Below are 57,296 nucleotides of genomic sequence, written 5' to 3'. Positions count from 1 at the left end.
GGGTGTGCCTACTAAAGGTTATAAGACGCGTAAAAATAAGCGTTCTAATAAGTTGATTGTTCAAAAACGTAAGTAATTAGGGAGAAGGTTGTGCCTCGTTCATTAAAAAAAGGACCTTTTGTAGATCATCATCTTTTAAAGAAGGTTTTTGAAGCGCAAGAAAGTAATTCTAAAAAGCCAATCAAAACGTGGTCGAGAAGATCATTGATTGTGCCGGATATGATAGGTTTAACTATAGCTGTACATAACGGTCAACAGCATGTGCCAGTTCTTATGACTGAAGAAATGGTAGGTCATAAGTTAGGTGAGTTTGCTGTAACTCGTAACTACCGTGGTCATGCAGCTGATAAAAAAGCTAAGAAGAAATAGTTGGGGTTATACACATGGAAGTACAAGCTAAATTAAAAAATGCTAGAATCTCAGCTCAAAAGGCAAGACTAGTAGCAGACCAAGTCAGGGGCTTACCTGTAGAGCAAGCTATTAATCTTTTGACTTTTAGTAATAAGAAAGCAGCAGTGCTAATTAAAGATGTTTTAAATTCAGCTATCGCTAATGCAGAGCATAATGATGGTATGGATGTTGACTCATTGTTTGTTTCAACTGTATTTGTAGATGAGGGTCCCACTATGAAGCGTTTTGAAGCTAGAGCAAAAGGTCGTGGAAATCGTATTTTAAAAAGAACTTCGCATATCACTGTGAAAGTTGCTGAGAAAAATTAAGAGGTGTAGTAAAAATGGGTCAAAAAGTAAATCCTAATGGAATTCGATTAGGCATAGTAAAAGAGCATAATTCAACGTGGTATGCTGACTCTTCTGACTACGCTACTAAGCTTAATGAAGATATTAAGGTTAGAGAGTTTTTGCATAAAAAACTTGCATCAGCAGCAGTTAGTAAGATTCAAATTGAGAGACCTGCTCAAAATGCTAAAATCACAATACATACAGCAAGACCTGGTATCGTGATTGGTAAGAAGGGCGAAGATGTTGAAAAATTACGTTCTGATGTTAATAAGTTAATGGGTATACCTGTTCAGATTAATATTGAAGAAGTGCGTAAGCCAGAGATTGATGCTAAATTAGTTGCTGATAGTGTAGCTCAGCAATTAGAAAAAAGAGTAATGTTCAGAAGAGCTATGAAAAAGGCTATGCAAGCTGCTATGAAATCAGGTGCTAAAGGTATCAAGATTATGGTTAGTGGTCGTTTAGGCGGTGCTGAGATTGCTCGTTCTGAGTGGGCTAGAGATGGTAGAGTTCCTCTACAAACTTTTAGAGCGGATGTGGATTATTCTACAGCTCAAGCGTTGACGACTTATGGTATCATAGGCGTTAAAGTTTGGATCTATAAGGGTGAAGTTCTTCCTGGTCAATTGAATCAGAAAAATAATAAAAAAGGAGCTAAATAATGCTACAGCCTAAGCGTACAAAGTTTCGTAAACAGCAGAAGATGCGTAATAGAGGCTTGGCTCACAGAGGTAATAAAGTAAGCTTTGGTGAGTTTGGTCTACAGGCGACATCTAGAGGTAGAGTTACTGCTAGACAAATAGAAGCAGGAAGAAGAGCTATTACTCGTCATATTAAGCGTGGTGGTAAAGTTTGGATTAGAATCTTCCCAGATAAGCCAATTACACAAAAACCTCTTGAAGTTCGTATGGGTAAAGGTAAAGGTTCTGTTGAATATTGGGTTGCTCAAATTCAGCCGGGTCGTGTACTATATGAGATCACTGGTGTAAAAGAAGAATTAGCGCGTGAAGCTTTTGCTAGAGCAGCTGCTAAGATGCCAGTGCAGACAACTTTTGTTGAAAAGCAGGTGATGTAATGAAAAGAAAAGATACTTTAAAAGATTATAGAGGTAAAAGTATTGACCAATTGCAAGAAGCGAAAATAGAGTTATTGCAACAGTTATTTTCTCTTCGTATGCAGAAGGGTACAGGGCAATTAAAAAAGAATCACTTGTTTAAAAGTGCAAAAAGAGATATTGCTCGTATAAATACAATAATATCAGAAAAGAATAAATAGGTGCCTTAAAGATGAGCGATAAAATTAGATTGTTAGAAGGTAAAGTTTCTAGCGTAGCTATGGATAAAACTGTAGTTGTAAGAGCTGAAAGATATGTTAAGCACCCTTTATATGGTAAATTCGTTAAGAAAACTACTAAGTATTATGTTCATGATGAGAAAAATGAATGTAAAGAAGGTGATGTTATCAAGTTCAAAGAAACTAAACCGTATTCAAAAACTAAGAAATGGTGTTTAGTCGATATTATCCATAGAGAAAAATAATAAATTTGATTTTATTTTTGTTTATTGGTATATTTATCGGACTGCAAATTACTCAGCAGTCTTATATAATAATAATTAAGGGTTATTTGTATGATTCAAATGCAAACAGAACTCCAAGTTGCTGATAACAGTGGCGCTAAGAGAGTAGAGTGTATTAAAGTTTTGGGTGGTTCACATCGCAGATATGCATCTATTGGAGATGTTATAAAAGTGACTGTGAAAGAAGCTGCTCCAAGAGGTAAAGCTAAAAAAGGATCTGTATATAATGCTGTAGTTGTTAGAACAGCTAAAGGTGTTCGTAGAAAAGATGGTTCTAAAGTCCGTTTTGATGGCAATGCTGCCGTGCTTCTAAATGCTAACGGCCAACCTATCGGGACACGTATTTTTGGCCCTGTTACTAGAGAACTACGTACAGAGAAGTTTATGAAGATCGTATCTTTAGCACCAGAAGTACTATAGTTATATTTATTGAGGTGTAGATAATGAATAGATTAAAAAAAGGTGATGACGTAATAGTTATTGCTGGTAAAGATAAGGGTCGTAGAGGCGTTGTTAAATCATTCGCTAAAGGCGGTTCTTTAGTTTTAGTGGAAGGTATTAATATTGTTAAGAAACATGTTAAGCCTAACCCTAATAGAGGTGTGGAAGGTGGAGTTGTTGAGAAAGAACTTCCTGTTGATGCTTCTAACGTTGCTATCTTTAACCCTGCTACTGAAAAAGCAGATAGAGTGGGTTACAAGTTTGTTGATGAGAAAAAGGTTCGCTACTTTAAATCTAATGGCGAGCTTGTAGACTTATAGGACTAAGTTTTTATGGCAAGATTAAAAGATTATTATCAAAAAGAGCTTGTAGCTAAGTTAAAGTCTGAGCTAGGGCTAGATAATATAATGGAAGTACCTGCTATTGAGAAAATTACTCTTAATATGGGTGTTGGTGATGCTGCAAAAGACAAGAAGATTATGACTTTTGCGTTAAATGATTTGACAGCGATTGCTGGTCAAAAACCAGTTGTTACTAAGTCTAAAAAATCAATTGCTGGTTTTAAAATTCGTGACGGATGGCCAATAGGTGCTAAAGTTACTTTACGTGGTGAGCGTATGTATGAATTTTTAGATAGACTTATAACAATTGCTATTCCTAGAATCAGAGATTTTAGGGGGTTAAGTGCTAAATCTTTTGATGGAAGAGGTAATTATAGCTTAGGTATGAGAGAGCAAATTTCTTTCCCTGAAATTGATTATGATAAAGTTGACTCTATCAGAGGTTTAGATATTTCGATAACTACTACAGCTAAAAATGATGATCAAGGAAGAGCTTTGCTTAAAGCATTTGGTTTTCCTTTTAAGTCTTAATTTAAATTGGGGTTTTAAATGGCAAAAAAATCAATGATTCAGAGAGAGTTGAAGAGAGAAAAATTAGTAGCTAAATATGCTCAAAAAAGAGCTGAGCTAAAAGCTATTATTCTTGATACAAACTCTACTGAAGAACAAAAATGGGAAGCTCAAATTAAACTGCAGAAGTTACCGGTAAACTCTTCAGCTTCTAGAGTTCAAAGAAGATGTAAAGTTACAGGTAGACCACATGCTGTATACAGAAAGTTTGGTTTATGCCGTAATAAGCTTAGAGAGTATGCAATGGCAGGTGATGTTCCTGGTTTGAAAAAAGCTAGTTGGTAATAAGGAATTTAAGTTATGAGTATGCAAGATCCTATCGCGGATATGTTTACAAGAATTAGAAATGGTCTTTCTGCAGAGAAGGAAGTTATTTCTGTACCATTTTCAAAAATGAAGATGGAAATCGCGAACTTTTTAGTTAACGAAGGTTATATTAAAGGTTGTTCAAAAGGCACAACTTCAGCAGGTCATCCTTCAATTGAAATTGAACTTAAGTATCATGCAGGCACGCCTGTAATTGAGATGATAAAGAGAGTTTCTAGACCAAGTTTGAGAATTTATAAGTCTCATGAAGAGCTACCTAAGGTATATGGTGGTTTCGGTGTTGCTATTATCTCTACATCTAAAGGTTTGGTAAGTGATAGAAAGGCTAGAGATCTTGGTGTTGGTGGCGAAATTATCGGCTACGTAGCTTAAGTTAGCAAGGAGATTTGATATGTCAAGAATAGGTAAAAAACCTGTTGCTATCCCTAGTGGTATTACGATAAATGTTGCTGCTGGTAATCAGGTTGAAGTTAAAGGAGCTAAAGCAACTTTAAGTAAAACTTTTTCTACAGAAGTAACTTTTAATATTGAAGATGGTGTTGCAACTGTATCACCTAATAACAGCAGTAAGAATGCTGTTGCTCAGTCTGGTACTGCAAGAGCTATACTTAACAATATGGTTGAAGGTGTAAGTAAAGGTTTTGAAAGAAAATTAAAGATTATTGGGGTTGGTTATCGTGCTAAAGCTCAGGGTAGCGAACTTAATCTTACTTTAGGCTTTTCACATCCTGTGGTTTACAAATTACCACAGGGTATAACAGCTGAAACTCCAGCTCCAACAGAAATTGTTCTTAAAGGTGCTGATAAAGAGCTTTTAGGTAAAGTAGCTTCTGAAATCAGAGATTATAGAAAGCCTGAGCCATATAAAGGTAAAGGTGTTCGTTACGAAGATGAGTATGTAGCGAAGAAAGAAGCTAAGAAGAAGTAGTTAGGTAAGGGATAGTATAATTATGAATAAAAAAACTGCTCGTTTAAGTCGTAGTAAACGTACTAGAATTAAACTAAAAGAGCTTGGTCATACTAGACTGTGTGTTTATAGAACACCTAAGCATGTATATGCTCAAGTAATATCTGGTGATGGTTCTACTGTAATAGCTGCGGCGTCTACTGTAGAAAAAGACGTGAAGGCAAAGTGTAAATATACTGGTAATGTTAATTCTGCTGCAATTGTTGGCGAAGTTATTGCTAACAGATGTAAGGAAAAGGGTATTTCACAGGTTGCTTTTGATAGATCTGGATATAAGTATCATGGACGTGTTAAAGCTTTAGCAGAGGCTGCTAGAGAGCATGGTCTTCAGTTTTAATAAATAAAATATGGATGATTATTCATTATGTCTAATGAAGTGAAAAAAAACGAAGAGCTGATTGAAAAGTTAGTTAGTGTTAAGAGACACTCTAAGACAGTAAAAGGTGGAAGAATTATGAGCTTTGCCGCTTTAACTGTTGTGGGTGATGGTAAAGGTAGAATTGGAGTAGGTAGAGGTAAGTCTAGAGAAGTACCTGCTGCTATCCAAAAAGCTATGGAAAACGCTAAGAAAAACATGGTATCAGTTAATCTTAATAACGATACGTTATGGTATGCTACTATGTCTAATCATGGTGCTTCAAAAGTATTTATGCAACCTGCATCTGCTGGTACTGGTATTATTGCTGGTGGTGCTATGCGTTCGGTTTTTGAGGCTGTTGGTGTACACAACGTTTTAGCAAAAACTTATGGCTCAACTAATCCTGCAAACGTTGTAAGAGCAACGATAGCTGGTTTGGCAAAAATTAAATCACCAGAAGAGATCGCTGAGAAAAGAGGTTTGTCTGTTGAAGAGATTCAGGGGTAATTAAAAATGACTCAAGCTAAAACATTTAAAGTTACTTTAACAAAAAGCTTAATTGGCCGTAAAGAAAACCATATAGCATCAGCTAGAGGTTTAGGTCTTAGAAAAATAAACCATACTGTCGAGGTGTTAGATACTCCTGAAAATCGTGGTATGGCAAACAAAATATATTATATGGTTAAGATAGAGGGGTAGTATAAGATGAAATTAAATACAATTGCTCCTGCTGCTGGCTCTAAGAGTGCTCCGAAAAGACTTGGGCGTGGTATTGGAAGTGGATTAGGTAAAACTTCTGGTAAAGGTCACAAAGGTCAAAAAGCACGTTCAGGTGGCTATCATAAAGTAGGTTTTGAAGGCGGTCAGATGCCTATACAAAGAAGACTACCAAAGTTTGGTTTTACTTCTGCGTCTAAAAGATTTGTTGCTGAAATTAGACTACATGAATTGAATAATGTAGCTCTAGAAGAAGTAACTCTTGATGCTTTAAAAGACTCTGGTCTTATAAGAAAAGATATTAAATCAGTAAAAGTAATAGCAAGTGGAGAAATCCAAAAAGCTGTTAGCCTTAAAGGTATAGCTTGCACAAAAGGTGCTAAAGAAGCTATCGAAAAAGCTGGTGGTAAGGTAGAGTAAGATTTAAGATATGTCAAAGTATAACAGTGCTTCTGGTACAACAGGTGAATTAAAATCTAGATTAATTTTTGTGGTTATCGCTATATTAGTATTTAGATTAGGGGTATATATTCCTATTCCAAATATTGATCCTACTAAATTGGTCGAGATTATATCAAATCAGCACTCATCAACAGGTGGTTTGATGAGTATGTTTAATATGTTCTCTGGTGGCGCTCTTACTCAAATGAGTATCTTTGCATTGGGTGTGATGCCATATATTTCGGCATCTATTATTTTTCAGATGCTTTCAGCTGTATATCCTAAATTTATAGAGCTTAAAAAAGAAGGTGAATCTGGTCAAAAGAAGATAACCCAATATACAAGATATTTGACACTTGCTTTGGCTATAGTACAATCATTTGGTATTGTTGCATTTGTATTGCATCAAGATGGCTTAGTGACTACAAGCAATATGGGGTTATTTTATTTAACTACAATTGTTTCTGTTACTACTGGTAGTATGTTTTTAATGTGGTTGGGTGAGCAAATTACAGAAAGAGGTGTAGGTAACGGTATATCACTACTAATCTTCTCTGGTATCGTTGCTAATCTACCATTTGAAATTTCTAATACGCTATCTCAAGCTAATCAACATGTAATATCTTACTTATCTGTTTGGGTTCTATTGATACTTCTTTTGCTTGTTATTGCTTTTGTGGTATTCATGGAGAGTGCTCAAAGAAAAATTACAGTAAACTATGCTAAAAGGCAGCAGGGTAGAAAAATGTTTGCTGCTCAGACTAGCCATCTACCATTAAAGTTAAATATGGCAGGTGTGATTCCAGCAATCTTTGCATCATCTATACTTATGGTGCCTGGTGTGTTGCTTGGTTGGTTATCTAACTATAATTCACTTGGTTGGTTTGCAGATGTTGCAGAAATGTTGCAACCTGGAAGTATTGTCTATACTGTAGTATTTGCTGCGACAATTATTTTCTTTTGTTTCTTCTATACTTCATTGGTGTTTAATCCAAAAGAAACAGCAGATAATCTGAAAAAATCTGGAGCTTACATTTCTGGTGTAAGACCTGGTGAGCAGACAGCTAAGTATATTGATGCAGTTATGACTAGACTAACTTTAGTAGGTTCACTTTATATTACAGCTATATGTTTATTACCAATTTTTGTGGTTAAGTTCTTCGCTCAAGGACTTTCATTTACATTTGGTGGTACATCTTTGCTAATTGTAGTAGTTGTGATGATGGACTTTATGGCTCAAGTTAGATCTCATATGATGTCAACACAATATGATTCTTTACTAAAGAAAGCAAATCTTAGTGGTAAGAGAAAATAGAGAAATATTATTGGAGAAATTAAAATGAAAGTTAGAGCTTCAGTTAAGAAAATGTGTAGAAACTGTAAAGTTATCAAACGTAATAGAGTAGTTCGTGTGATATGTACAGACCCTAGACATAAGCAAAGACAAGGTTAAACAATCAAGCAAATTAAATAAAGCTTGATTATTTGTTTTTAAAAAGCTATCCTAGCAAGTTACAAAATGCGATAGATAGTAACTAAATTAAGAATAATTATTAGGAGTGAATTAGATGGCTCGTATAGCTGGTGTTAATATTCCTGTTCATAAACATACAGTGATAGGATTAACTTCAATTTATGGAATAGGTAAAACAAGAGCGCAACAAATTTGCCAATCTTGCAAAGTAGATCCAACTGTTAAAATTAAAGATTTATCTGAAGAACAGATTGAAATTTTGAGAACAGAAGTTGCTAAATTTACGGTAGAAGGTGATTTGCGCCGTGAAGTTTCTATGGACATAAAAAGACTTATGGACTTAGGTTGTTTCAGAGGTAGAAGACATCGTCGTAGCCTTCCTGTAAGAGGACAAAGAACGAAGACTAATGCACGTACTCGTAAAGGTCCAAGAAAGCCAATCAAGGCGTAAAATACAATTATAACTATAAAGATTAAAGGGTAGATTATATGGCTAAGTCTGTTAGATCATCAAAGAAAAAAGTAAAAAGAGTAGTGACTGATGCAGTTGCTCATATTTACTCATCTTTTAATAACACTATAGTAACTATCACAGATAGACAAGGTAATGCTTTATCTTGGGCTACTTCTGGTGGTAGTGGCTTTAGAGGTTCGAGAAAAAGTACACCTTTTGCTGCTCAAGTAGCTGCTGAAAGAGCCGCTGATATGGCTCTTGAGTATGGTGTTAAAAACGTAGATGTTTTAGTAAAGGGACCAGGTTCAGGTAGAGACTCTGCTGTTAGAGCTTTAAATGCTAAAAACTTAAAAGTTACAAGCATAACAGATGTGACTCCATTACCGCATAATGGTTGTCGTCCTCCTAAGAAACGTCGTGTTTAATATTTTAAAGGGAAATTAATAATGGCTAGATATCTAGGACCAAAATGTAAGCTTTCTAGAAGAGAAGGTACTGACTTATTTTTAAAAAGTGGTGTAAAAGCTAACGACGAAAAATGTAAAATGAATACTGCACCGGGTCAACATGGAGCAAGAAGAGCGCGCCTATCTGACTATGGTTTACAGTTAAGAGAAAAGCAAAAAGTTCGTCGTATGTATGGTGTTTTAGAAGGTCAATTCAAAAAATACTATCTTGAAGCTAATAGAAGAAAAGGTAACACAGGTGCTACTTTATTAGAGATATTAGAGTCAAGACTAGACAATGTTGTTTATAGAATGGGTTTTGCTGCTACGCGTGCAGAAGCTAGACAACTTGTTGTACATAAAGGTATTATGCTTAATGGACATACTTGTAATGTTCCTTCAGCGCAAGTTAAATCTGGTGATATAGTTGCAGTTAGAGAGAAAGCTAAAAAGCAGTTAAGAATTCAAAATGCTGTTGAGCTTGCTAAGCACAGAAAAGAACTTTCTTGGATTGATGTAAATACTGATTCACTAGAAGGTACTATGAAGTCTTCACCGGATAGATCAGAATTATCTGCAGATATAAATGAACAATTAATCATCGAGCTTTACTCTAAGTAATAATTTTATTATTTTTTAAAGACTCGTATATAGCCTTATTTCAAGGAGATTTTTTTAGTGAGTAATAATAATTCAAATCAGGAATTTGTACCTAATATACAGCTTAAAGAAGAGTTAGGGGCTTTTGGATATAAAATTCAAGTTTCTCCTGTAGAAAAAGGTATGGCTCATATCCTTGGTAACTCTATTAGAAGATTTTTGTTATCTTCATTATCAGGTGCTTCTATTATCAAAGTCAATATAGATGGTGTGTTACATGAATATTCGACTTTAGAAGATGTTAAAGAAGATGTTGTTGAGATTGTTTCTAATCTAAAAAAAGTTGCAATAAAGCTTGATAAAAGTGTAGCAAAAGTAGAATTAGAACTATCAGTAACTAAATCTGGTGTTGTAACTGCAGGAGATTTTAAAACAACTCAAGGCATAGAAATTATCAACAAAGATCAGCCTATTGCTACTCTAACTAACGAAAGAGAGTTTAGTCTGACAGCTACTGTTAGTGTGGGTAGAAATGTCGGAATTCTTTCGGCACTACCAACTGAGCTAGAAAATGTTGGAGACATCGCTGTTGATGCGGATTTCAATCCTATAAAAAGAGTTGCTTTTGAAATTTTTGATAATGGAAATAGTGAGACATTAGAAGTGTTTGTGAAAACAAATGGTACTATTGAACCACTAGCTGCTGTTACAAAAGCACTAGAGTATTTCTGTGAACAAATATCTGTATTTGTATCTCTTAGAGTACCAAGTAATGGTAAGACTGGAGATGCACTATTAGATTCTAATATTGATCCTATATTACTTAAACCAATTGATGACCTAGAGTTAACCGTTAGATCATCTAACTGCTTAAGAGCAGAGAATATTAAGTATTTAGGTGACTTAGTACAATATTCAGAGTCGCAGCTTATGAAGATACCTAATTTAGGTAAAAAATCTCTAAATGAGATCAAGCAAATATTAATAGACAATAGTTTATCTTTAGGTGTTCAAATTGATAACTTTAGAGAACTAGTTGAAGGAAAATAAATATATAGTAATCATATAATATTAACTATAAAGGAGTAATTACTATGAGACATCGTAAAAAAGGAAGTAAGTTCGGAAGAACTAGTAGTCATAGAAAAGCTATGTTTAAGAATATGTCAGCATCTTTGATTAATCATGAGCTTATTAAAACTACTTTACCTAAAGCAAAAGAGTTAAGAACTATAGTTGAGCCTTTAGTTACTTTAGCTAAAAGAGAACATAAGCTAAGAAATGAATTAGATGTTAACTCTAATGAGTTTAAAGCACAATCTGTTGCTCTTAGAAGACAAGCTTTTGATTTCTTAAGAAATAAAGCTGCTGTTACTAAGCTTTTTGAAGAGTTTGGTGCTCGTTACGCAGAAAGAGCTGGTGGTTATACTAGAATTCTTAAGTGTGGTTATAGATTTGGTGATAAAGCTCCTATGGCTTTCATCGAATTGGTTGATAGACCTCAGGTAGAAGAAGCTGCTGACGAAGAATAATAATCTTTTTTCTATATTCTATATTTATCTCAAACAAATATATCTATTTTAAATTTAACTTACTCTTATAAATTTTGCTAAACTCTTAATAATAGAGTTTTGAAAAATATTATCTTATTATATGCTACAAAAAATTTATCAGAGTATAATAGTCCTTCTTGTTATTATAAATTCATTTACTTTAATTGCTCAGATCGATTATGGCGATATTAATTATTTGAATTATATAAATATAGCTTTTTCAGCTATTTTTTCTATAGAATACATTATCAGATTTTTTTTAGCACGGAGAAAGTTTGTTTTTGTTTTTGGTTTTTATAATGTTATTGATTTTATAGCGATATTTTTACCATTAATATTATCATTGTTTGGTATTAATTCTCATGAATTAATAGCATTGAGGTTACTAAGAGTATTCAAAATTTTCCAAAATACAGCGATAATGAATAGATTGATTAATGTATTTAAAAAAATCTATCTCGAACTGTTAGTATCATACTGCTTAATTTTTGTGATATTGATAATATCTTGTATCTTGATGTTTTATGCTGAGCATGAAGCCCAACCTCAGGTTTTTTCATCTATATCTAATACTTTGTGGTGGGGTGTTATTACTCTAACAACGGTAGGTTATGGAGATATGTATCCAATTACACTCTTGGGTAGATTAATAGCAGCTATAGTTTCTATGCTGGGAATTGGTGTTTTTGCTATTCCAAGTGGTTTGATTGGAGGTGCTTTTATTGACGAAATCCGCCAAGAAAGAGAGCTGGCTGCCAAAAATAAACAAAAAGCAGGATAATTATCTAAAAAGACATTTTTTATATACTAAAAAATCTTGAAAAAATAGCAATGACTCTCATATAGATACTTGTGATTAAGTTATTTGAAAAAAGTATAACAAAAGAGGGTTATATAAATGTCAGAGAAAAAATATACATTTGAAACAGAAGTTGATAAATTACTTCATCTTGTGATCCATTCACTATATTCAAACCGTGAGATATTCTTAAGAGAGCTTGTATCTAATAGTTCTGATGCTATCGAGAAGCTAAGATATGAAAGTATCTCTAATGCAGCTTTGAATGAGGATGATACTGATTATGCTATTAGAATTGATTTTGATAAAGATGCAAAAACAATTACTGTTAGTGATAATGGTATTGGTATGACTGAAGAAGAGGTTATTGAAAATCTTGGTACAATTGCAAAGTCTGGAACTAAAAAATTCTTAGAAAGCTTAACTGGCGACAAGAGTAAAGATAATGAGTTAATTGGTCAGTTTGGTGTTGGTTTCTACTCTTCATTTATCGTTGCTGATAAGGTTACAGTTAGAACAAGAAAAGCAGGTCAAGATAAAGCTCAGGCAACTAAATGGATTTCTGATGCAAAAAATGGCTTTACAGTCGAGACTATAACTAAAGACAAGCGTGGTACAGAAATAACTCTTCATATTAAAGAAGATCAATTAGATCTGCTCGAGTATCACTTACTAAAAGGTTTAGTTAATAAATATTCTGATTGTATTAATACACCGATTCAAATGAAAAAAGTTGAAACTAATGATAAGGGTGAGCAAACAATCAAAGATGAGTATGAGACTGTAAACAATACTAAAGCTATTTGGTTAAGATCAAAAGATGAAATAAGTGACGAAGAGTACCAAGAGTTTTATAAGTATATATCTCATGATTTTGCTAATGCTTTGATGTGGTCTCATAATAAAGTAGAGGGTAATCTTGAGTACAACAGCTTGCTATATATTCCAGAGAATAAGCCTTTTGATTTTTGGAATAGAGATAAAGATTATGGTTTATCTTTATATGTGCGTAGAGTATTTATTATGGAGAATAAAGAACTATTACCTCCATATTTAAGATTTGTTAAAGGTGTTATTGACTCTGCTGATTTACCACTTAATGTATCGCGTGAGATTTTACAGCATAACAAGGTTATTGATAAAATCAGAAAAGCGACTGCATCTAAGATATTAGGAGAGCTTAAAAAGCTTGCAAATAAAGATGCTGAGAAATATCAAAAATTCTGGGATAACTTTGGTCAAGTGCTTAAAGAAGGTGTTTCTGATGATCATTCAAATAAAGAGAAAATTGCTGGTTTAATGAGATTCGCAACTACAGAAAGTGGTGATGCCAAGCAAACAGTTTCTTTAGCTGACTACATCTCACGTATGAAAGATGGTCAAGATACTATCTACTATATTACATCTGATAGTTATAAGGCTGCTGCAAATAACCCACAACTTGAAGCATTCAAGAAGAAAGGTATCGAAGTTATCTTGATGACAGATAGAATCGATGAATGGATGATGTCTACTTTGACTGAGTTTGATGGTAAGCATATGAAGTCTATTATCAAGGGTGATATCGATCTTGATAAATTTGAGACTCCAGAGAATAAAGAAAAATTCGAGAAAGAAGCGAAAGACTTTGAGAAAGTTTTAAAAGAAATTAAAGAAGTTCTAAAAGATAAAGTTGAAGATGTACGCTTGTCTAAGCGTTTGACAGATTCTCCAAGCTGTGTGGTTGTAAATGACTATGGTATGAGTCTACACATGCAGAAGATGATGGAAGAAGCTGGTCAAGGATTTATGCATGGTATGGGTATGAAGCCTATTCTTGAGCTTAATGCAGAACATAATTTAGTACAAAAATTAAAAGATGAAGCTGATACTGAAGTATTTGGAGACTTATCAGAGCTTTTACTTCTTCAGGCAATGTTTGTTGAAGGTGCTAAGATAGAAGATCCAATGGCCTTTGTTAAGCTTGTGAACAAATATATCAAATAGTTTTTCTTTTTATTCTATTCTTTTTTCTTAATCATCTTATCTAGAAATATATTTTTTAATTTGTTTTTAAATCTCCCATCAAAATGTATAAAAGAGCTTTTTGCACAAATTTTCTATTTAAACTTTGTTGGAAAATAACCGAACATTTGTCATCCGGGAGATCTTCGCTAACTTCTTTGCCTCTTTCCATAGGCATACAGTGCATAAAGATAGCATTATCATTTGCATATGACATTAGTTCTTTATTTACCTGGAATCCTGCGAAAGAATCTTCTGCTGTTGGCTCAAAACCCATGCTACACCAGACATCAGTATATACAGCGTCACATCCTCTGACAGCTTCTTTAGGGTCATCAAAACCTTTAACAATACTTAGATCTTGAAGTTGATCTAAAATCTTTTGATTTGGTTTATGACCTTCTGGACAAGCGTAATGTACTTCCAAGCCGATAGTATTAGCTAATAATAACAAACTGTATAAAATATTGTTAGAATCACCTATATAAGCTATTTTTAGTGAGTCTAAACTACCAAAAACTTCTTTTAATGTTAGTAAGTCTGCTAATGTTTGACAAGGATGATATAAATCTGTCAAAGCATTTATAATTGGAACTTTAGAGTAAGAAACCATTTCCTCAACATCGCTATCTGCGAAAGTTCTAATCACAACAGCAGAACAATAGTTTTGTATCACTCTAATAAAATCTTTGGGTTGTTCATTTTTTCTAGAGGCAGAGACGCTCTCGATTAGATTACCACCCATTTCGATAATAGCAGCAGAAAAACTAAAACGAGTTCTAAGAGATGGTTTATCAAAAATCAGCGCAATAATCTTATCTTTTAAGGCATGGTTATATTTTTGAGGGTTAGTTTTCATATCCTGGGCTATTTGCATTATATTTTCAAAATCCTTAGTTGTTATTTCTGCCCCAGAAAGTAGATGATTAAAAGATAAGTTTTTCATATTCCTCCTCCAAATACACAAGTTGTTCCTAGTTCTTCTGCATTAAATAATATTTTTTTTGTTAAAATTTTTTCTTGATTACCATTTAGTATGCTAATGGTTTTTTTTGAGCAATTTAAAAAGTTTTTTATTGAGTCAAGCTTGATACTCATTCCACCAACAGCTGTTTTATTTTCAATAAGTTTTGAAATATCTTTTACTGAAAGGCTTTTGATTAAATTACCATTATTATCAAGTACACCATTTTGATCAGTAATATAGATAAGCTCATCGACATCACAAATAATAGCTAGCTCTGATGCAACATTATCTGCATTGACATTTACTGACTCAAATTTATCGGTAAGACAAATCGTTGCAACTATAGGTATTAGCCCTTGAGGTAGAGATTTTAGAATAACTGTAGGATCAACATCTTTGACTAAACCAACATAACCATATTTATCTTTATCGATTAGGCTACAAGTAACTAAGTTACTATCCTCACCAGATATGCTAATACCATCTAAATTAATACTACTAAACATTTGCGAGAGCTTTTTGTTAACTCTGTATAGAGCCATTTGAATTATCTCCATATGTTCTTTTGGAGTAACTCTTAAACCATCTAGAAATTTTGTTTGAACATTGTGCTTTTCTAGACACTTGGTTATAAATTTACCACCACCGTGGACAATGATTATTTCTGCCCCAGCTTCTTTTAGGTTTTTTATATCAATACATAGGTTTTTCATCACTTTTTCATCTTCAAGTACTGAGCCACCTAGTTTTATTAAGATTCTTTTACTTGCTAATTCTTTCATGATAAATAATCCGCATTTATATTTACATATTGCTGAGTTAGGTCACAGCCCCATGCTATTGCTTGTTGGTTTCCTTGAGAAAATGTGACATCAATAGTTACAGTATCTTCTTTCATGGCATTTTTAAGATTTGTTAAATCATCTAAAACAGGTAGACCGTTTGTGAAGATCTTCTGTCCTTGCATAAATATCTGACAACTTTCTAGAGTTTGCTCATCTATATCAACTTCGCCAATTTTTGCTAAAACTCTTCCCCAATTTGGAGATTCCCCATATATTGCTGTTTTGACTAAAGAGCTAGAGATTATCTTCTTTGCTAATTCTTTGGAAAGGCCTATATCATTTAGACCAGTAACTTTTGCTTCGATAAGCTTGGTTGCTCCTTCGCCATCACGAGCTATGCTTTTAGCTAAAATCACAGCTATTTCATGTAATGATTCTTTGAATATCTTTATATCTTCATCAGATGAAACTTTTATACCACTTGCGCCATTTGCCAGCATAAATACACAATCATTTGTAGACATATCACCATCTACTGAGATCATATTGAAACTGTTATCACTTGACTCTCTAAGGATTTCTTGAGCTAAACGAATATCTATATCAGCATCTGTTAGAAAATATCCAAGCATTGTTGCCATATTCGGGTTTATCATTCCAGAACCTTTGCAAATTCCAGTAATAGTGATTTCCCCTGTGGATAGCTGTATTTTCTTATAGACAGATTTAGGTAGTAGGTCTGTTGTTAGTATTGAGATTGCAAATTTATCAGCAATATTAGATACGCTATTTACTAGTTTTGGTATAGCAGATGTTATTTTATCAGTAGCCATTTGCTGACCAATAACACCAGTGGAGGCAATCAAAACTTGCTCAGATGAACAGTTTAATTCTGTCGCTAAACTATCAACTACCTGCTGGTTGTGTTTATCGCCTATTTCTCCTGTTGCAGCATTAGCTTGACCACTATTTGTTATGATCGCTTTGATATTACCTGCTGGTAACAAATTCATACAATATTTAATCGGTGCAGCTTTGTATTTATTTTTTGTAAAAACTCCTACAGCTTTACAGTTTTCTTCTGAAATTATAACTCCTAGATCTGGACGATAGAGCCTAACACCACAGTTTACACCACCTGCTAAAAATCCTTTTGGTAATTTTGTTCTAAATAAGCTCTCCATGTCTATCTCCTTTTTTATAATCCTGTGGTTATAGGAAGCCCGTAATAGCTGTTTAAATTCTCAATCGCTTGAGTAACAGCGCCTTTTAGTAAGTTATCGATAAAAGAAAAAATTATGATTTTATTATTTTTAATCGAAAATCCTAAATGAGTGCGGGGTGTGCCAACTATGCTTTTAATTGACAGAAATGATGATACTTCTGTACTATCTGTCTCTGCTGCTATATCAATGAATTTAAATAAAGGATAGTCAGCATATTCTTTGTTATAAGCATCGCTAACTAAACCTCTAATATTCTCTTCTGAAGTTGTAGTTTCTAAATTTAAATCAGCATAAATTGTCATCGCAATTCCAGAATGAATCGGTAACATACTTGTGTTGAAATAAAGCTCATCTTCTTTAATATCAAACTCTGCTAAAGCTTTTAGAATCTCAGGAATATGTTGATGTTTACCAATCTTATATGGAAAAAAGTTGTTAAGCATCTCTGAGAACATTAGATCTTGTCTTGGTTTTTTCCCTGCTCCAGAGACTCCTGATTTGGCATCTATAATTATATTGTTGGATTTTATTAGATTATGCTTTAGTAGGGGGAGTAGTGATAATAATGCGCATGTGGCATAGCATCCGGGGTTCGCTATTATGGTATCTTGCTGAGTAAATTTAACATATGGAGAAAGTCCATATTTGGCACCTTGTTCTATGCCTTCAATAGAGTGAGATAATCTATACCAAGATGCTAATAAATCTTTATCTAGTCTAAAAGCGCCACTTAAATCTAAGACCTTTGTTTTTATATTCTTCTCATAGAGCTTTTGTAGTATCTCTATAGAAATCTCTGCTGGTGTAGCTAATAATAAAAAATCCACGTCGAAGTTTTCAGCACTTAATTCATCCAAAGAATATGTGTATTCTTTATTTTCTTGCTTAGATATTCCTAAGCTCCCAACTAATTTAAAATGGAGGTGTTTACTTATTAATTCTTTAAGAAGCTGGCCTGTGTAACCATTTATTCCAGCTATGCATATTTTCGAAATCATTATTTGCTCACAACTCATAATACTTGATGAACACTGTAACATTTTAAAAACTTGCTGTGAATAATTATTTACCAAAAAAGAATAAAAATTTACAATAAGGATTAATTTGTGTTTATTTATTCATTTGTTGTGAGAGAGAAAGTTATGGAAACAGTTGTTGATATTACAAAGCAGTATGGTGCAAATATAGTAGCAGCCATGCCTATAAATATAGTCAAAGGGGAAAATGCTTATGTATATGATGGTTTGGGTAAAAAATATATCGATATGGCAACAGGAATTTCATCAGTAAATTTTGGCCATAATAATCCAAAGATTATTGAAGAATTATTCAAACAAGCAAATAAAATTTCAGTTGTGCCAAGACTTTTTCACAATGAGCCTTTGGCAAATTTATTAAAGAAAGCTTGTGAGCTAACAAATATGGATAAGGCTATAGTTATGAATAGTGGTGCTGAAGCTATAGAGACTGCAATAAAAGTAGCAAGAAAGTGGGGATATGTAAAAAAGCAGATTCCAGATGGTTTGGTAGAAATAATAACTTTCAATAATAGCTTTCATGGTAGAACAATAACGGCAATAGGCACATCATCGAATCATGCGTATAAAGATAAGTTTGGCCCTATGCCTCAAGGTTTTATCTCAATACCTTATAATGACTTAGATGCTCTTGAAAAAGCTATTACAAAAAATACAGCAGCAATAATTATTGAGCCTATCCAAGGTGAGGGTGGAGTGATTATTCCAGATGAGGAGTATTTGTATAAGTGCCAAGAAATTTGCAAAAAGAATAATGTGCTGTTTATTCTAGATGAGATACAAACAGGTATGGGACGTACTGGCAAAAATTTTGCTAAAGAGCATTATGGTTTAGATCCTGATGGGATGACATTGGGGAAATCTTTGGGAGGAGGAGTATTACCTATTTCACTGTTTCTAGGCAAAGAAGATCTTATGGAAGTGTTACACCACGGTGATCATGGTAGTACTTTTGGAGGAAATCCATTGGCTTCTGCTATAGCGTATAAGGCTCTTAGTATTTTGGATGAAGAATCTTTAGCTGAGAGAGCTGAAGCTTTAGGAAGCTTATTTGTAGATCAGTTAAAAAAAATAAATTCTAAATATATCCAAGAAATAAGAGCAAAAGGCTTATTTATTGCTTTGCAAATATATCCGCAATATTTTGAGAGTTTTTATCAAGAACTTTTAAATCTAGGAATACTTGCTGTAAAAACTAGAAATAATACTATTCGACTTCTACCACCATTGACTATAGGCGAAGAAACTATTTTAGAAGCTGTGAGTATAATAAAAAATCTAAATCTTTGAAAATAAAAAGTTTTCTATGTTCGTTTTTAATTTTTTAATATTTTTGATTGATGATGGAGCAACAAAAATTGTGTCATCACCGGCTACTATACCAATTATTTCAAAGCTATTTTTATTATAGTCTAAAGTTCTTGCTACTAATTGTGCAGCACCTGGTGCAGTATCGATTATAACAATAGCTTCATTTGCATCAATCTTGATAACTAATGATGAAATATTATCAGTCATTATCGGAGGAGCTGGCTCATTAGGTATTTTATATACTAGAGTACTTTTTTCATTTTTGACTTTAACGGCACCGATTTTTTTGAGCATTCTATTAACTTTTGACTGGCTAGCACTATAGCCTAGGCGCTCCAAAGTATCACAGATATCGTTCTGAGAAGAAAATTCTTTGCTAAGAATGAGCTGTCTTAGATCGTTATAAATATCAGATTTATCCATAAATTTTCCTTAAATAAACTAACTTCAGCTTTCGTTATTTTAACGATATTGAGATATCGAAATTATAAGCTTTTCAGAAGAATATATCTATTTTTTGCAAAAATACTAGAATTATTTATTTAGTTTAAGTTTGATAGCTACATAAGCATCACGGAAAGATAGACCTTGTTCTACTAATTTATATACTTCTTCGGTAGCATACAAGTCAGGGGTCATTGCTTGCTCTAGTTTATCTATATGAACATTCAAATCCTTGATTGTTGAGTTAAATAATAAAGCGGTATCTTCGATTAGAGTTATAGCTTCAAAGAATGGTAGTTTTGTTAGTTGGTAGTCACGATTATAACCACTAGGGACACTATCAATTATAGAAGTGATTTGTTGGAGGTAACCTTGATACAGTTTTGCATTGCCTCTCATAATTTCAAATAAATCATAATTACGTTTTTGAGGCATAATTGATGACCCTGTCGTATATGAGTTGCTTAGACTAAAGTAATCAAATTCTGCCATTGTAAATAACATCATATCATTAGCAAATCTTGAGTAGATACTCATAGGATTTGATAGTGTTTGAAGAATTAGCTTCTCAAAATATCCTCTAGAGAATGCACAATAAATAGGGTTGTCTTGTGTTCTATTAAAACTAAGTAGTTCGGTGGTATATTCTTTATCATGTTTGAAGTTGCTGATACCAAATCCTGATGCTGATCCTAGGGGGTTTTGGTTAATAACTTTGCTAGTAGCTGATATTAATAACAGAGTGTCTGCTAGCGCATCAGCAAAAGAACCCAACCAAGTTGCAACCGTAGTTGGCATTGCTTTTTGCATGTGCGTATAGCCAGGCATGGGTATGTTTTTGAATTTACTAGCTTTAGAGCGAAGAGTGTAGATATTCTCTTGAATAGTTTTTTCTAAGAATTGAATCTTATCTATCATGAAAAGACGTAGCATCACTAATGACTGATCATTTCTACTTCTACCTGTGTGTATCTTTTTGCCAACTTCACCATAGTGCGTACATAAATACTGTTCAATTGCAGTATGACCATCTTCTTGATCTTGAGTTATTCTAAATTCATTGTTAGATAGGAGCTCTTGTATTTCTTGTAATCCTTTTTTGAGAAGATTAAGTTCATCTTTAGTAATGACTTTCATCTTATAAAGCATTTTTGCATGAGCTAAACTAGCTTGTAGATCGTATTTTAATAGTTTCTGATCAAGTATATAGTCCTGACCTACAGTATATTTTTCAACTATAGGTAAGAGCTTATCTGTTTCTGTTTGCCAAAGTTTTTTGCTCATAATATTATTTCTTATTTTTCATTATTGAATATGCTGTACGTTGAGCTAAGCTATGAAGTTCTATAAATCCAGCAGAAGCATTATGATTAAATAAATCGCCACCAGCTTCAAAAGTTGCTAACTCAGGTTTTAGCATAGAAAATGGTGATTCGACTGCTACTACTTCTATATTACCTTTATATAAAGATACAGTCACTTTTCCTGTTACTTTTTTATTTTGCTCTTCGATAAATGCAAGAATATTATTCATAACAGGGTTATACCATTCAGCAGCATAAGCAAGGTAAGCCCATTTGTTGTCCATAAATGTTTTTAGCTCATTTTCCTGACGGGTAGAAACAAGTTGCTCAAGCTTTTTGTGAGCAGCTATTATAATGCTAGCACCTGGGTTTTCATAAATACCTCTAACTTTTAGACCAATCAATCTATCTTCAATAAGGTTAAATACCCCAACACCATGTTCGCCACCTATTTTATTAGATTGCATTATTAGCTCTGATAAAGGCATAGCTTTTCCATCTAGCTTGGTTGGTATACCTTCGACAAACTCTAGGGTAATATTTTGTGGTTTATCAAGGGCATTTTCTGGAGTCTTACACCATTGTAAGATGGCTTCTTTAGGAGCTATAAGGTTAGAGTGCTCTATTTCACCACCTTCTGCGGTATTACCCCACATATTTTCATCATAAGAGTAAGGTTTATCTTTTTGTTGCTTAACTGGAATACCATGTTTTTCAGCATATTCTAATTCTTGTTCTCTACCCATTCCCCATTCTCTAACAGGGGCGATTGTTTTTATATTATCATCTAATGTTGTTAGATAGCTTTCAAAACGAACTTGATCATTGCCTTTGCCCGTACAGCCATGGGCAACCACTTGGCAATCATATTTCTTAGCTACTTCAACAGCTATCTCTGAAATAATAACTCTGCCAAGAGGAGTTGAAAGAGCATAGCCACCTTGATAATCAGCATTTGCTTTAATAGCTTTGCTTATAACCTCATCTGCAAAACGATTTTTGGCATCATATACCACAGCATCTATCGCACCTAGGCTGATAGCTTTTTGTTTTATTTGTTCTAGATTATCAGCAACTTGACCAATATCTATAGTTAAGGCAACAACTTCAACATCATATTCTTCTTGAATCCACTTGAGCATAACTGATGTATCAAGCCCACCTGAGTATAGTAGAAGACAACGTTTGAAATCACCTTTTTTTGCTTCATGACTTGCGACTTTTTGATATGAGATTGACATTTTTACTACCAGTTGTTTATTTGAATATTTATTCATATTATCAAATTAATATTCAATATCAAGGATTTTATTGCGTATAATGTGAATAAATATTTACATGGTTGAGATTTTATTTATATCCTATGTACACAGCTATAATTATCATAATAGAGCTTAAAGTCATTAGATATAGATAGAATTTAAAGATGAATTTTAGCCATAACCCATAAGGTATTCTTGCAACACCAAGTACAGCCATAAGTGTAGCTGATGTAGGCATTAAGCAATGTGTCCAGCCATCACCAAGTTGGAATGCTAAGACAGCAATTTGCCTACTTAGGCCCGTTAGGTCTGCTAATGGCGACATAATTGGCATGGTAAGAGCTGCTTGGCCTGAGCCAGATGTAACAAAGAAGTTAAATATAGACTGGAAGAAAAACATCCCTATAGCAGATACATATTCATTGGTACCTGATATAGCTTCTGAAGCATAGTGTAATATGGTGTTTAGCATAGTGTAATCTTGGGGGTTAGAGCCTCCCATAAGATATATCAGACCATAAGCAAAACCAATGATTAAACAAACAGGTAAAAGATCTTTGGCACCATTTTTGAAAGCATCAATAACAATGCTTAAGTTCATACCATTTACTTTACCAACTATAGCAAACAGCCCAGTTAATAGTCCTAGTATTGTAAAAAGTGTCGCAATTTCGGGGATATAATAGCCTAGTTCTACTACGCCATACACTAGCCATATTATCGTAGCGATTAAACTCAAGAGTATTAACCATGAATAGATACACATTTTTTGTGTTTGTTCTAAGCTATGTTCATCAGAGTTTCTATAGAAATTATCATAAATATACATAGGTGAGGATTGAGGTTTCTTTTGTATTTTTAGTGCATAGATGATTGCAAAAATACTTATAGATAGAGTAAATACAAACCACATAATAATTCTAAAAAGGCTGCCTGATAATATTGGAATTTCTGCAATTCCTTGAGCAATACTAACTGAGAAAGGATTCATCCAAGAAGTTGCAAACCCTATTTGAGTCGCTAAGTAGATAACCACAGTGCAAGTCAGAGCGTCAAACCCAATAAGTACAAAAATTGGCACAAGCAACATTATAAAAGGAATCGTTTCCTCTCCCATACCAAATACAGCGCCGCCTAAAGAAAAAATAAAACATAAAACAGGCAGTAGGATGATTTTGTTATTTTGGAATTTATTTACTACTCTAAGAATTGATTGGTCAATAACTTTTGTTTTAAGAAGAACTCCGAAAGAGCCTCCTATAATTAATAAGAAAGCTATAATTGCAACAGCGCCACCATCTTTTGATCCTGAGGTTATACCATTGTATATAAAATTAGTAAAACCTCGATTTTGATTATTTTCGGCTGCAAAGACTTTGACAGGGGATGTTTCTGGATTTCCTTGAGAATCTAACTTATATTGAAAGCTATCAGCAACTAATACATTTCTAGAATATGTTTGGCCATCTGAAGAGTATTGGATTTTTTTTACATCAAATTTACCAACTGGTATGAAATAGCTTGTGATAGCTACGAGGATTGCGATACAGAATAGTATAACTAAAGTATCAGGCATTTGTATTTTTTTTTGACTTCTCATCTATGGAATAATTTTATTATGAGTATTTATTTAGATTATCAGCATTTGATAAAAAAAGGATACAAAAATTAACGAAGATTGTCATATTTTCAAATAGCAACATGCCCTTAAAAATGTTATTATTATGTTCCATGATTTTTTATATTTTCATGTGTTCAAATGAATCCAAATACTAAAATTATTTTTGTAACAGGTGGCGTTGTATCGTCGTTGGGTAAAGGTGTAACGGCAGCTTCTTTAGCTACTCTTTTAGAAAGTCGTGGTTTAAATGTAACTATGATGAAGCTCGACCCATATATAAATGTTGATCCAGGGACAATGAGCCCATTACAGCATGGTGAAGTTTTTGTAACTGAAGATGGGGCAGAGACTGATCTTGACTTGGGTCACTATGAGCGTTTTATTCGTAATAAAATGACTCAAGCAAGCAACTTTACAACTGGTAAGGTTTACCAAAGTGTTTTAAGAAGGGAGCGTAAGGGCGACTATCTCGGTGCTACTATACAAGTAATACCTCACATCACAGATGAAATAAAAAGACGAGTATGTGAAGGGATTGCTGAGGATGTTGATGTGGCAATTGTTGAAATTGGTGGAACTGTAGGTGATATAGAGTCTCAGCCATTTTTAGAAGCAATACGACAGCTAAGAATTGAGCTTGGTAGAAATAGGACATTATTTGTACATCTGACTCTGCTCCCATATATAAAAGTAGCTGGAGAGTTGAAGACAAAGCCAACGCAGCATTCAGTTAAAGAATTACGAGGGATTGGAATTCAGGCTGATATGTTAGTTTGTCGCTGTGAGAAAAAGTTTGATGAAAGTGAGAAGCGTAAAATTGCTCTTTTCACGAATGTTGATCAAGATTGTATATTCACAGCTGAAGATGTTGATACTATTTATGAAGTGCCACTTAAGTATAATCATCAAGGTTTTGATGCTAAGTTGGTTGAACTATTAAACCTTAACACAAAAGAAGCAGATCTATCTGAGTGGCAAAATGTTGTAAGTACCATTAGAAACGTCAAAGGTGAAGTAACTGTCGCAATGGTAGGTAAGTATGTATCTCTTACAGAAGCATATAAGTCTCTTAACGAAGCCCTTTATAATGCAGGTTATAAAAGAGGTGTTAAAGTGAAAATAAAATTTGTTGACTCTGAAGAGGTTAATGATACTAATGTAGAGTCATTCTTTAACGATGCTGATGCTATTTTAGTACCTGGTGGCTTCGGTAGCAGAGGTGTTGAGGGTAAAATAGTCTCTATTAGGTATGCTCGAGAAAATCAAATTCCTTTTTTGGGTATTTGTTTGGGGATGCAGTTAGCAGTTGTGGAGTATGCTAGAAATGTATTGGGTATACAAGATGCACATTCAAGTGAATTAGATCCATCAACCTCTAATCCAGTTATAGGTTTAATAACAGAGTGGCAAGCAGAGGATGGTACTATACACCAAAGAACTCATGAGTCGGATCTAGGTGGTACAATGCGTCTAGGTGGGTATAAATGTGTGTTAAAAGCAGGTTCCCGTGCTAGAGAAATTTATCAGGCAGATGAGGTAATTGAAAGACACCGTCATAGATATGAAGTAAATAATAATTATGTTGATCGTTTAGAAAGTGCGGGTCTGATTTTCTCAGGAAGATCTGAAGATGATAAGTTAATGGAGCTAATAGAAATTTCTGAACACAAATGGTTTATAGCTTGCCAAGCTCATCCAGAATTTACATCTACTCCTAGATATGGGCATAAATTATTTGAATCATACATTCAAGCAGCTATCGAAAAATCTAATAAATAATCCCTAGTTTTGAAATTTTGTCAATAAAAGTGATATAATCTGAATTAACTAAGAATTGGAGAATTAATTAAATGAGTAATCAAAGAACTTTATCTATTATTAAACCTGATGCTGTAGAAAAGAATATAATCGGAGAAATTTACAGACGTTTTGAGAAGTCTGGTTTGAAAGTTGTTGCAGCTAAAATGAAACATTTGTCAAAAACAGAGGCCGAAGGCTTCTATGCAGTGCATAAAGACAGACCGTTTTTTAGCGCTCTTGTGGAGTTTATGATTTCAGGTCCTGTGATGATACAGGTATTAGAAGGTGAAAATGCGATAGCTAAGAATCGTGAGTTAATGGGTGCTACAAACCCTAAAGAAGCAGAAGCTGGAACAATTAGAGCTGATTTTGCTGATAGCATTGATGCTAATGCTGTGCACGGTTCAGATGCTCCAGAAACAGCAGCACAAGAAATTAAGTATTTCTTTAGTGATATAGAGATTGTTGGCTAAGCCGGTCTATATCGAATAATACCTAGGAGGAGATTGATAATGAGTTGGTTAACTAGAGTAATTGGTAGAAGTCTTGGTTTAGAAGCACAGAAAAAAGATATGCCTACAGGAGTTTGGAGTCAGTGTCCAAGCTGTGGAGTAACGTTGTACTCTGAAGAGTTACATAATAATAAGTCAGTGTGTCCAAACTGTAATTATCATTACAGAATATCTGCTAGACACAGACTAAACTTATTCTTCGATAGAGAGAGTACAAAAGAGCATTTTGCTAATATATCTCCTGTGGATATGCTTAAGTTCAAAGATACTAAGTCTTATAAAGATAGACTTTCTCAAGCACAGAAAAAAACTGAAGAACAAGATGCATTGGTAGTGATGGAAGGAACTGTAAAAGGATTCCCAGTAGTTGCTGCAGCATTTAACTTTATGTTCTTAGGTGGTTCTATGGGTTCTGTTGTAGGTGAAAAATTTACTAGAGGTGTTAAGCTTGCTATCGAGAAAAAAGTTCCTTTTGTATGCTTCACAGCAAGTGGTGGAGCTAGAATGCAAGAATCTCTATTTTCATTAATGCAGATGGCAAAGACAAGTGCTGCTTTACAAAAATTGGCAGAAGCTAAGCTACCGTATTTAGTTGTATTGACAGATCCTACTACAGGTGGTGTATCTGCGTCTTTAGCTATGCTTGGTGATGTACATCTTGCTGAACCAAAAGCTCTGATAGGTTTTGCTGGACCTAGAGTGATTGAACAGACAGTAAGAGAAAAATTACCTGAAGGATTCCAAAGAAGTGAGTTTTTGGTAGAGAAAGGCATGGTAGATATGATCGTTGATCGTAGAAACTTAAGAGAAGAAGTTGCAAAGTTAATAGATAAGCTTATGCCTAACTTGACTAAAATTAATCATTCTCAATCTCTAGAATATAAATCTGAACAGCAAGTATAGTCCTAAATTAAAAATGAGCATTGAAGTCAAAATAGCTAAAATAATGGCTAAGCCAGATGCTCGTAACTGTGATCTTTTAGATCTGTTACTTATTCTTGATAGATTTAACTTTACCAAAAAGTTTAAAGTAATAACAATTGCGGGGACAAATGGTAAAGGTACTACAGTAGCTATGTTAGAAGAGCTATTGGTGTCGAATAACAAGCAGGTGTTAAGTCATACATCTCCGCATGTCTTTAAATTTAATGAAAGAATATCTTTGAATAAGCAATCGATTCCAGATAATGTTTTATTAGAGCTATTAGAAAGATTAGATGAGATAACTCCTGAATATCAACTATCTTATTATCAAATAGCTTTTTTGTGTGCTTGTATGTATTCTCAGAAGGTTACTATTGATTATCTGATTTTAGAAGTCGGTATAGGTGGTCGTTTAGATGCAGCAAATATAATAGATGCTGACATTACAGCTATTACTAATATTGATTTTGATCACTGTGAAGTTCTTGGTGATACGTTAGATGAAATTGGACATGAAAAGGCCGGTATAGCTAGGGCAGGAGTACCTTTGTTCTTAGGAACAAAAATGCCTGATAGTGTTTATAAATATGCAGAAGCTTGTGGTGCAATAATTTATGAAGAAAATCATGAATATAGTTCTAGTGAGTGCTTTATACATAGTTATAATATTGCCGTAAGTATAGCTAATTATCTTTTTAATAAGTTGTTGATATCTTATATTCCAAATTTAGAAGAGATAAGAGCTAAGGCAAGATTTTCAATATTAAAAAATAATAGTTTCAATAATAGTTATGTTGTTGTTGATGTTGCACATAATCCAGCTTCTGTGAGGCACCTGTTTGAGCTTTTAGATGCAAAATTTGGCAATAATAATGTCAGGTATGAGGCGGTATTTGGGATTTTAGCAAGTAAGGATCTACATGAGATACTAAATATAGCAAGAGACCGTATATATAAATGGGATATTGTGGATCTTAAATATTTAGATGGTCGAGCGGCTGATTTAGACAAAATAAAGCAAGAGTTTGAATCACAAAAAATTGTGCGAGTTGATTTTAACACAGACCTAGGTAGTATATATTTGTCAAAAAAAGATACGGTAACAGTTGTTTTTGGATCATTTGTATTAGCTGGAGAGTTTATAAAGCAGTATGAAAAGCATAATAGTGAAAAGTGAAAAGCAGATGTTTGAGTTTGCTCAAGAGTATGCTAAAAAACTTCAAGCAGGTCAGATTATATATTTACATGGGGACTTGGGTGCTGGCAAAACTACTTTTGTGAAAGGGGTGCTTAAGTCTTTGGGTTATAAAGGCAATGTTAAAAGTCCAACTTATACCTTGGTTGAAAGTTATGAGTTTGATAATTTTAATATTTATCATTTTGACTTGTATAGATTAGCAGACCCTGAAGAGCTTGAATGGATAGGTGTTAGAGACTATTTTAATAATGATTCAATCTGTTTTGTTGAGTGGCCAGAAAAAGGTAAAGGGTTCTTGCCAAAAAACAGTACTGATATATATATAAAATATTTACCTAATGGCAGGCAAATAGATTTTTGTTAAAAATCTCTATAAATATGGTATGAAAGTATATTATACTGTTAAAAATATTTTGTATTTATATTATTTGTCTGTGGGAGAGAAGGATGAAAGTTAGGTTTATAATCACCTTTTTATCAGTTATGTTCTTTGGTTCATCATACGCAACTTTAAAAGAGTGTTATAAAGATGGTGTCGATCAAGAGTATGAAAGAGTCTTAGAATCATGTAAGCCATATCTTAAAACTGATGCTAGAGCTACAGGGCTTTTGGCAGAAGCAAATGTTCAACTTGATATGAGTGATAAAAATGCTTTAGATTATGCTCTTTGGGCTGCTGATTTCTATGAGAAAAATGGTGCCCCAACTGATCCTGAAGGAATTAGGTCTTATTCATATTTGGTATATTTGATTGGTGAGTTATATTTCTTTGGAGCAGATGGTATTGAGGTTGATCAACCTAAAGGGATTGAATATATAACCAAGGCTGCGAATTTGGGCTATGATATTGCACAAAATCAGCTAGGAAACTTATATGTAAGAAATGATAAAGTACCAGGTATGAATGTTGCTAAGGCTTATAAGTGGTATAAGCTTGCTATAGCTAATGGTAGTTTAGAAGCTAGAGGAGCTTATTTAATTAACAATCAGCAAAAATTTATCCAAGAGTATCCATACTGTATGTCTTTGGGTAGAGCTTTTATTGCAGATGCTTATTTAAATGGAACTGGTGGATTACCTAAAAACCCTAACTATGCTATTAAGTGGTATCAGAAGGCATATAATTTAGATCATTCATCCGAAATAGAGGTTGGCCTAGCAGAGGCTTATTATGCAGAGTATAAAAATATTACTCAAGGTAAGCATGCGTTTAAACATGCTGGGATGGCAGAGGCACTTATCGCTAAAGGTGATAAGCAACGAGCGTATAAGTATGCACGTGAAGCTATAACACAGCCATATGCACCAGCATTTGCTATTATGGCGTCGTTGACTGACAATAAAGTTGCTAAGTATGCATATCTATCAGAGGCTATTCAGTTATATAATAATCCACTACTAGGTTTTTGGCGTCAGTTCAATCAGTACTGTATGCCAAATCTTTCTGATAAGAGTGGATTAAAGAAAGCCGAACAGGAGCTAGCTAAAATAAAGCTTACAGCAGAAGAGAAAGAATTAGCTGTCAAAGAGCAGGAGAGTTTAGAGGTATATTGGAATCCAAATGTTCAGTCTAAACAAGAAGGGCAAAAGCAAGAATCTTCTGAGGTTCAGCAGCAAGTTAGTGAAAAAACACAAGTAGAGTCAAATTAATCTTAATGAGTATCTCTGTGACTTGAGAAAATGAAAAAGTTCTTCTCAAATAGCTTAATTGTATCTGTATTCTTATTTTTATCGAAATTATTAGGTTTTGTTAGAGACTTATTATTAGCTAGTTTTTTTGGTAGTGGATCAGCTTTACAAGCGTTTTTGGTAGCTTTTAGGTTTCCTGAATTCATGCGTAAGGTTACGTCATCTGGTGTTTTGACACAAATAATTAATCCATATTTAAATGGTAATACCAATGATAGAAACAGAAAGTTTATTATAACTGTACTTTATTTCATAGCTTTATTGTTATTGGTTTTGACTATTGTAGCAATAGTCTTTAGTAATGTTTGGGTGGAAATATATGCATATGGCCTGGTTGATGATAGAAGTGTTTTGAGTTTAGTCAAAAGCATGTTTGTGATCATGATCCCATACTTGTTATTCAATGGGGTTATGGGAGTGATATCGGCTATCTTAAATAGTTATAGTAAATATCTAATATCGTCAATCTTACCAATTGTACTAAATATTTTAATGATAGTGGGTATAATTATCTCATCAATGTTTGATGTTCCTATCTTTAGTGTTGCTTATGCGGTTCTCTTAGCAGGGATTATCCAAGTTATCATTGGAGGATATAGTCTTAAAAGATTAATGGGTAAGGTTAAGCTTAATAAAGATGTGTTTTTGGTTAAAGATCCCAGGTCAAGAACATTCTTAAAAAAACTTCCTTCAGCATTTTTCGGAACAGCAATATTACAAATAAATGGATTGATAGAAACATTTTTTGCATCTTTTTTGCTATCTGGAAGCTTGGCGTGGCTATATTATGCAGATAGAGTTAATCAATTTTTATATGGGGTTTTTGGGACAGCTATAGCAACGGTTATGATTCCGTACCTGATTAACTATAAAAGAAACCAGCAGAAATTTTTCCAGACATTAAGCTTTATTATGAGGTTTACTTTAATAATAACAATTCCTGCCGTTATAGGTCTATTTATATTGGCTAAGCCTATCGTTATTTCACTATTTTTCTATGGTAAGTTTAATTTGCAGGATGTCGATTTTACTTATCTGGCTTTGCTTGGTTATTTAGTATCATTGTTTTGTTTTGTAATCGTCAGAGTAGTTGTTTCAGCGCTTTACATACAGAATAAAACCTCAATAGTTTTTTATATTAGTCTAATGTGTCTAATAATTACGATAGTCGCTGATATGCTAGTTGTGAATTTGTTTGCAAAAGATGATCATGCATTTTTGTATTTAGCGTTGGTAAGTTCTTCTGTCGCATTAATCAATTTGGTTATTCAGATGTGTGTGCTTTGTGATTTTAATATTAGATTATTTGTTGATAGTTATTTAGATTTGATGACAATTTTTAGGATAACAATTGCTAGTATATGTATGGTTTTAGTATTAAAATCATTTAATCTAAGTGATAGTTATTGGATTACTTTATCAATGTTTGATAGACTCAAAAGTATAGCTCTAATAGTGTCTAGTGGTATAATTGCTTATTCTGTAGTTATGATAGTACTGGGAGGTTTTAGATCTTTGAAAGATTTGAAACAGTAATAGTTTTATCAAGCTATCAGGACAAATTTATTTAGGATAAAAATGTACGATTTCAAAAAAATAAATAATCTTAGGGGAATAGAAAGAGAAACTTTGAGAATCACTTGTAGTGGAGTGCTTGCTGATTCGTGCCACCCGTATGCTCTTGGGCATAAACTAACTAATAGTAGTATAACTGTTGATTTTTCGGAGAATCTTCTTGAGTTGATTACTAGACCTCATGAGAGTATAGAAAGTACTTTTTGTGAGCTATATGACCTTTCAGCTTTCACATTAGCGAATATGGCAGATAATGAGATTATACTTAATACTAGTATGCCTCTTTCAGCTGATGAAAGTGAAATAGAAGAGGCTGATTTTGGTAGTTCGAACTCTGGACAGATGAAGAGAGTTTATCGCAAGGGATTGTCTGTTCGATATGGTAAGATTATGCAAATAATCTCAGGCATACACTATAATTTCTCTTTTGATAGAAAGCTGATAGAAAATATCGCTAGTGATAAGCAAAGTTCAGTTTCTGATGTTTATTTTGATGTTCTTAATAAATATTTTGAATTTATGTGGTTATTACCATATCTATTTGGAGCTAGTCCAATATGTGCTAAGACTTCTGTTAAAAATAAGCCTAACTACTTGTCAGATTTAGATGATGAGTTTTTTGTTGGCAAATATGCTACAAGCTTGAGAATGAGTGATCTTGGTTATACGAGTCCAGCACAAAAGGATCTGGCTATATCATATAATAACGTTAAATCTTATGTTAAAGATTTGATACATGCGACTGATGATATTTTTGATGATTATAGAAATTTGGGTTTATATGATGCTGAAGGTCAAAGAGTGCAACTAAACGAGAGTATTTTACAGATAGAAAATGAGTACTACAGTGCGATTAGACCTAAGCAGATAGCTAAAAGGTGTGAAAGACCTGCATGTGCATTATATAACCGAGGTGTAGAGTATATTGAGGTTAGAGTTCTTGATGTTGACCCGTTTACTCCAGTTGGAATAAGTAAAAATACAGCTCTTTTCGTTGAAGCAATGTTGATGACTTGTTTGGAGGAAGGCGCAGTAAGATATAGTAAAGAACAAATCAAGCAGGCTAAGCAAAATTTGACTGCTGTGGCAATACAGGGTCGTAATCCACAGCTTAAGCTAAAAAAACTAGGTGATGCTAGAGAAGTCTTATTAAAGGATTATGCATTAGAGTTGTTTGATAAGATTGAAGCAACGGCAGAAAAGATGTCATCTGAGTATCTTGAAGTAGTATATCTAGAAAAGCAAAAGATTTTGGATATTAATAAAACACCATCTTCTAAAATAGTTAAGATTGCAGAGGAGCAAGGATATAAAAATTTTGCATTAAAGGTATCTCAAAAAGCATCTGAAGAGTTCAGAGGCTATGCGCTATCAGCAGATGTTGAGTCTGAACTACAAAGTCAAGTTTCTCAGTCTGAAGTTGCAGAAAAAGAGTTGGTTGCAAATGATAGCATATCTCTAGACGAATATATTAATAGGTATTACGAATCTTCAAAAGGGTGTTGTTAAACTTTGTTTTAATTTGTTATTTCTGTATAAATTGATAGGCATAAAAAAAACCAGCTCAAGGCTGGTTTTTTATTATGGTACAAGTGAAGTAAAAAACTATACTTTCTTGATACCACCGAATCTCTTCTTGAACTTATCAACACGTCCAGCTGTATCAACAATTCTTTGCTTACCAGTGTAGAACGGATGACATTGTGAACAGATATCGATGTTCATAGCATCTTTACCAGAAGTTGATTTAGTAACAAAAGTATTTCCACAACTACAAGTTACTTTTACTTCAGTATATTTAGGATGAATTTCTTGTCTCATTTTTATAGTTTCCTTATATTTATAATCTGACATCGCCACTTAGACTATCTCATCTAAGCACCATATCCCTTATTAGAATAGCTCAGAGATTGTAGCTTAAAATATCCACAGTATCAAGCTTAATTCGAAGAAATATACTTCTCTCTACGTACACTCTTAGGTCCAAAACCTGCATTTGTAAGCATCTCATATGATTGATCAATCATATTGGGGTTGCCACAAACGTAAACAATATCAGTCTCAGGGTTTAGCCCTATACTTTCAAATTGATTTTGAACATATCCAGAGATCTCATAATTTTTAAGATCTTGAGTTTCTCTACTGAGGCATAACTTAAAGTGAATGTTATCATGCTTTTTTGCAAACTCTATAAAATCATCTTGATAAAGAGCATCCTTGCGATATTGGACTCCTAGTAGTATATGTATTTCAGTGTTGTCAGCCCTTTCTAACAGCTCTGGGAACATTGCTTTGTATGGTACAATACCAGTACCAGTACCAACCAGAACTAATTTATTAATTTCTTCTTCTTTTAGAACAAGTCTACCCGCTGGTCCCATAGCAGGAGCAGTATCACCAATTTTCATATTAAAGAAAGTATCAGTTGCTACACCGCCTTTTACATAAGTGATACCTATTTCTAGAAGCATATTATCAGAAGGTAGTGAGCCTAAGCTGTAGCTTCTGCGTTTTAGGTTACCTTCCTGATCTGTTAATAGGAATGTAATAAATTGCCCAGCGATAAAGTTAAGAGGTTTACCATCAGTTCTTTTGAATACGAAATGTCTAACATTGTCTGTAATATCTTTAAATGAAACTAGTTCAAGTTCAAATTTTTCCAAAGCCATTTTATTAAAAATTGTCATGTGTATTTATAACAGCAATAATTATATACTCAAAATACCTAGAAATATAGATATCTATCAAATCATATTGTTAGATAATTAGTAAAATACATTAGAACAAATTTATGCATTTAGAGTGCTTTTGTGTATATAATAATTTTATATAGGTAGTAAGCTTAAACTTAGAAAATGTATAAGATACTAGTGTTTTTGTTGCTTCTTCCTTGCTTAGGATTGGCAGAAATGACTCAAGCAGATATAGAAAAGATATATACAAAACCAATCATTCTAGATAGTAGGCACTATACTTTTAATGTTGAGCTACCTGTAGATTCGATAGATGGATATAGATGGTTTCTTATTCCACCAGATTATGATTATATAGATGATAGTGGCTATACCCATGAGAGTGTTAATGTTGAAAAATCAAAATGGGGCGGTATGGATAATTTTAAACTTAAACTTACTAAGAAATTTAGAAAAGTGCCTCATAAAATTGTATTACATTTTGAGTGTTTTCGACCGTTTGAGGAACACCCTAAGATTTTAATAAAAGATGTGACAGTATTATCACTTTTAGACTAGGAGTATATATGAAGAAAATATTGATAATGATATCTACAATGTTGATTGCTTTGAGTGCAACTGCTACGGATTGTAGTGATAAAAGCTTTGATTCAATAAGAGCTAAAGCTAGGCAAATGGAGCAAGCCCGGGATGCGGCTGACCTTGATAAAGTTGTATCATTCTATGATGATGATTTTATGTATATGAGCGGAGGTAAACCTTATACAAGTAAAGATGCTGTGTTAAAGCATTACGTTGATGGATTTGCTGTAAATAAAACTGGTAAAAGAGATATGGGTAAGTTAAAACTTAACTATGAGTATTGTAGAAGCCTTGATGAAAATAATCAGCTAGTCATATTAAAGTTTATTTGGACAAGTTCTGATGGCAAAGTTGCTTCAGGGCATGATTTACTTGTTTGGCAAAAAGATGGTAAAGATAACTATACTATAATAGTAGATTTTCCACAGTCATAGTTTACATAAGGTATAAGAGGAGATGTTATGTTTTTTTTGATATTTTTGGTAATAGTTTCTATATTCTTATTGGCTTTCTCAATAAGTATAGTTGAGACTCAGTCAGTAAATGTAATAGAGAGATTTGGTAAGTTTGTTAGAATCCAGCGTGCTGGACTTAATTTTAGAATACCTTTTATTGAAAGAATAGCTGGTAGAGTCAGTTTGAGAGTACAACAGCTTGATATAGTTGCAGAGACCAAAACAAGAGATAATGTATTTGTACACATGAAAGTTTCTGTACAGTTTCTAGTTGAAGAGTCGAAGGCTGTGGATGCTTTTTATAAGCTAACAAATGCCAGAGCGCAAATGGAGTCGTATGTTTTTGATGTGATTAGATCATCACTACCGCGTATGAGTTTGGATGAGTCTTTTGAAAATAAAGATGCAATAGCACTAGATATTAAAAAAGAGTTATCAGAAGAAATGAGTACTTATGGATATACGATAATTAAGTCATTAGTTGTTGATATTAATCCTGAGGAAAATGTTAAGCGTTCGATGAACGAGATTAATGCTGCGCAAAGACAGCTTGAGGCTACAAAAGCAAAAGCAGAAGCAGAGAAGCTTATCAAAATCAAAGAAGCAGAGGGGCAAAAAGAGTCAATGAAGCTACTTGGTGAAGGTATAGCAGAGCAGCGTAAAGCAATAGCAAGAGGTTTGCGTGTATCGATAGAAGATGTCAAAGAGGGAACTGGCGGAAATATTTCTTCTGAATATATTTCATCTTTAGTAATGATGTATCAATATTTAGATACATTAGAAAATATGACAAAATCAGGTAAATCAAATGTAATCTTTACTCCAAACTCTCCAAAAGGCTTCAATAATTTAACATCAGAAATGATAAGTGCGTTATCTGCTGTTAAAGATATCTAAACTTTTTGTAACTATATTTCTTGAGAAATTGTGCTATGATAGCACTACCTTTTTAGGTAGTTAAATCCCTTATTTATATTTATGATTTTTAGGTTTAGAAATAACATGAAAAGAATTTTATGTAGATTATTTATTTGTTTCTTATTACTTATGGAATCAAATTATTCATGGGCACTTATAGGTAAACTAAGTTTACAGAATGATAATCTGAAGCTTGTAACAAAAGATAGAGAGTATAGTGTACTAGGTAGTTCAAGTATTTTGAGTGAATCAAAAAGTATGGCTTATCTTGATACGTTGGTATTCATAGATAGTCAAAACCAAATTAATGATAATACTTTGTATATTAATGATGTCCCGACTGCTATTAGTGGGAGCGAGCGACTAACAGGTGTTTTGGTTAGACAAAATCGTGACCTATATTTGAAGGTTGATGATCAAGATATTCCTGTTAAATTTATAGAAGCAGTTGATTTTAGGGGTAATCATTTTGATCAAAAATCCATAGACTACTATCTTAATAAGAAAGTTAATGTTATAGCTGAATTTGATCATGGGGTCCTTTACATATCAGCGATTGTGATTAGTAATGTTTTTGAGAGTATAAATAACCTCTTCCCTTTAGATAGTAACTATAAAAAACTTATCGAAGAGGATTATGTAGAGTTTGTGACAGATACTTTAATGGAAGATGCTCTTAGTAAAAATCTAGAGCCATTTAAGGCTACTTTATTTGATGATGCAAAAGTTAAAAATGGTGATCATGTTTTGATTATTTCTTTGTCGGGTCGTCAAGGCGATGATCTAGTTACAGTTGGAGGACATTTTGTTTTAGGTGAAGCAACTGTTAAACATGGACAGCTCGAGAATTTTAGCTTTTATAATTTTTATACTACTAAGAATAAGAAACTAATGATGCCAGCAAAGGTTTCTTATGAAGATTATTTTGGACATTTATCACAAGGTCAGCAGAACTATAGACCTACGTATACTCTTTTGGTATATGGTGTAGATAAGGATAAAATTAAAAAAATGGCTGAGGTAATAGGTAGAGATTTAGAATATATGCGCACCTCTGGAGATACTGGTGGAATATCTTATGATTGTGTTAATACGGCCTTACATGCCCTATATAAGTCAGAATTTATAGAAAATCCCAACTTTTTGGGATTGGATAGTTTTTATACCCCTCCAAAAGATTATACAGAAGGAAAATATTCATATTTTAATAATAGCTGGTATTACATTTTGAACACTAAGAGAGTGTTTTTACCAAGGTCTGGTTTTGAATATGTTTTGGAAAATATCGAAACATTTAACCCTAAAAGAGTTGATTTTGTATTTTATAATCAAACACCATCAGGCAGACCTGTTGGTGGGGCACCCATTGCCGGAGTGCTCAAATACTTTAGAATATCACTTCATTCAAATGAGATTAGTGAGCAAAATACTGTTTACGATATAGCTACTTTTTTAGATGGTTTAGGAATATAGGCTTTATATAGGAAAAAGATACTCATAAAAGCATGTTTAAAATTTCCTGAGTTTTTCTACTTTCTGAAAAAGGCTTTTTAGACACTAAGAAAATGTCAAATCTCTGAGAGGTATATTTTTCAAAAATTTCTACAAGCTCTCCTTTTTGTATTGCATCATCTACAGTAAATGATGGGAGATAAACTATTCCTAGTGAGTTAATTGCCATACTGGTTAATAGTCTAGAGAAAGAGCATTTTTGTTTTAAATTTATGCTATATTCTTTACCAGATATTCCCCAAGTAGATTTGAAGTTTTGATAGTGGTCTAAGCATTGGTAATTTACTAGGTCTTTTGGACTGTTTGGTGTCCCATAACTTTTGAGGAAATCGGGTGAAGCGCATACAACTTTTTTCCATTCTCCTATTTTCTTTGCATAGAAGTCACCATCTGGTAGAGTTCCACAGAAAATAATAGCATCAAAATTTTCATCGTATAATCTATTTAAGTAGTTTCCAATTTTCCACTCAACAAAAACACTTTCATTATTTGTTGTATAAAGCTTTACTTTATCAAGAATTGATTCAAAAAATGAAAAAGGAATGCCTATTTTTAAATTTCCTATAAATTGGTAATTAGTGTTAAGATCTGTTTTGATTTGATCTTCAATAAGTATAAGCTCTTTGATTCTTGGTAATATATTGATACCTGTTTCGGTTAAAAAAACTGATCTTGTATTTCTGTAAAAGAGAGTGGAGTTGTAATATGTTTCTAGTTCTTTAATTTTTTTAGATACTACTGATATCGATAGGTTTAATTCTTTTGCGGCTTGTCTGAAATTCAGGGTGTGAGCGAGTTTATCAAAAATTTTATAGTGTAAAATTTCTATTTTCATTGATTCTTTTTTGATATCAGTGTTTCTATATTTTGATTATTAATATCATATAAGAATCATTGTAATATTTCTATGTTAATTTGAAACATGAGTAATTAGGATAAAAGATGATATTGATAAATGTTGAATATAAGAAAAGTTTAGATATTGTGGATAAATATAGACAGTCACACATGGATTATCTTTCAAAGTTTTATGATGATGGGTTAATTTTGGCATCAGGCCCTTATAATAACCGCTCCGGAGGGTTCATCATTTCAGTAATGGATCTTGAGTCAGCAAAAGAATATGTTAGAAATGATCCTTTTTATCTAAATGACATAGGTGATTTTGATATTAAGGATTTTATACCTACTAAATCATCACTAGGTTTTAGGAATTTAATTAATGGTGAAAACTTTAGTAAAGATGGTAGAGAATTATTTAATCAGTTACATGGTAAACATGCTGGAGAACAGTTGATTAAAGCTTTATCGAAAATAGCCCCAGATTTCTCAAAGTTAACTTTTGATTTTGCATTTGAAAGTATTTTTGCTAGAGATACTGAGATGTCTATGCTGACAAAAGAATTAATTACAATTGCTGTATGTTGTGCAATAGGTGACTGCCAAGCACAAGTGCAGTCGCATCTAGAAGCTGCTATTAATCTTGGTGCTTCTAAAGATATGATAGTTGAAACTTTACTATTAGTATCTCCATTTGCAGGATTTCCTAGAGTTGCAAATAGCTTACTTGCGATAGATTTGGGTTAAATAAGTTAGGAGTATTTTAAAAAAAATGTATATAAAAGACAAAAAATACTTTTTTAGGTATATGGTCATCTTGGCTATGATGAGTAGCATGGGATTATTAGCTTCCGATATATATGTGCCAGCGATGCCTAGTTTATCAAAAGCTTTATCAACAACTAGTTCGTCATTACAGTTAACATTGGGAGTTTACTTATTTGGACTTGCTATATCTCAGATATTTATAGGTTTTTTATCTGATATTTATGGACGCCGTAAGACTTTATTAATAGGTTTTGGTATATATACGATTGCTTCTATTTGCTGTGGTTTATCTTCTTCTGTACATGTGCTGATAATATGTAGATTTGTTCAAGCGATAGGAGCTTCTGCAGGTTTGGTTGTTGGAAGGGCAACTATTAGTGACCAATTTAATCTCAGTGAGGCAACAAAAATATATAATATAATTTATCCAATAGTTGCAATCTCACCTGCAATAGCCCCATTAATTGGTGGATATATTTCTAGTTTTCTAGGGTGGCAAGCAACTTTTGAGTTTGTCGCAATATATGGCATAGTATTATTCATTATAAGTTTTCTATTCTTGAAAGAAACGAATCATAATAGAGAGCAAAAGAAGATAATATATATTTTTCATGATTATCCTTTACTGATATCAAACTATGCTTTTTTGAGTTATCTTATTCCTGTATGTTTAGTATATGGTGCATGGTTTACATATTTATCCCAGTCGACTTTTTTGTTTAATCAAATGGGTTATTCACAATATACTGTTGGATACTTTTATATACCTCTTGCGATAATGATTTATTTAGGAAATTTTTTTAGTAAGAAAGTAATAAATATTTGGGGGAGTGAAAAAGTATTTTATATTGGGTTGCTATCTTTCTTAATTGGTGGAGTATTGTTTACAGCTTTTTATTTTTTGTCGAGTATGAATTATGCTTTTGAAATAATAATACCAATGTCCATTGTTTCAATATCAAACGGCATAGTCTTACCGTTGGGGATAGCTTCTGCAATAAATATATTTAAAGATAAATCAGGAGTAGCCTCTGGACTAGTTGGTTTTGCTCAGATTGGTTTTTCAGGTCTATGTGCTTCATTTATTGGTAAATTATTTGGTATTAATACTTTTGTTCTTGTAATAACTATATTCTGTATGTCTATCTTAGCTTTTCTAAGTCACATATTGAAATCAAAAAATATAAACAAGAAGTAGATATTAACTTTATAATCTGAAAATATTTTGTTGGGGAAAATAAGTGGTAGCTATGAGTGGACTTGAACCACCGACCCCAGCATTATGAATGCTATAAAATGTACTTATATTTGTATATCTAATACCTATCTTTTAATCATAAGTGTTGCAATATAAAGGTTTTTGAAAAGTTTTATATATTTTAGAACTGTAATTATTTATAATTTGTGTTACCCAGTTTGTTACCTATGATTAGCTAAGTGCCAAATATAAAATTTACTAAAAGTGAACTTAATAAGATTAAGCCATCAAATAATATAGTCGATTATACTGACCCTGAGTATAAAGGATTAGTTTTAAGAGTTACACCTTCTGGAGGTAAAACATGGAGGTTAAATTATAGAAATAAAAATAAAGTACAAAAGCGCTATACAATAGCAAACTATAATTCATTGACATTAACTCAGGCAAAGTTAGAATCACAGCGATTAAATGGGTTAATTTCTCAAGGGGTTGATATTCAGGCAGATGAATCTCAAAAAAACAAGGATATATCTTTTAAAGAGTACTTAGATAATTTTTATCTTGACTGGTATAAAGATAATAGAAAATCCTACAAGACAAATAATGATATTTTAACTAAGCAGTTACAGTCAATACATGATACAAGATTGAAAGACATAACACCAAGCCTAGTTAGTGGCATTCTTTATAAGTATCAAAAAGAGGCAGGCATATCTGATAGTCGTGTTAATAGAATTATGGCTTGTTTAAAAGGAGCTATTAGTAAAGCTTATGAGTTTGGTTATATGGATAGTAATAGCCTTAGCAAATTGAAGCTAAAGTCAGTATCTTCATCTAAAATAAGATACTTAGATAAGCAAGAAACTCAAAGATTTTTAGATACTCTTAGCAAGCAAAGAAATATATTGCTAAAGGGTATAGTGACTATTGGATATTATACTGGTATGAGGCGGGGAGAAATTTTTAGTTTAAGATGGTCTGATATTGATTATACAACTAATCAGATAATATTAGACTCTAAAAATACTAAAAGTGGAAAGTCGAGGGCTATACCAATTCATTCAGAAGTAAAAGAAATGTTATCACAATTTAAAACAACTGGTAAAAGTGAGCTTGTATTTAAATCACCAGTTACTGGAGCTGCTTTAGATAATATAAAAAAATCATGGACACGCTTTATAGCTGAGGCTAGTATTGAAAATTTCAGATTTCATGACCTTCGGCATAATTTCTGTTCAATGCTTGTTATGAAGGGAGTGCCAATATATACGGTAGCTCAGCTTGCAGGACATGCGGATGTTAAAACTACTCAAATATATGCTCACTTATCGCCAGATGTTAAGAAGTCGGCTGTAGATCTGTTATAAAGGTATTGAGACTGTTAAAACAATGATTTCCAGAAAGCCTTTAGGTGATCCAAAGGTTTTAAGGGTGTTTTTTTCTTGTCTTCTTGTTCTTGTGTTAAAGCTATTGGAATATTTCTGTCTAAGAAAATATCTAATTGGTTATCAATATTAAGACCTGTAATTTTCAAATCTGGTTTAGAATTATTGTTGCACGGCTCAGTTACAACATAGCTATTGTATGGATAAAAGACTAATGTTTCATCATCAACTTTGCCAGCGACTCCGTAGCAATGAACTATTTTACCGCTTATAGATTCTATGTTTCTCAGCTTAATATATAGATTTTTAAAAGAGTGATTGCTTTTCTCATCAAACTGTTTTTTTAAAATATACCCGTCATTGCACTTATATATGGATTGAATTTTACCGCTGATAACACAGGGAGTAGATATGTTTGATATATATTTTAAATACGGTAGAAAGCTCCAAGAAATAATAAATTTGTCTAAACCTATGGCTATTTCACCATTATGAAATCTAATCTCTTTGAATTTAAAATCATTGTTAGCAAGTTCTTTTTTGTTGTAGTTATATTCTTTAACTTTTAAGTATGAATACTGGCAAAGAGCTTTGAAGGTAGGGTAGTCAAGGTCTTCCTTTAGAGTTAACTTTTCTAGCTCAATTAATTCGACTATTTCTTTCGGTAAGTCTGATATGTTGTATTGCTTATCTATGTTTATTACTTCAGCATTATTGTTGATAGTATCAGAGCGTTGAGAATTTACAGTTAAATGATTTGACAAGAGTTTTTATTCTTCAATTGTGTATATTTATAAAGTAATACGATTATGCATTTTTTTCAACATGGTAATGCTCTTAGCAGAAACATTTTATTTTTATATTAATGTAGTTAACCATCTATCTTTTCTAATCAAAAATACCTTGCCTACAATTCTATTTTTATTAAGCTCTTGATTTGTATCTTTTACTTGAGCTATAGAGTTTAATGGCATTAAGGTTGTTTCATAACCATTGTTATATAGAATTCTAACATTTACTTTATTGTCAGCAATAGAAACCACGAGATCTCCATTGTTAAGATTATCTAGAGCGTTATCTGAGCTATCAAAAACTATTAAAGAGTTATCTTCTATCGAGTATTTTGCATAGTCTTCAGGCAGTAATGAGTTACTATCTCGCCTCATATCTGTACCATTATATTTAAATGCAAAACACTTATCTTTTATACTATTTGGAGCTTTTAATGAAATTGTATCAATTTCACGAGCATCATTAAGAGTAATAACATCATCTCTTTTAATAACAGGTATAGTTAAAAAAGCAGCATTGCTTTTTGCTATTGGGCTTTCATTAATATTTACATTTGAGTTATTTCCAAATGCATTATTTCCGCCAGATATAGTATTTCCAAAAGAATTATTTGATCCGCCAACATTATTATTAATAATTCCTTTGTGAGCTGTTTGATTGTTTATTTTATTATTATCATCAAGACCAAGAACCTCAAGTATTTGAGTGTATCTTTTCATGGTTGGGTGTGATGTGCCATTGAACCATTTCTGTATAGCTGTAAGGCTAACTCCTAACATTTCTGAGAACTCTTTTTGCGTAATACCAGCTCTAGCTAGCTCGTTCTTTACATCATTCATTGTAATCATATAATAAACTCCTAGTTGCATTTCAGAGTATATAAAAGTATAAGTATATAATCAAGTAAACTATAATTCTGTAAAATCTCTAAAAAATAAACTAAAAGTTGTTGATTAAAGAAAACTTTTATTATAGTATTGCGTTATGTAGAAAACTATAGGTTTATAAAGATGAGGAAAAATATATTAAAAAAAGGAAAGGTTCCTTTTACACAAGTTCCTAATATTTTAATTGATGATTTAAATACATCATTGAAAGCCAAAGGATTATATCTGCATATGGTATCTAAGCCAGATGATTGGAACTTTACAATTTTTTCAATGTCGAGACAAATTAAAGATGGTGAAACATCAATCCGTAATGCTTTAGCTGAGTTAAAAAAACTTGGTTGGGTAGTTTATAAAAAATATAGCGATGGTACAGGAGAGTATTTTATAAATTATGAGCCAAAACTTGAAAATCCACATATGGAAAAATCCAAAATGATAAAACCCACATGTGGAAAACCAACAGCTATTAATAATAAACATATAAACAATACTAATAAAGAAAGTAATAAAGAACATACAAACATAGAGGTTATTGAAGGCTTAGACTCTCAATATTTGGTGAATTATCTTCAGCATTTAGGGTTATCAAATAAATTGGCAAAAAATGTACTTGAGACAAATAAGGATAATTTAAATGTTGTGTATGATGCATGTATTCATACAGAAAGTGCTATTGCAAAAAAATCAATAAAAACAACTAATCAGAACTATTTTTTTGGAGTTCTTCAGAAGTTGCAAGGAGTTAGGCTATGAGCTTAGAAAAATTACTGAGTCAGCAAGTTGTTGAAATTATTCAACCGATTGTAGATGAATATAGCACTAAGTTGAAAAGTTATGATATGAGAGTTAATACAATACTTGATTTACCAATAACTCCAAAACAAATTGCCTTAGTTTTGAATTATAAGACTAATAAATCAGTAGATAGGTTATTTGAACTAGGAGAACTAAAAAATGTATCAATTAATTCTACTCGTATGGCAACTGTTAGAGATGTATTGGAATTTAAAGACCGTTTAGGTAAATAATTAATTTTAGGAATATATAATAGTTATGAAAAATCAAAAAACATATACAAACAAAAATAGTATCAATATACAACTACTACCATTCATGCTGATTTTATTACCAGTGATTTCAGCTATAGTAATTTTAATTTCGGCAAGAAGCCCAAATTTACAAGGGCTATTTGCAATTTTGGAGAGAATATCAGGAGGTTTTGGATTTTATTCTAACTATGGCTGGCTTTGGCGAGCAGTGATATTTTTTCCATTTATGAGCGTGGCATATTACATTGGCTATACAATGCTCAAGTCTCAGCAACAAACCTTTGGAGTTCAAGCTTTAAGATTAAGCATCAAAGCATTATTTATTTTTGTTTTAGCATGCTTTTTAATAGGAGTTGGTTGGGTAATAGCAGTCTATGTATCTAAAGTTATGAATTTCATGGATTTCTACGGAAATATATTTGATAGAGTTGCTACTTTAACAAATCAATATCCATACATAAAAGCATACTCTTTATTAGAAGATTATATTTGGGCTAACTTAGTATACTTCTATATGACACTAGCTATAGTTGCAATAGTTCATATAGTCTTATCTAAAACTGTATACCCTAGAAAAATAGAGCCAGTATTTAGTGATTATATTTCTAACATAGCTTCTAGCAATAAAAGAAGTGAAGGGTTAACTAGTTCTAAAGATGAGCTTGATGAATTAAAATACAAGCTTGGTAATCTTAAAAACTTTGACCCAAGTAAGTATTTTCAAAATCATCATACTTTTATAGCAAGAGATATAGATAATAAAGCTAAACCTATTTATATCAATGATAGAAAAATCATTAATAGAGAATTACCACATTTTGCTATAGTTGGCTCAAGTGGTTCTGGTAAAGGCGTCTTTTCACAATCGTTTTTAGTGCAAATGATTAATAAAGGTTATCCAGTTATAGCTTTTGATCCTAATAATGATGAGCATGTTATGAAAAATCTAAAGCATAACGCTGAAAGGATGGGCAAAAGATTCCACTGGATCAACTTTAAGGACTATAACAGACCGCAAATTGACTTATTACAAAACTGTAGTCCCTATGAGTTTAAAGAGCTAACTAATTTATTGTTTCCATCTTTAAAAATCAAAGATACAGATGGTAACTATTATGCTCAATTCTCTAGGGATGCTAGACAAAACTACTATGAGAAAGAGCTAGGTGGTGTTAGTTGTATGTATGATTTGCATAAAAAAGTATTTGATAAGTATGGCGAAGAAGCTTTAAAAGATGATAATGGTAATTTACCGCAATTTGTAAAAGAGTTTCTTAATTTTGCAAATATTGAAATGTTTAAAGTTCAAGAAAGTCTATCAATAGCTGATGCTATCGAGGATGGAGATGTTATTTATATATCATGTCCAGAGATGTCAGCAGATGATGAAATAACATATTTATGTAAAGCTTTCTTTATAAGGATTCTACAAATAATTAAAAATAGAGATCCAAATAGATCTAAACATGTCTTTTTGTTTGTAGATGAATTTGCAGAGTTTGTAAATAAGTCTGTTAAGTCAGCTATAGAGCAGATAAGAAAGAAAGGCTGTACTATGCTCATGAATATGACTTCATTTGAAAGTCTAGAAGGTATAGATTCTGATGTAAATGGTAAATCAGTTATGACAGCTGTAAAGATAAACTCATTAAAGCTTATCTATCAACAGCCACATGAAGAAATATCAGCTAAAGCTAGCAAAATGACTGGTGAAAAAATCATCAAAGTTGAGAGACAGCATATAAAAAGAAATGAAGCCTTAAAAGAGTTAGATCAAATAGCAGAAACTATTCAAACATCACAAAAGACAAATGTATTTAGCTCAACACTTCTTGAAAACTTACCTGCTAAAGTAGGTATCTTTATTGGACAAGGGGAGGCTAAGCTAGTACAAACAGATATACTTAAATATCCAAGTGACACTGAATACCCCACTCTTATACAGGCAACGTCCTATCAGTCTGATATAAATCCAAAAGATGATAATAAAAACATCATGGAGGCTTTATGATTGAGACTAGAGGTAGAAAAGATCTTATAGAGCAAGGTAATAAAAGAATTGAGTTTGCTTTAAATTTCTTAGCTGATGAAGTGTATACCAATAGACAAATATTGAAAGAAGTCACTGGAATTAGTTCATCTCAAGGTATTGGTGGATTTATCAAAAGACTAGAAAAACTAGGTTTTGCTAGAGAGATAAATTTACCAAGTGTAGAAGAACCAAATAAAACCTATAAGATAGTTGGTATTACTTCACAAGGTATGGCTGAAACTAATCATCTTGATAGAAGAGGTTTTGAGATAAGTAAACTTAAACATAGTCAACTATTACATAAGTTTCTATGTCAGCAGATACATTTACAAGCAATTAGACAAAACCACAAATATATTAGTGGTAGATGGTTAACTGATGAATGGTTTGGTGGTAAGAATGTTAAAAGACCTGATGCAATTATCATTACGCAAGATAATCAAAAGATAGCTATAGAAGCTGAGAGAACTATAAAAAGTAAATATCGCTATCAGCAGATAATAGTGCAATATTTAAAAATGATAAAAGCTAATCAGATAACAAAGGTTAGGTATGTAATGCCAGATCAAGCTAAGGCTCAAATGATTGAGAAAGCTATGAAATCTATAAGATCAGTTACTATTTCAACTAATGGGCAAAAAAGACAGTTTAACCTAGCTGATGATCTTTGGAGATGGTTTGAGTTTATATCATATAATCATATTTAATATTTCTTGAACTTTCTTATTTTCTGAAAAAGGATTTTTTGATATTAAATATATATCAAATTTTTCAATGGTATATTCTTCTAAAATCTCTACTAATAAGCCTTGTTTGATATAGTCCTCAACTGTAAATGATGGGAGATATACGATTCCTAAAGAATTTATAGCCATTTTGGCAAGTAAGCTTGAAAAAGAACATTTTTGCTTTAAATCTATATTATATTCTTTATCCAGATACCAAGTAGATTTAAAATTTGCAGAGTGATCTAAACAAGCATATTTTTCTAACTCTTCAGGTTTTTTTGGTACCCCATAATCTTTCATGAAATTAGGTGATGCACATACAACTTTTTTCCATTCTCCTATTTTTTTTGCATAAAAATCACCACTAGGAAGTGATCCACAAAAAACTATAGCATCAAAGTTATCTTCATAAAGGCTATTCAGATAGTTTCCAACTCTCCAGTCTATATAAACATTATTATTGCTTGATATATATGAGTTTACTTTATTTAAGATAAATTCAAAGTATGAAAAGGGCACTCCTATCTTTAAGTTGCCAACAAATTGATAATTGTTGTTTAGATCAAGCTTTATCTGTTCTTCAATAGCCATAAGCTCTTTAATTCGAGGTAATATATTCTTACCTGTTTCAGTTAATATTACAGATCTTGTAGTTCTATAAAAAAATTTAGAATTATAGTATGTTTCTAATTCTTTTATTTTCTTTGAAACTATAGAAATTGATAAGTTTAATTCTTTTGCAGTAAGACGAAAATTTAAAGTGTTAGAAAGTTTATCAAATATTTGATAGTGAAGGATTTCTATTTTCATTTGATCCCATTTTGATATCAGTGTTTTCATTTATTAGTTATTAATATGATATAAGAATCATTGTAATATTTCCATGAAGTTTCAATTTATCAAAATAAGGAATATTAAAGTGGTACTAATAGAAATTAAATATAAAAAAGGTTTAGATATCGTAGATCAATATAGACAATCCCATATTGATTACTTAGCTAGGTTTTATGAAAAGGAAGTAATTCTAGCGTCAGGTCCGTATAATAATAGAGAGGGAGGATTCATTATTTCAGTAATGGATCTTAAGTCAGCAAAGGATTACGTCGAAAATGATCCATTCTATATAAATGAAATAGGTGATTTTGATATTAAGGATTTTATACCTACTAAATCATCAAAAGGCTTTGGGCACTTAATAGATAACAATGATTTTAGTAAAGATGGTAAAGAGCTGTTTAATCAGTTACATGGTAAACATGCGGGAGAAGAGTTAATTAAAGCATTATCTAAAATTGCTCCAGATTTTTCAAAGTTAACTTTTGATTTTGCATTTGAAAGTATTTTTGCTAGAGATACAGAAATGTCTATGTTAACAAAAGAATTAATTACAATTGCTGTATGCTGTGCAATAGGTGATTGCCAAGCACAGGTACAATCACATTTAGAAGCGGCTATTAATCTTGGTGCTTCTAAAGATATGATAGTTGAAACTCTACTTTTAGTAACTCCTTTTGCAGGGTTTCCTAGAGTAGCAAATAGCCTGTTATCAATCAAAATATAAACTTAGTATGTTTCATTAAAGCATAGCAGCTACTAAAACTAATGTTTCTAACTTTTAAAAACATCTAACTTTGCCAATCTATAAATACCTAGATAATCATTGCATATCTTTAGCTAATGCGATGACTAAAATAAGCTCTTCGTTTGTATTTTTGACTAATACCTTTTGTCACTGTAATACACCAAACCAGTTTGCCAATACCATATAAAATCAAGGTTTTGCCTGTGAGTTCCACCATGATTTTCTATATTTTGTAATTGGCTGTCCTTCAAGTTGTTGTAACAGTGAAAGCAAAAGGAGCAAAAAATGACAACAAACTACGAGCCTCAAATTTATATCGCATGTTTAGCAAGCTATAACAATGGTATCTTATATGGTAAATGGATTGACGCAAACCAAGATGTTTCTGCTTTAGAAGAAGAAATTCAAGAGATTTTAGCAGGTTCACCTATGCCAGATGCTGAAGAATGGGCAATACATGATTATGAAGATTTTGATAATCTAGGTTTGTCAGAGTATGAAAGCTTAGAGACTATTTCCCAAGTAGCTCAAAACATTGTAGAACATGGTGAGCTTTTTATAGAAACTTATAAATATACAAACAATATTGATGAAGCTATCGAAATGATAAATGATCGTTTCATAGGCTTATATGACTCAGTTGAAGACTATGCAGAAGAAACTACAGATATTTCATCAGTTCCAGAATATCTAAGATACTATATCGACTTTGAATCTCTAGCTCGTGATATTGAGCTATCAGGTGATATCACAACTTTTGAAGTTGATAATCAAGTAGCAATATTCATCTAGTTATTTTTTTAGCATTTCATCTTCTATATAATAAATCTAATAATTATGTATTTTTTCTTAGAATGGCACTAAAAAATTTATCTGAAAGAGATGTATGCACAAAATACATAACACCTGCTATCAAAAAAGCTGGCTGGGATATTCAATCTCAAGTTCGAGAAGAAGTTTCTTTTACTGATGGTAAAATCTATGTAAAAGGAGACAAAACCAAGAGAGGCAAGGTAAAAAGAGCGGACTATATACTTTACTATAAGCCAAATATTCCAATAGCCATAATTGAAGCTAAAAAAGACACTCTATCAGTATCAGAAGGTATACAGCAAGGGATTGAGTATGCGGAGATTTTAGATATTCCATTTGTATATAGTACTAATGGTAAAGGGTTCTATGAACATGATAAGACACAGTCGCAAGGAACTCTAGAAAGAGAAATTTCTATAGATAATTTTCCTTCACCAGATGAGCTTTGGGAAAGATACAAGAAGTATAAAAATATAACTCCAGAGCAAGAACAAATAATTTCAGAAAATTATTTTATAGATGGCTCAGGTAGATCACCTAGATATTATCAGCAAATAGCGATTAATAGGACTGTTGAGGCTATTGCAAAAAGTCAAAATAGAGTGTTGCTTGTGATGGCTACAGGTACAGGTAAGACTTACACAGCATTTCAAATCATTCATCGTTTATGGAAGAGTGGAGCTAAGAAGCGAATTTTATTTTTAGCTGATAGAAATGCTCTTATAGATCAAACAAAGAGAGGCGATTTCAGGCATTTTAAAGATAAGATGACTGTAATTAAGAAAAAGCAAATTGATAAGTCCTATGAGATATATTTAGCCCTTTATCAAGGGCTAACTAACTACGATGAGGATAAAGACGCTTATCGTGAATTTAGTAGAGATTTCTTTGATTTAATTGTTATTGATGAGGCTCATAGAGGAAGTGCTTCAGAAACTAGTGCATGGAGAGAAATATTAGATTATTTCTCTAATGCTACGCATGTGGGACTAACTGCGACACCTAAAGAAACAAAGGATGTTTCAAATATTGATTACTTTGGTGAGCCTGTATATACATACTCTCTAAAGCAAGGTATTGAAGATGGTTTTTTAGCGCCTTATAAAGTTCTAAAAATTAGTTTAAATATTGATTTAGAAGGCTGGAGACCTCCTTTGGGTAAGCTTGATAAAAATGGTAACCCTATTGAAGATAGAATCTATAACAGAACTGATTTTGATAAAAATATTGTTGTTGATGAGCGTAGAATTCTTGTTGCTAAAAAAATCTCAGAATATCTAAAAAAACATGATAGATTTGCTAAAACAATAGTTTTTTGTACAGATATAGAGCACGCTCAAGCAATGAGAAACCTATTAGCTCAAGAGAACTCTGATTTGATGGTTCAAAATTCTAAATATGTTATGCAAATAACAGGTGATAATGATGAGGGTAAAAGAGAGCTTGATAACTTCATTAATCCAGAAGAAAGATACCCAGTTATAGCAACTACTTCAAAGCTAATGACAACAGGTGTAGATGCTCAAACTTGCAAACTAATTGTTTTAGATAGTGAAATTAAATCTATGACAGAGTTTAAGCAAATTATAGGGCGAGGAACTAGAATCAACGAAGAGTATGGTAAAACCTTCTTTACAATTATGGATTTTAGAAATGTAACAGATTTATTCTCAGATCCGAAATTTGACGGCGATCCTGTTAAAGTCAAAGATGTCCATGAAGAAGATGAATTTGAGTTACCTACTGAAGAAGAGCTAAATGATGGAAATCCAGTAAATGAAGATGGTGAAGAAGTCACTTTTGATGATGAAATAAAACAAGCTCCAGATATAGCTATAGTTGAAGATGAATTATCTCCACGAGAAAAAATCTTTGTAAATGATGTTGATGTATCTATCTTGAATGAGCGATTACAGTATTTGGATGATCAAGGCAAGTTAATTACTGGAAGTTTAAAAGACTACACTAAGAAAAAAATTAATGAAGAATTCTCTTCTTTAGATGATTTTTTAAATAAATGGAATAGTGTTGAAAGAAAACAAATTCTGATTGAAGAGCTTGAAGATAAAGGTATTCTGGTTGAAAGCTTGATTAATGATGTTTCAAAAGAAATGGACTTGTTTGATATGATTTGTCACTGTGCATTTGATCAACCACCGCTAACTAGAAAAGAAAGAGCTGAGAATGTGAGAAAATCAGGCTACTTTGATAAATACAGTGAGAAAGCTCAAGAAGTAATAAATACTTTGCTAGATAAGTATGCAAATGAAGGCATTGAAAATATTGAGAGCATTAAAGTGTTACAATTACCAGATTTTAGAGAGTTTGGCTCAGCTATTGAAATAGTTGGTTTATTTGGTGGCAAACAAGAATATTTACATGTGGTTAGAGATATTGAAAATCACTTATATAGTGCTAGAGCATAAATTTATTTAAAGGAAAAATAATGTCTAATATTGGCGGAATAATAAAGTCTATACAAAATATAATGAGAAATGATAGGGGCTTAAATGGTGATGCTCAAAGGATTGAGCAGTTAGGCTGGATGATTTTTCTCAAAATTATTGATGATAAAGATATCGAAATGGAATTGATAGAAGATGATTATGTATCACCTATCCTAGCAGATTTACAATGGAGAAACTGGGCTAATGATGATGAGGGTATTACAGGCGATCAGCTTTTAGATTTTGTCGATAATAAGCTTTTTCCAACTCTAAAAAATTTGTCGATTAGTGGTAGTAATAGGCGCGCACTATTGATAAAAGAAGTTTTTGAGGGAAATAACAACTATATGAAGTCTGGAGTTATTATCAGACAGGTTATTAATAAGCTTAATGAAATCGATTTTAATAATAGCCATGATAAACATATATTTGGCGATATTTACGAGAGTATTTTAAAAGAACTACAAAGTGCAGGTAATAGTGGAGAGTTTTATACACCTAGAGCTGTTACTCAATTTGTAACAGAAATGGTTAATCCAGAGCTAGGTGAGACTGTTTTTGATCCTGCTTGTGGTACTGGTGGCTTTTTAGTTAATGCTATCGAGCATATTAGAAAAAAAGATGTCAAAAGTATCGATGATAGAGCAACTCTACAGAAGACAATTAGAGGTGTTGAGTTAAAACCATTGCCACACATGTTGGCACTAACAAATTTAATTCTTCATGATATAGAGGTTCCAGAAATCTTTTATGATGATGCCTTATCAAAAGAGCTAAGCTCTATTAAGCAAAAAGATAGAGTCGACTGTATATTAGCAAACCCTCCATTTGGTGGTTCTGTTTCTGATGGGATGGAGACTAATTTTCCAGCAAACTATAGAACAAAAGAAAGTGCTGATTTATTTTTGATTCTAATGATTCAATATCTTAAAGATGGTGGTAGAGCTGGAATTGTATTGCCAGATGGTAGTTTAACGGGTGATGGAGTTAAGCAGAGGATTAGACAAAAACTTCTTGATGATTGTAATTTGCATACTATAGTTAGACTTCCAAACTCAGTTTTTCAACCTTATGCAAGTGTTGCTACTAATTTACTTTTCTTTACTAAAGGAACTCCGACAAAAGAGATATGGTACTATGAGCATAAACTTCCAGAAGGACAAAAAGCTTATAGTAAAACTAAGCCAATAAAGATAGAAGAATTTGAGCCATTAAAAGCATGGTGGAATAATAGACAAGAGTCTGAACAGGCATGGAAAGTTAATATCGAGACAATCAAAAATAATGGCTATAATCTTGATATTAAAAATCCACATAAGCAAGAAGAAGAGCACATTTATACATCAACAGAGTTGTTAGATATGCTTCATAAATCTTTTGCCAAAAGTGATGAGCTATTAGCTAAGCTTAAAAGTGAGTTGTTATGATAAATAGAAATGAAGACTATATAAAATCACTTGTTAATGAGTTAGTTAAACTACCAAACGAAACAGAGTGGGTAGAGTTTAAGCATAATAATAAAGCCCCGCAACAAATTGGTGAATACATTAGTGCGTTATCAAATTCATCAGCATTAAATGGTAAAACCAGTGGCTATATGGTTTGGGGGATTGATGATAAAACACAAAAGATATTAGGAACAGAATTTGATCCTGCAAATGAAAAATACAATAATGAATATTTAGAAAACTGGCTTTTAAGACTTCTTAATCCTAAGATAGAGTTTAAATTTTACAGTGTTGAAATTGATAGTAAAAAAGTAGTTTTGCTAGAAATAGCATCGGCTTATAAGCATCCTGTTAGCTTTAAAGGCGTTGAGTATATTAGGTTTAGTTCATATAAAAAAAATTTAAAAGACTTACCAGAGAAAGAAAGAGAGCTTTGGCGAGTTTTTGATAGAGAGCCATTTGAGAGACAAATTGCTGTAAATGATTTAGATTCATCACAAGTATTAGATTATTTAGAATATACCAAGTATTTTGAGCTTTTAGGGTTACCACTACCAGAAAATAGGAATTCTATTATCGAGGCTCTAATAGCAGATGAAATGGTTACAAAGCAAGATAATGCAAAGTATGCTATTACAAACTTAGGAGCAATCCTTTTTGCAAAAGATCTTTCTAAATTTCAAAATCTCAAGAGAAAAGCTATTAGAGTTATTCAATATACAGATAATACAAAATTTGAGACAAAAAAAGAGTTAGTAGGTAATAAGGGCTATGCAGTAGGCTTTGAAGGGCTTATTGAATATATCAACAATATACTTCCATCAAGTGAGATCATTAATCAAGCTTTTCGTGAGAGTAAGACAATGTATCCAGAACTATCTATAAGAGAGATAGTCGCAAATGCTATTATTCATCAAGATTTTTTTGCAACGGGAAACTCTGTAATGATAGAAATATTTGCTAATCGCTTTGAGGTGACAAGTCCAGGTACGCCGCTTATTGATACTGAGAGATTTTTGGATTCACCACCTAGATCAAGAAATGAGGCATTAGCATCATTTATGAGAAGAATAGGTGTATGTGAAGAAAGAGGTAGTGGAGTTGATAAGATAGTAGCTCAAACAGAAAAATATCAATTGCCTGCACCGATATTTAAAATTAATGGAGATTATACAGTAGCTATATTATTTGGTCATAAAGAGCTAAAAGATATGGATAAAGCTGATAGGATTCGAGCTTGTTATTTGCATGCTAGTTTGAGATATGTTCAGCATGATTATATGACAAATACTTCATTAAGAGAAAGGTTTGGCATAGATGCAGGAAATGCGGCGATGGTTTCAAGAATTATCAAAGATACTTTAGAAGCTAACAAAATAGCTATATATGATGAAAGTGTTGGAACTAGAGCAAGATCATATATACCAATATGGGCTAAATAAGTATAACAAATATAATTTGTTTGACTGTTGTTTGACTAAAAAGGATTTATAAAATAGTTGAAACAAACTAAACCCTTATGAAATAAGGATCCTAGACTAATAAGTTTGTTTGACTGTTGTTTGACTGAAGGTGAAAATGTGAGTACTTGGCAGAAAGTAAAGATTGGTAATTTCTTATATGAAAGAGAAGGAAAATATAAACCAAATGCTAAAGAAGTAGAGGGTTTGTCAAGAATAGAGAAAATTGACTTTAAAGGCAACTTTCATATAGGGGTAAAGCCGTCAAGAACTAATTTGATTTTAGTTAAAAGAGGTGATCTAGTAATATCAGGAATAAATGTAGCAAAAGGTGCTATGGGGATATATATGGGTGAAGAAGATGTTGTCGCAACAATTCATTATTCATCATATACTTTTGATAAGACAAAAATTAATTTGGAATATTTTAAAAGATTTCTTAAGAGCCCAGAGTTTATAAGATTACTTAATGAACAAGTTAAAGGTGGAATAAAAACTGAAATCAAACCAAAGCATATTTTACCGTTAGAAATAAGCTTGCCAGATATTGTTACTCAAAATGAGATAGTTTCTAACTTTGAAAAAATTGAAAATGATATTGCAGAACTTGATTATGATGTTAGACATCAACAAAATCTATTGAAACAATTAAAACAAACAATTTTACAAGAAGCTATTGAGGGTAAGCTAACTTCTAAATGGCGAGAGCAAAATTCAGATATAGAACCAGCATCCATCCTACTGGAGAAGATAAAAGCAGAAAAAGAGAAACTAATAAAAGATAAAAAAATCAAAAAACAAAAATCATTACCACCAATTGCAGATGATGAAAAGCCTTTTGAGATTCCAGAAAGTTGGGAATGGTGTAGGTTGGGATCTATAACAAATGCAGTTCGGGGTGGTTCACCAAGACCTGCTGGAGACCCAAAGTTTTATAATGGAGATATACCATTTTTAAAAGTAGCAGATTTAACAAATGATGATTGTATGTATGTTCAAAAATACACTTATTCTATTAAAAAAGCTGGATTACATAAAACAAGATATATTAAGGATGAAACATTATTACTAACTAATAGTGGAGCAACGCTTGGAATACCAAAAATATCATCATTTTCTACAGCTTTTAATGACGGTATTGCGGCATTTATTTATATGAATGAAGAATTGCATAAACCTTATTTTTACTATATGTTGAAGTCTAAAACACAGTGGTTTTTAAAAGAAGCATCAAGAGGACAAGGTCAACCTAATTTAAATACGGATATTATTGGAGGTATAATCATTGCTTTACCAACATTTGAAGAACAAAAAGAAATAGTATCTATTATTGAAAAGCTGTTTGCTATTTGTGATCAGTTAGAAGAGCAAATCAAGAGCTCAAAAGGAAATGTTGATATGCTTATGAAAACAGTTTTAAAAGAGGCTTTTGAGCATGGTGAGGGGTAGGGTCTGTTTTCCTAGTTTTCACACAAAAATTTTTTGTGATATAATTTATCTCGTTAGTAATGCGTATCCTCGCAAATAAATATAATACTTTATAAGTATTATGTGGACTTTTTTATAAAGTCTGACATCTATGTCAACGACAGTGGATTATATATGTATGAAAATATATGTTGTTATCTATGTAGGCATAGAGGGCGTAATCGAGAGAAATTACGCCATTTAAGTGAGATTTACTGATGATATAACGCACCTTTAGAGGCGAGAGAAAAGAAGAGCAATTCCGCTCTTCTTCAAACCTAAAGGAGACTAACATGCGAAAGCAAAAGAAAAAAAATATATCATCAGATGCTTGGTCTAGTAAAATAGTTGTTATAGTTTTGGCTGTAATAGGTTTTTCTAGTCTTGCTAATAATATTACGTTTGAGGAAGTTAAAGTTTCTTTAAATATAGCTATTAGTGGTAGTATTAATACACCAAGCAGTTCTCATTAAAAAAAAGATGAAAAATTTAGTTTACGCAAAAAATCAGTCTCCATTATATAAACTAAATTCAAAAAAGAAGCTTGCTACTTTGCTTTATACTGATATCAATAATATAAAAAAATGTTTAGCTAATCCTAAAAGATATAGAAATTTTGAAAAGCCTGTTGCTAACAAGGTTAGATCTTTTGAGCCACCAGTTGGGCTAAATAAAAAGATACATACAAGAATTTTTCAGTTATTAACAAGAATTGATGATATATCAGAATATCTCCATTCTGGTGTTAAAGGTAGATCTTATGTAACTAA

Annotated in this window: 68 protein-coding genes (2 of these 68 running past the window's edge); 54 read left to right on the top strand and 14 right to left on the bottom strand. The window is 32.5% G+C overall.

Annotated features, from left to right (window positions below; translation table 11 throughout):
- The 26 genes from rplB to htpG all read left to right on the top strand — a co-directional run.
- Positions 1-76, top strand: the 3' end of a protein-coding gene (gene rplB / locus F0R75_RS07705; protein ID WP_149369145.1) for a 50S ribosomal protein L2. The gene continues 749 nt to the left of window position 1, outside the view; 76 of the gene's 825 nt are visible here — the last part of the coding sequence; its start codon lies off the left edge, out of view; its stop codon occupies positions 74-76.
- Between the two features lie 14 nt (positions 77-90).
- The gene (rpsS, locus tag F0R75_RS07700) at positions 91-369 is read left to right on the top strand and encodes a 30S ribosomal protein S19 (protein WP_004286613.1); all 279 of its coding nucleotides are present in this window, start codon (positions 91-93) and stop codon (positions 367-369) included.
- 14 nt (positions 370-383) lie between these two features.
- Positions 384-719: a 50S ribosomal protein L22 gene (gene rplV, locus F0R75_RS07695; RefSeq protein ID WP_013922022.1), complete on the top strand. Its 336-nt coding sequence runs from the start codon at positions 384-386 to the stop codon at positions 717-719.
- A gap of 14 nt (positions 720-733) precedes the next feature.
- Positions 734-1,402 (top strand): 30S ribosomal protein S3, encoded by a 669-nt coding sequence (gene rpsC / locus F0R75_RS07690; RefSeq protein ID WP_013922023.1) that lies wholly within the window; start codon positions 734-736, stop codon positions 1,400-1,402.
- The gene (rplP, locus tag F0R75_RS07685) at positions 1,402-1,815 is read left to right on the top strand and encodes a 50S ribosomal protein L16 (RefSeq protein ID WP_013922024.1); all 414 of its coding nucleotides are present in this window, start codon (positions 1,402-1,404) and stop codon (positions 1,813-1,815) included. The genes rpsC and rplP overlap by 1 nt, the downstream gene beginning before the upstream one ends.
- Positions 1,815-2,015 carry a 50S ribosomal protein L29 gene (gene rpmC, locus F0R75_RS07680; RefSeq protein ID WP_003017801.1) on the top strand — a complete coding sequence of 67 codons (201 nt, stop codon included), beginning with the start codon at positions 1,815-1,817 and terminating at the stop codon, positions 2,013-2,015. Before rplP ends, rpmC begins: the two co-directional genes overlap by 1 nt.
- An 11-nt stretch (positions 2,016-2,026) precedes the next feature.
- Positions 2,027-2,278 (top strand): 30S ribosomal protein S17, encoded by a 252-nt coding sequence (gene rpsQ, locus F0R75_RS07675; protein WP_013922025.1) that lies wholly within the window; start codon positions 2,027-2,029, stop codon positions 2,276-2,278.
- Between the two features lie 90 nt (positions 2,279-2,368).
- Positions 2,369-2,737, top strand: a complete 369-nt coding sequence (gene rplN, locus F0R75_RS07670) for a 50S ribosomal protein L14 (RefSeq protein ID WP_013922026.1) — start codon at positions 2,369-2,371, stop codon at positions 2,735-2,737.
- 23 nt (positions 2,738-2,760) lie between these two features.
- A complete protein-coding gene (gene rplX / locus F0R75_RS07665) occupies positions 2,761-3,078 on the top strand; it encodes a 50S ribosomal protein L24 (RefSeq protein WP_004286606.1) in 318 nt (105 codons plus the stop codon).
- Between the two features lie 12 nt (positions 3,079-3,090).
- Complete coding sequence (rplE, locus tag F0R75_RS07660; RefSeq protein ID WP_013922028.1) at positions 3,091-3,630, top strand: 50S ribosomal protein L5; 540 nt, start codon at positions 3,091-3,093, stop codon at positions 3,628-3,630.
- An 18-nt stretch (positions 3,631-3,648) separates the two neighbouring features.
- The gene (rpsN, locus tag F0R75_RS07655) at positions 3,649-3,954 is read left to right on the top strand and encodes a 30S ribosomal protein S14 (protein WP_013922029.1); all 306 of its coding nucleotides are present in this window, start codon (positions 3,649-3,651) and stop codon (positions 3,952-3,954) included.
- Positions 3,955-3,969: 15 nt separating this feature from the next.
- Positions 3,970-4,368 carry a 30S ribosomal protein S8 gene (rpsH, locus tag F0R75_RS07650; RefSeq protein ID WP_149369146.1) on the top strand — a complete coding sequence of 133 codons (399 nt, stop codon included), beginning with the start codon at positions 3,970-3,972 and terminating at the stop codon, positions 4,366-4,368.
- Positions 4,369-4,387: 19 nt separating this feature from the next.
- Complete coding sequence (gene rplF, locus F0R75_RS07645) at positions 4,388-4,924, top strand: 50S ribosomal protein L6 (protein ID WP_149369147.1); 537 nt, start codon at positions 4,388-4,390, stop codon at positions 4,922-4,924.
- Positions 4,925-4,946: 22 nt separating this feature from the next.
- Positions 4,947-5,300: a 50S ribosomal protein L18 gene (gene rplR, locus F0R75_RS07640; RefSeq protein ID WP_013922032.1), complete on the top strand. Its 354-nt coding sequence runs from the start codon at positions 4,947-4,949 to the stop codon at positions 5,298-5,300.
- Between the two features lie 27 nt (positions 5,301-5,327).
- Positions 5,328-5,828, top strand: a complete 501-nt coding sequence (gene rpsE / locus F0R75_RS07635; protein WP_013922033.1) for a 30S ribosomal protein S5 — start codon at positions 5,328-5,330, stop codon at positions 5,826-5,828.
- Between the two features lie 6 nt (positions 5,829-5,834).
- A complete protein-coding gene (rpmD, locus tag F0R75_RS07630) occupies positions 5,835-6,020 on the top strand; it encodes a 50S ribosomal protein L30 (protein ID WP_004286599.1) in 186 nt (61 codons plus the stop codon).
- A gap of 6 nt (positions 6,021-6,026) precedes the next feature.
- Positions 6,027-6,458, top strand: a complete 432-nt coding sequence (rplO, locus tag F0R75_RS07625; protein WP_146421727.1) for a 50S ribosomal protein L15 — start codon at positions 6,027-6,029, stop codon at positions 6,456-6,458.
- A 10-nt stretch (positions 6,459-6,468) separates the two neighbouring features.
- On the top strand, positions 6,469-7,794 hold the full coding sequence (gene secY / locus F0R75_RS07620; protein ID WP_013922035.1) for a preprotein translocase subunit SecY: 1,326 nt from the start codon (positions 6,469-6,471) through the stop codon (positions 7,792-7,794).
- Positions 7,795-7,818: 24 nt separating this feature from the next.
- The gene (gene rpmJ, locus F0R75_RS07615) at positions 7,819-7,932 is read left to right on the top strand and encodes a 50S ribosomal protein L36 (RefSeq protein ID WP_003017816.1); all 114 of its coding nucleotides are present in this window, start codon (positions 7,819-7,821) and stop codon (positions 7,930-7,932) included.
- Between the two features lie 115 nt (positions 7,933-8,047).
- Positions 8,048-8,404, top strand: a complete 357-nt coding sequence (gene rpsM, locus F0R75_RS07610) for a 30S ribosomal protein S13 (RefSeq protein WP_013922036.1) — start codon at positions 8,048-8,050, stop codon at positions 8,402-8,404.
- Positions 8,405-8,442: 38 nt separating this feature from the next.
- Positions 8,443-8,832 carry a 30S ribosomal protein S11 gene (gene rpsK / locus F0R75_RS07605; protein ID WP_003021583.1) on the top strand — a complete coding sequence of 130 codons (390 nt, stop codon included), beginning with the start codon at positions 8,443-8,445 and terminating at the stop codon, positions 8,830-8,832.
- A 21-nt stretch (positions 8,833-8,853) separates the two neighbouring features.
- Positions 8,854-9,474, top strand: a complete 621-nt coding sequence (gene rpsD, locus F0R75_RS07600; RefSeq protein WP_146421729.1) for a 30S ribosomal protein S4 — start codon at positions 8,854-8,856, stop codon at positions 9,472-9,474.
- Between the two features lie 57 nt (positions 9,475-9,531).
- Complete coding sequence (locus F0R75_RS07595; protein ID WP_146421730.1) at positions 9,532-10,503, top strand: DNA-directed RNA polymerase subunit alpha; 972 nt, start codon at positions 9,532-9,534, stop codon at positions 10,501-10,503.
- A gap of 44 nt (positions 10,504-10,547) precedes the next feature.
- Positions 10,548-10,985, top strand: a complete 438-nt coding sequence (gene rplQ / locus F0R75_RS07590) for a 50S ribosomal protein L17 (protein ID WP_013922039.1) — start codon at positions 10,548-10,550, stop codon at positions 10,983-10,985.
- 121 nt (positions 10,986-11,106) lie between these two features.
- Positions 11,107-11,787: an ion transporter gene (locus F0R75_RS07585; protein WP_149369148.1), complete on the top strand. Its 681-nt coding sequence runs from the start codon at positions 11,107-11,109 to the stop codon at positions 11,785-11,787.
- A 117-nt stretch (positions 11,788-11,904) separates the two neighbouring features.
- On the top strand, positions 11,905-13,791 hold the full coding sequence (htpG, locus tag F0R75_RS07580) for a molecular chaperone HtpG (protein WP_149377269.1): 1,887 nt from the start codon (positions 11,905-11,907) through the stop codon (positions 13,789-13,791).
- 55 nt (positions 13,792-13,846) lie between these two features.
- Here htpG and argF read toward each other — a convergent pair whose 3' ends face one another.
- From argF to argC, 4 genes are read right to left on the bottom strand one after another with little or no spacing between them, the layout of a single operon-like run.
- The gene (gene argF, locus F0R75_RS07575) at positions 13,847-14,755 is read right to left on the bottom strand and encodes an ornithine carbamoyltransferase (protein ID WP_149369150.1); all 909 of its coding nucleotides are present in this window, start codon (positions 14,753-14,755) and stop codon (positions 13,847-13,849) included.
- The gene (gene argB / locus F0R75_RS07570) at positions 14,752-15,558 is read right to left on the bottom strand and encodes an acetylglutamate kinase (protein WP_149369151.1); all 807 of its coding nucleotides are present in this window, start codon (positions 15,556-15,558) and stop codon (positions 14,752-14,754) included. The genes argF and argB overlap by 4 nt, the downstream gene beginning before the upstream one ends.
- Complete coding sequence (gene argJ / locus F0R75_RS07565) at positions 15,555-16,745, bottom strand: bifunctional glutamate N-acetyltransferase/amino-acid acetyltransferase ArgJ (protein ID WP_149369152.1); 1,191 nt, start codon at positions 16,743-16,745, stop codon at positions 15,555-15,557. Before argJ ends, argB begins: the two co-directional genes overlap by 4 nt.
- 14 nt (positions 16,746-16,759) lie before the next feature.
- Positions 16,760-17,827 (bottom strand): N-acetyl-gamma-glutamyl-phosphate reductase, encoded by a 1,068-nt coding sequence (gene argC, locus F0R75_RS07560; RefSeq protein ID WP_246145948.1) that lies wholly within the window; start codon positions 17,825-17,827, stop codon positions 16,760-16,762.
- A 66-nt stretch (positions 17,828-17,893) separates the two neighbouring features.
- On the opposite strand from argC, the gene rocD reads away from it, so the two are divergent.
- Entirely contained in the window at positions 17,894-19,114 is a 1,221-nt protein-coding gene (gene rocD / locus F0R75_RS07555) for an ornithine--oxo-acid transaminase (protein WP_246145947.1), read from the top strand.
- Here the strand turns inward: rocD and F0R75_RS07550 are convergent.
- The 4 genes from F0R75_RS07550 to yfcC form a co-directional block, all read right to left on the bottom strand.
- On the bottom strand, positions 19,103-19,558 hold the full coding sequence (locus F0R75_RS07550; protein ID WP_013922047.1) for an arginine repressor: 456 nt from the start codon (positions 19,556-19,558) through the stop codon (positions 19,103-19,105). The genes rocD and F0R75_RS07550 overlap by 12 nt on opposite strands.
- A 111-nt stretch (positions 19,559-19,669) precedes the next feature.
- Complete coding sequence (gene argH, locus F0R75_RS07545) at positions 19,670-20,863, bottom strand: argininosuccinate lyase (protein WP_149369153.1); 1,194 nt, start codon at positions 20,861-20,863, stop codon at positions 19,670-19,672.
- Between the two features lie 4 nt (positions 20,864-20,867).
- On the bottom strand, positions 20,868-22,124 hold the full coding sequence (locus tag F0R75_RS07540; protein WP_149369154.1) for an argininosuccinate synthase: 1,257 nt from the start codon (positions 22,122-22,124) through the stop codon (positions 20,868-20,870).
- A gap of 109 nt (positions 22,125-22,233) precedes the next feature.
- A complete protein-coding gene (gene yfcC / locus F0R75_RS07535; RefSeq protein ID WP_149369155.1) occupies positions 22,234-23,745 on the bottom strand; it encodes a putative basic amino acid antiporter YfcC in 1,512 nt (503 codons plus the stop codon).
- Positions 23,746-23,904: 159 nt separating this feature from the next.
- Between yfcC and F0R75_RS07530 the strand changes: the two genes are divergently transcribed.
- The 8 genes from F0R75_RS07530 (at position 23,905) to gshA (ending at position 32,973) form a co-directional block, all read left to right on the top strand.
- The gene (locus F0R75_RS07530) at positions 23,905-25,545 is read left to right on the top strand and encodes a CTP synthase (RefSeq protein ID WP_146421744.1); all 1,641 of its coding nucleotides are present in this window, start codon (positions 23,905-23,907) and stop codon (positions 25,543-25,545) included.
- Between the two features lie 71 nt (positions 25,546-25,616).
- Entirely contained in the window at positions 25,617-26,039 is a 423-nt protein-coding gene (ndk, locus tag F0R75_RS07525; RefSeq protein WP_149369156.1) for a nucleoside-diphosphate kinase, read from the top strand.
- 39 nt (positions 26,040-26,078) lie between these two features.
- On the top strand, positions 26,079-26,981 hold the full coding sequence (gene accD / locus F0R75_RS07520) for an acetyl-CoA carboxylase, carboxyltransferase subunit beta (RefSeq protein WP_146421746.1): 903 nt from the start codon (positions 26,079-26,081) through the stop codon (positions 26,979-26,981).
- 13 nt (positions 26,982-26,994) lie between these two features.
- Positions 26,995-28,179 (top strand): bifunctional folylpolyglutamate synthase/dihydrofolate synthase, encoded by a 1,185-nt coding sequence (locus F0R75_RS07515; protein WP_149369157.1) that lies wholly within the window; start codon positions 26,995-26,997, stop codon positions 28,177-28,179.
- Positions 28,154-28,564, top strand: a complete 411-nt coding sequence (gene tsaE / locus F0R75_RS07510) for a tRNA (adenosine(37)-N6)-threonylcarbamoyltransferase complex ATPase subunit type 1 TsaE (RefSeq protein WP_149369158.1) — start codon at positions 28,154-28,156, stop codon at positions 28,562-28,564. The genes F0R75_RS07515 and tsaE overlap by 26 nt, the downstream gene beginning before the upstream one ends.
- Before the next feature lie 83 nt (positions 28,565-28,647).
- Positions 28,648-29,850 (top strand): tetratricopeptide repeat protein, encoded by a 1,203-nt coding sequence (locus F0R75_RS07505; protein ID WP_149369159.1) that lies wholly within the window; start codon positions 28,648-28,650, stop codon positions 29,848-29,850.
- 30 nt (positions 29,851-29,880) lie between these two features.
- Positions 29,881-31,425 (top strand): murein biosynthesis integral membrane protein MurJ, encoded by a 1,545-nt coding sequence (gene murJ, locus F0R75_RS07500; RefSeq protein WP_149369160.1) that lies wholly within the window; start codon positions 29,881-29,883, stop codon positions 31,423-31,425.
- A gap of 42 nt (positions 31,426-31,467) precedes the next feature.
- Positions 31,468-32,973, top strand: coding sequence for a glutamate--cysteine ligase (gene gshA / locus F0R75_RS07495; protein ID WP_149369161.1), 1,506 nt, complete (start codon positions 31,468-31,470; stop codon positions 32,971-32,973).
- 96 nt (positions 32,974-33,069) lie between these two features.
- On the opposite strand, the gene rpmE is transcribed toward gshA, so the two are convergent.
- Both rpmE and F0R75_RS07485 read right to left on the bottom strand, forming a co-directional pair.
- A complete protein-coding gene (gene rpmE, locus F0R75_RS07490; RefSeq protein ID WP_013922062.1) occupies positions 33,070-33,285 on the bottom strand; it encodes a 50S ribosomal protein L31 in 216 nt (71 codons plus the stop codon).
- A 119-nt stretch (positions 33,286-33,404) separates the two neighbouring features.
- Positions 33,405-34,133: a ferredoxin--NADP reductase gene (locus F0R75_RS07485; RefSeq protein ID WP_149369227.1), complete on the bottom strand. Its 729-nt coding sequence runs from the start codon at positions 34,131-34,133 to the stop codon at positions 33,405-33,407.
- 186 nt (positions 34,134-34,319) lie between these two features.
- Here F0R75_RS07485 and F0R75_RS07480 point away from each other — a divergent pair, with 186 nt between their 5' ends.
- The 4 genes from F0R75_RS07480 to F0R75_RS07465 all read left to right on the top strand — a co-directional run bounded on the left by F0R75_RS07480 (position 34,320) and on the right by F0R75_RS07465 (position 37,585).
- Positions 34,320-34,715, top strand: a complete 396-nt coding sequence (locus F0R75_RS07480; protein WP_149369162.1) for a hypothetical protein — start codon at positions 34,320-34,322, stop codon at positions 34,713-34,715.
- An 8-nt stretch (positions 34,716-34,723) separates the two neighbouring features.
- Entirely contained in the window at positions 34,724-35,173 is a 450-nt protein-coding gene (locus F0R75_RS07475) for a DUF4440 domain-containing protein (protein ID WP_149377268.1), read from the top strand.
- Between the two features lie 27 nt (positions 35,174-35,200).
- Complete coding sequence (locus F0R75_RS07470) at positions 35,201-36,091, top strand: SPFH domain-containing protein (RefSeq protein WP_146421753.1); 891 nt, start codon at positions 35,201-35,203, stop codon at positions 36,089-36,091.
- Positions 36,092-36,196: 105 nt separating this feature from the next.
- Positions 36,197-37,585 carry a hypothetical protein gene (locus F0R75_RS07465; RefSeq protein ID WP_149369164.1) on the top strand — a complete coding sequence of 463 codons (1,389 nt, stop codon included), beginning with the start codon at positions 36,197-36,199 and terminating at the stop codon, positions 37,583-37,585.
- A 22-nt stretch (positions 37,586-37,607) separates the two neighbouring features.
- Here F0R75_RS07465 and F0R75_RS07460 read toward each other — a convergent pair whose 3' ends face one another.
- Positions 37,608-38,459, bottom strand: a complete 852-nt coding sequence (locus tag F0R75_RS07460; protein ID WP_149369165.1) for a LysR family transcriptional regulator — start codon at positions 38,457-38,459, stop codon at positions 37,608-37,610.
- A 107-nt stretch (positions 38,460-38,566) separates the two neighbouring features.
- Between F0R75_RS07460 and F0R75_RS07455 the strand changes: the two genes are divergently transcribed.
- The 3 genes from F0R75_RS07455 (at position 38,567) to F0R75_RS07445 (ending at position 41,800) form a co-directional block, all read left to right on the top strand.
- Positions 38,567-39,211 (top strand): carboxymuconolactone decarboxylase family protein, encoded by a 645-nt coding sequence (locus F0R75_RS07455; RefSeq protein WP_088820812.1) that lies wholly within the window; start codon positions 38,567-38,569, stop codon positions 39,209-39,211.
- Positions 39,212-39,236: 25 nt separating this feature from the next.
- Positions 39,237-40,430: a multidrug effflux MFS transporter gene (locus tag F0R75_RS07450; protein ID WP_013922070.1), complete on the top strand. Its 1,194-nt coding sequence runs from the start codon at positions 39,237-39,239 to the stop codon at positions 40,428-40,430.
- A 239-nt stretch (positions 40,431-40,669) separates the two neighbouring features.
- Positions 40,670-41,800 (top strand): tyrosine-type recombinase/integrase, encoded by a 1,131-nt coding sequence (locus F0R75_RS07445; protein ID WP_149377267.1) that lies wholly within the window; start codon positions 40,670-40,672, stop codon positions 41,798-41,800.
- A 14-nt stretch (positions 41,801-41,814) separates the two neighbouring features.
- Here F0R75_RS07445 and F0R75_RS07440 read toward each other — a convergent pair whose 3' ends face one another.
- A complete protein-coding gene (locus F0R75_RS07440; RefSeq protein WP_149377266.1) occupies positions 41,815-42,582 on the bottom strand; it encodes a hypothetical protein in 768 nt (255 codons plus the stop codon).
- Positions 42,583-42,675: 93 nt separating this feature from the next.
- Positions 42,676-43,458, bottom strand: coding sequence for a LexA family transcriptional regulator (locus tag F0R75_RS07435; RefSeq protein ID WP_188030133.1), 783 nt, complete (start codon positions 43,456-43,458; stop codon positions 42,676-42,678).
- Positions 43,459-43,620: 162 nt separating this feature from the next.
- Here F0R75_RS07435 and F0R75_RS07430 point away from each other — a divergent pair, with 162 nt between their 5' ends.
- From F0R75_RS07430 to F0R75_RS07415, 4 genes are read left to right on the top strand one after another with little or no spacing between them, the layout of a single operon-like run.
- Complete coding sequence (locus tag F0R75_RS07430; protein ID WP_149377264.1) at positions 43,621-44,253, top strand: helix-turn-helix domain-containing protein; 633 nt, start codon at positions 43,621-43,623, stop codon at positions 44,251-44,253.
- The gene (locus tag F0R75_RS07425; protein WP_149377263.1) at positions 44,250-44,528 is read left to right on the top strand and encodes a hypothetical protein; all 279 of its coding nucleotides are present in this window, start codon (positions 44,250-44,252) and stop codon (positions 44,526-44,528) included. The genes F0R75_RS07430 and F0R75_RS07425 overlap by 4 nt, the downstream gene beginning before the upstream one ends.
- Positions 44,529-44,553: 25 nt before the next feature.
- Entirely contained in the window at positions 44,554-46,560 is a 2,007-nt protein-coding gene (locus F0R75_RS07420; protein WP_149377262.1) for a type IV secretion system DNA-binding domain-containing protein, read from the top strand.
- Positions 46,557-47,288, top strand: a complete 732-nt coding sequence (locus F0R75_RS07415; protein ID WP_149377261.1) for a TriL protein — start codon at positions 46,557-46,559, stop codon at positions 47,286-47,288. Before F0R75_RS07420 ends, F0R75_RS07415 begins: the two co-directional genes overlap by 4 nt.
- Here the strand turns inward: F0R75_RS07415 and F0R75_RS07410 are convergent.
- A complete protein-coding gene (locus F0R75_RS07410) occupies positions 47,271-48,119 on the bottom strand; it encodes a LysR family transcriptional regulator (RefSeq protein WP_188030131.1) in 849 nt (282 codons plus the stop codon). The two genes, F0R75_RS07415 and F0R75_RS07410, sit on opposite strands and share 18 nt — an antisense overlap.
- Before the next feature lie 109 nt (positions 48,120-48,228).
- On the opposite strand from F0R75_RS07410, the gene F0R75_RS07405 reads away from it, so the two are divergent.
- The 8 genes from F0R75_RS07405 to F0R75_RS07370 all read left to right on the top strand — a co-directional run.
- Positions 48,229-48,870, top strand: a complete 642-nt coding sequence (locus F0R75_RS07405; protein ID WP_149377259.1) for a carboxymuconolactone decarboxylase family protein — start codon at positions 48,229-48,231, stop codon at positions 48,868-48,870.
- A 306-nt stretch (positions 48,871-49,176) separates the two neighbouring features.
- Positions 49,177-49,683, top strand: a complete 507-nt coding sequence (locus F0R75_RS07400) for an antirestriction protein ArdA (protein ID WP_149377258.1) — start codon at positions 49,177-49,179, stop codon at positions 49,681-49,683.
- Between the two features lie 62 nt (positions 49,684-49,745).
- Positions 49,746-52,130 carry an EcoAI/FtnUII family type I restriction enzme subunit R gene (hsdR, locus tag F0R75_RS07395; protein WP_149377257.1) on the top strand — a complete coding sequence of 795 codons (2,385 nt, stop codon included), beginning with the start codon at positions 49,746-49,748 and terminating at the stop codon, positions 52,128-52,130.
- Between the two features lie 20 nt (positions 52,131-52,150).
- Positions 52,151-53,578: a class I SAM-dependent DNA methyltransferase gene (locus tag F0R75_RS07390; protein WP_149377256.1), complete on the top strand. Its 1,428-nt coding sequence runs from the start codon at positions 52,151-52,153 to the stop codon at positions 53,576-53,578.
- Positions 53,575-55,041, top strand: a complete 1,467-nt coding sequence (locus tag F0R75_RS07385; protein ID WP_149377255.1) for an ATP-binding protein — start codon at positions 53,575-53,577, stop codon at positions 55,039-55,041. The genes F0R75_RS07390 and F0R75_RS07385 overlap by 4 nt, the downstream gene beginning before the upstream one ends.
- 138 nt (positions 55,042-55,179) lie before the next feature.
- Positions 55,180-56,508 carry a restriction endonuclease subunit S gene (locus F0R75_RS07380; protein WP_149377254.1) on the top strand — a complete coding sequence of 443 codons (1,329 nt, stop codon included), beginning with the start codon at positions 55,180-55,182 and terminating at the stop codon, positions 56,506-56,508.
- A 311-nt stretch (positions 56,509-56,819) separates the two neighbouring features.
- Positions 56,820-56,999, top strand: coding sequence for a hypothetical protein (locus tag F0R75_RS07375; protein ID WP_149377253.1), 180 nt, complete (start codon positions 56,820-56,822; stop codon positions 56,997-56,999).
- Positions 57,000-57,006: 7 nt separating this feature from the next.
- A protein-coding gene (locus F0R75_RS07370) for a reverse transcriptase family protein (protein WP_149377252.1) crosses the window boundary here: on the top strand, positions 57,007-57,296 show its 5' end (the start). The gene runs 559 nt beyond the window's last position; the window shows 290 of its 849 coding nt (coding positions 1-290); its start codon is at positions 57,007-57,009; its stop codon lies beyond the right edge, outside the window.

It is taken from the genome of Francisella marina (genome assembly GCF_008369785.1).
Classification (GTDB): domain Bacteria; phylum Pseudomonadota; class Gammaproteobacteria; order Francisellales; family Francisellaceae; genus Francisella; species Francisella salimarina.
Note: the sequence above shows the minus strand (reverse complement) of the source record. Positions and strands in the feature narration are given on the sequence as shown.

Coding starts and splice junctions, on each gene's coding strand:
- rplQ (WP_013922039.1), top strand. CDS start 10,548: ATGAGACATCGTAAAAAAGGAAGTAAGTTCGGAAGAACTAGTAGTCAT.
- rpsH (WP_149369146.1), top strand. CDS start 3,970: ATGAGTATGCAAGATCCTATCGCGGATATGTTTACAAGAATTAGAAAT.
- argJ (WP_149369152.1), bottom strand. CDS start 16,745: ATGGAGAGCTTATTTAGAACAAAATTACCAAAAGGATTTTTAGCAGGT.
- F0R75_RS07475 (WP_149377268.1), top strand. CDS start 34,724: ATGAAGAAAATATTGATAATGATATCTACAATGTTGATTGCTTTGAGT.
- gshA (WP_149369161.1), top strand. CDS start 31,468: ATGTACGATTTCAAAAAAATAAATAATCTTAGGGGAATAGAAAGAGAA.
- F0R75_RS07410 (WP_188030131.1), bottom strand. CDS start 48,119: ATGAAAATAGAAATCCTTCACTATCAAATATTTGATAAACTTTCTAAC.
- F0R75_RS07390 (WP_149377256.1), top strand. CDS start 52,151: ATGTCTAATATTGGCGGAATAATAAAGTCTATACAAAATATAATGAGA.
- F0R75_RS07515 (WP_149369157.1), top strand. CDS start 26,995: ATGAGCATTGAAGTCAAAATAGCTAAAATAATGGCTAAGCCAGATGCT.
- rplE (WP_013922028.1), top strand. CDS start 3,091: ATGGCAAGATTAAAAGATTATTATCAAAAAGAGCTTGTAGCTAAGTTA.
- ndk (WP_149369156.1), top strand. CDS start 25,617: ATGAGTAATCAAAGAACTTTATCTATTATTAAACCTGATGCTGTAGAA.
- rpmD (WP_004286599.1), top strand. CDS start 5,835: ATGACTCAAGCTAAAACATTTAAAGTTACTTTAACAAAAAGCTTAATT.
- yfcC (WP_149369155.1), bottom strand. CDS start 23,745: ATGAGAAGTCAAAAAAAAATACAAATGCCTGATACTTTAGTTATACTA.
- F0R75_RS07425 (WP_149377263.1), top strand. CDS start 44,250: ATGAGCTTAGAAAAATTACTGAGTCAGCAAGTTGTTGAAATTATTCAA.
- F0R75_RS07420 (WP_149377262.1), top strand. CDS start 44,554: ATGAAAAATCAAAAAACATATACAAACAAAAATAGTATCAATATACAA.
- F0R75_RS07430 (WP_149377264.1), top strand. CDS start 43,621: ATGAGGAAAAATATATTAAAAAAAGGAAAGGTTCCTTTTACACAAGTT.
- rplR (WP_013922032.1), top strand. CDS start 4,947: ATGAATAAAAAAACTGCTCGTTTAAGTCGTAGTAAACGTACTAGAATT.
- rpmC (WP_003017801.1), top strand. CDS start 1,815: ATGAAAAGAAAAGATACTTTAAAAGATTATAGAGGTAAAAGTATTGAC.
- rpsC (WP_013922023.1), top strand. CDS start 734: ATGGGTCAAAAAGTAAATCCTAATGGAATTCGATTAGGCATAGTAAAA.
- rpsM (WP_013922036.1), top strand. CDS start 8,048: ATGGCTCGTATAGCTGGTGTTAATATTCCTGTTCATAAACATACAGTG.
- F0R75_RS07460 (WP_149369165.1), bottom strand. CDS start 38,459: ATGAAAATAGAAATTTTACACTATAAAATTTTTGATAAACTCGCTCAC.
- argB (WP_149369151.1), bottom strand. CDS start 15,558: ATGAAAGAATTAGCAAGTAAAAGAATCTTAATAAAACTAGGTGGCTCA.
- tsaE (WP_149369158.1), top strand. CDS start 28,154: ATGAAAAGCATAATAGTGAAAAGTGAAAAGCAGATGTTTGAGTTTGCT.
- F0R75_RS07505 (WP_149369159.1), top strand. CDS start 28,648: ATGAAAGTTAGGTTTATAATCACCTTTTTATCAGTTATGTTCTTTGGT.
- F0R75_RS07375 (WP_149377253.1), top strand. CDS start 56,820: ATGCGAAAGCAAAAGAAAAAAAATATATCATCAGATGCTTGGTCTAGT.
- argC (WP_246145948.1), bottom strand. CDS start 17,827: ATGTTACAGTGTTCATCAAGTATTATGAGTTGTGAGCAAATAATGATT.
- argF (WP_149369150.1), bottom strand. CDS start 14,755: ATGAAAAACTTATCTTTTAATCATCTACTTTCTGGGGCAGAAATAACA.
- rplO (WP_146421727.1), top strand. CDS start 6,027: ATGAAATTAAATACAATTGCTCCTGCTGCTGGCTCTAAGAGTGCTCCG.
- F0R75_RS07385 (WP_149377255.1), top strand. CDS start 53,575: ATGATAAATAGAAATGAAGACTATATAAAATCACTTGTTAATGAGTTA.
- F0R75_RS07530 (WP_146421744.1), top strand. CDS start 23,905: ATGAATCCAAATACTAAAATTATTTTTGTAACAGGTGGCGTTGTATCG.
- F0R75_RS07480 (WP_149369162.1), top strand. CDS start 34,320: ATGTATAAGATACTAGTGTTTTTGTTGCTTCTTCCTTGCTTAGGATTG.
- F0R75_RS07540 (WP_149369154.1), bottom strand. CDS start 22,124: ATGTCAATCTCATATCAAAAAGTCGCAAGTCATGAAGCAAAAAAAGGT.
- F0R75_RS07465 (WP_149369164.1), top strand. CDS start 36,197: ATGAAAAGAATTTTATGTAGATTATTTATTTGTTTCTTATTACTTATG.
- F0R75_RS07415 (WP_149377261.1), top strand. CDS start 46,557: ATGATTGAGACTAGAGGTAGAAAAGATCTTATAGAGCAAGGTAATAAA.
- F0R75_RS07400 (WP_149377258.1), top strand. CDS start 49,177: ATGACAACAAACTACGAGCCTCAAATTTATATCGCATGTTTAGCAAGC.
- htpG (WP_149377269.1), top strand. CDS start 11,905: ATGTCAGAGAAAAAATATACATTTGAAACAGAAGTTGATAAATTACTT.
- rpsD (WP_146421729.1), top strand. CDS start 8,854: ATGGCTAGATATCTAGGACCAAAATGTAAGCTTTCTAGAAGAGAAGGT.
- argH (WP_149369153.1), bottom strand. CDS start 20,863: ATGAGCAAAAAACTTTGGCAAACAGAAACAGATAAGCTCTTACCTATA.
- F0R75_RS07485 (WP_149369227.1), bottom strand. CDS start 34,133: ATGGCTTTGGAAAAATTTGAACTTGAACTAGTTTCATTTAAAGATATT.
- rpsQ (WP_013922025.1), top strand. CDS start 2,027: ATGAGCGATAAAATTAGATTGTTAGAAGGTAAAGTTTCTAGCGTAGCT.
- rplP (WP_013922024.1), top strand. CDS start 1,402: ATGCTACAGCCTAAGCGTACAAAGTTTCGTAAACAGCAGAAGATGCGT.
- rplX (WP_004286606.1), top strand. CDS start 2,761: ATGAATAGATTAAAAAAAGGTGATGACGTAATAGTTATTGCTGGTAAA.
- rpsE (WP_013922033.1), top strand. CDS start 5,328: ATGTCTAATGAAGTGAAAAAAAACGAAGAGCTGATTGAAAAGTTAGTT.
- F0R75_RS07435 (WP_188030133.1), bottom strand. CDS start 43,458: ATGATTACAATGAATGATGTAAAGAACGAGCTAGCTAGAGCTGGTATT.
- rpsN (WP_013922029.1), top strand. CDS start 3,649: ATGGCAAAAAAATCAATGATTCAGAGAGAGTTGAAGAGAGAAAAATTA.
- hsdR (WP_149377257.1), top strand. CDS start 49,746: ATGGCACTAAAAAATTTATCTGAAAGAGATGTATGCACAAAATACATA.
- rplF (WP_149369147.1), top strand. CDS start 4,388: ATGTCAAGAATAGGTAAAAAACCTGTTGCTATCCCTAGTGGTATTACG.
- rplN (WP_013922026.1), top strand. CDS start 2,369: ATGATTCAAATGCAAACAGAACTCCAAGTTGCTGATAACAGTGGCGCT.
- secY (WP_013922035.1), top strand. CDS start 6,469: ATGTCAAAGTATAACAGTGCTTCTGGTACAACAGGTGAATTAAAATCT.
- F0R75_RS07585 (WP_149369148.1), top strand. CDS start 11,107: ATGCTACAAAAAATTTATCAGAGTATAATAGTCCTTCTTGTTATTATA.
- F0R75_RS07455 (WP_088820812.1), top strand. CDS start 38,567: ATGATATTGATAAATGTTGAATATAAGAAAAGTTTAGATATTGTGGAT.
- rplV (WP_013922022.1), top strand. CDS start 384: ATGGAAGTACAAGCTAAATTAAAAAATGCTAGAATCTCAGCTCAAAAG.
- F0R75_RS07450 (WP_013922070.1), top strand. CDS start 39,237: ATGTATATAAAAGACAAAAAATACTTTTTTAGGTATATGGTCATCTTG.
- rpmJ (WP_003017816.1), top strand. CDS start 7,819: ATGAAAGTTAGAGCTTCAGTTAAGAAAATGTGTAGAAACTGTAAAGTT.
- F0R75_RS07470 (WP_146421753.1), top strand. CDS start 35,201: ATGTTTTTTTTGATATTTTTGGTAATAGTTTCTATATTCTTATTGGCT.
- rpmE (WP_013922062.1), bottom strand. CDS start 33,285: ATGAGACAAGAAATTCATCCTAAATATACTGAAGTAAAAGTAACTTGT.
- F0R75_RS07550 (WP_013922047.1), bottom strand. CDS start 19,558: ATGGATAAATCTGATATTTATAACGATCTAAGACAGCTCATTCTTAGC.
- rpsK (WP_003021583.1), top strand. CDS start 8,443: ATGGCTAAGTCTGTTAGATCATCAAAGAAAAAAGTAAAAAGAGTAGTG.
- accD (WP_146421746.1), top strand. CDS start 26,079: ATGAGTTGGTTAACTAGAGTAATTGGTAGAAGTCTTGGTTTAGAAGCA.
- murJ (WP_149369160.1), top strand. CDS start 29,881: ATGAAAAAGTTCTTCTCAAATAGCTTAATTGTATCTGTATTCTTATTT.